The sequence below is a fragment of the Streptomyces sp. 378 genome, from assembly GCF_030124145.1.
GTDB lineage: Bacteria > Actinomycetota > Actinomycetes > Streptomycetales > Streptomycetaceae > Streptomyces.
The window spans coordinates 56,310-107,436 of record NZ_JASKMS010000029.1 but is presented as its reverse complement, the minus strand read 5'-3'; the positions used below and the strand labels follow the sequence as shown (position 1 = coordinate 107,436).

Below are 51,127 nucleotides of genomic sequence, written 5' to 3'. Positions count from 1 at the left end.
AGCACCGAGGTGTTCGCCAAGCCCCTCGCGGACGGCTCGGTCGCGGTGGGCCTGTTCAACCGGAGTGGGAGCACCACGACCATCACCTCGACGGCCGCGCAAGTCGGCCTGAAGGGTGGGCCGTTCACCCTCACCGACCTGTGGACCGGCGGCACGTCGAGCACCTCCGGCCAGATTTCCGCGAGCGTACCCGCGCACGGTGTCGCCGTGTTCAAAGTGACCGGCGGGAGCCCGCTGGCCTCGACGACCGCACGTCTGCGCGGTACCGGGTCCGGCCGCTGCCTGGACGTGGACCGTTCCTCCACCGCGGACGGGACGGCGACGCTGATCTGGGACTGCCACACCGCCGCCAACCAGCTGTGGACCACCTGGGCCGGAGGCGAGATCCGCGTCTACGGCGACAAGTGCCTGGACGCCTCCGGCCAGGGCACCACCAACGGCACGCCGGCCATCATCTGGCCCTGCAACGGCCAGAACAACCAGAAGTGGACCACGCAAGCCGACGGGTCGATCCGCAACGTCCACGCCGGTCTGTGCCTCGACGTCAACGGGGCTGCCACCACCAACGGGACCCCGGTCATCCTGTGGACCTGCAACGGCCAGAACAACCAGAAGTGGACCACGCTCCCGTAACGCCACCCCTACCAGGCGCTCCCGTGGCAGGTCACGTCCACCCGCTCCTGACCCGTATGGCGATCAGCCCCGCTGATTCAGCAATCACTCGCAAGAGAGAGGGAACTCCGTGAGAAAGTCCTGGCTTCGTCCCCTGATCACGCTTGTCGCCGCCGCGCTCGGGGTGACAGCGGCAGGAGTGGCCCCTGCCTTCGCCGCCTCCGACACTCCTTTGCGGGTCATGCCGTTGGGCGACTCGATCACCTGGGGCGTGGGAAGCAGTACGGGCAACGGCTACCGGGCGCCGTTGTGGGACAAGCTTGCGGCCGAGGGCCATCCGCTGGACTTCGTGGGCACGTTGCGGGGCGGCTCGATGTCCGACCCCGACAACCAAGGCCACTCGGGATACCGCATCGACCAGATCGCCGCACTCGCCGACGCCTCGCTCACCCGCTACCGGCCCAATGTCGTGACGCTGCATATCGGCACCAACGACCTCGACAGGTCCTACCAGGTCTCCACCGCCACCGCCCGGCTGAAGTCCCTGGTCGGCCAGATCACCGCCGCCGCCCCCGACGCAACCGTTCTCGTGGCCTCCCTGGTCGTGTCCACCAGCGCCACGGAGGAGCAGTACCGTGCCGCGTACAACCAGGCCATCCCGCAGATCGTGAGCGAGGCACAGGCCGCGGGCAAGCGTGTCGCATACGTCGACATGAGCAGCCTGACCACGGCCGACCTGGCCGACGCCCTGCACCCCAACGATTCGGGCTACCAGAAGATGGCCGACGCCTTCCACCGCGGTGTCCAGGCCGCGGACCGCGCAGGGTGGCTGAGGAACCCGGCCCCCGCCCCCGCCCGCGTGCAGTCCGGTATCGCCGGCAAGTGCCTGGACGTCAACGGCGCCGGCACCGCCAACGGGACCGCCGTCCAGACCTGGAGCTGCGGCGATCGTGCCAACCAGTTCTGGTCCGCCTACACCGACGGCACCCTGCGCTCCATGGGCAAGTGCCTCGACGCCGCCGGCCGGGGCACCGCCAACGGCACCAAGGTGCAGATCTGGTCCTGCCACGGCGGCGCCAACCAGGTCTGGGAGCCCCACAACGGCGGCTACCGCAACGCCGCCTCCGGACGCTGCCTCGACGTTCCGCGCGCCTCCGCGGCCGACGGCACGCAGCTCCACCTGTGGGACTGCAACGGCGGCTCCAACCAGAAGTGGACCTCTCTGATCGCCGGATGACCGCCGGGGGCGGCACCGGACGCATCCGTGCCGCCCGGCGTCAGGGCAGCCATCCGCGGCGGCGGCCCTCGTCCCGGACGGCGTCAAGAAGACAGCCCCCGGGACCCGGGGCCGCTGCGCGGTTCCGGCACCGGCCCGGCGCAGGTGCGCACACCGCACCTGCCGCGACGTGCGCCCTGCTCGAACACACCCTCAGCTCCTCCCTCGCGGCCCGACCTTCAGCGCCTACCGCGCCACGAGGTGACTTGAAAAGGATCCCGGCTCGAGGCAACCCTGTGCGTGGCCTGTGGCAACAAGGAAGTGGATCCGGCCAGTTCCGGTGGCCGGATCAGGCTTTCCACTGTTGAACAGCATGCAAGGAGAACGCCTCCCTATGAACAACCCCACGAACGGCGGGCGCCGCGGTCGGCACCGCCGCCGCTGGACCGCCACCGGTCTGCTGCTCGGCGTGCCCGCCGTCCTCGTGCCGTACTTCCTGTTCGTGCAGGAGGACTCGCAGGCGGCGCAGGTTGACAGCGACGCCTACTACCAGCTGGTTTCCGTGCGCAGCGGCAAGGTGCTGGACGTCAGGAGCTTCTCCACCGCCGACGGCACCCGTATCCAGCAGTACACCGACCAGAACACGGCCAACCAGCAGTGGAGGCTGAAGCCTGCCGGGGACGGCTACTACGAGCTGGTGAACCGCAACAGCGGCAAAGCCCTGGGCATAGCGGGCAACTCGGCCGCCCGGGCGGCCGCAGCCGAACAGCAGACCGACAGCTCCTCCACCTCACAGGAGTGGCGGATCGACGCGGTGAGCGGCTCGGACGCGGTCACCTTCACCTCCCGCAAGAGCGGCCTGGTCCTGGACGTCTCGGGAGGCACCACGGCCCAGGGCGCGGCGGTCATCCAGTATCCGGGCCACGGCGGCACCAACCAGCAGTGGAAGTTGGTGAAGGTGACCGAGGCTCAGACGGCCGCAGCCGGACCCTATGTGTGGAAGAACGCCCAAGTGGTGGGTGGCGGTTACGTCACCGGTCTGGTGTTCAACCCGAAGGAGAAGGGTCTGCTGTACGCGCGCACCGACATGGGCGGCGCCTACCGCTGGGACACCGCGGCTGAGCAGTGGATCCCACTGACCGACTGGCTCGGTGAGGAGGACTGGAACCTGCTGGGCATCGATGCGGTGGCCACCGACCCCGTCGACCCCAACCGGCTCTACCTCGCGGCGGGCACCTACACCAACAACTGGGCGGGCAACGGCGCGATCCTGCGCTCCACCGACCAGGGCCGCACCTTCAAGCGCGCCGATCTGCCGTTCAAGCTGGGCGCCAACGAGGACGGCCGCGGCGCGGGCGAACGCCTCGCGATCAACCCGGCGGACAACCGCACCTTGCTGCTGGGCTCCCGCAAGAACGGCCTGTGGCGCAGCACCGACCACGGCGTGACATGGCGCCAGGTCTCCTCCTTCCCCGTCAAGGACGGTGTGAGCAGCGGCGCGGGCATCTCCTTCGTGACGTACGGCCCGGCCGGCAGCAAGACGATCTACGTCGGCGTCAACGACAAGTACACCTCCCTGTACCGCTCCACCGACGGCGGCAGCACCTGGCAGGCCGTCTCCGGACAGCCCACCGGCCAGCTGCCGCAGCACGGCGTCCTCTCCGGCGACGGCTCGCTGTACCTGACGTACACCAACGCCCTCGGACCCAACGGCGTGACGGCGGGCACGGTGTGGAAGTACACGCCGGACCGCGGGGCGTGGAAGAACATATCCCCGTCCAGGGGCAGTTACGGGTTCTCCGGGCTTGCCGTCGACCCGCGCAAGCCGTCCACGGTGATGGTCACCACCCTCGGCCGCTGGTGGCCGGAGGACGAGATCTATCGCAGCACCGATGGCGGTACGACGTGGAAGGCGCTGGCCGACAAGTCGGTGCGCAACGCCTCCGACGCTCCTTACGTCGGTACCCACACCGGGCACTGGATGACCGCCCTGGCCATCGATCCCTTCAACTCCGGGCACGTGCTCTACGGCACCGGCAACGGCATCCTGCGCAGCAAGGACGCGGACGCCTCCGACAGCGGCGGCACCAGCCACTGGAGCACGGGCGCCCGAGGGCTGGAGGAGACCGCGTTGCTGGACGCGATCGCCCCGCCCGGCGGCGCCCAAGTCGTCACCGCCATGGGCGACCAGGGCGGCTTCCGCCACGACTCCCTGACGAAGGTGCCCGCCGGGCGACTGAAGAACCCGATGATGACCAACAGCACCGGCATCGACTTCGCCCAGTCCAAGCCCGCGATGATGGTGCGCGTCGGCACTGGCGGCGACAAGGACGGCGCCTACTCCGCCGACGGCGGCAGCACCTGGACCGGCTTCAAGGCAGAGCCGGTGGCGAGTGCCCACAGCGGCCATGTCGCGCTCGCCGCGGACGGCTCCACCATCGTCTGGACCCAGGCCGGCCAGGCCCCGTACCGCTCGAGTGACAAGGGGGCGAGCTGGTCGAGGGTCAGCGGTCTGGGCACCGGCGCCGTGGCCGTCGCCGACCGCTCCTCGGCCAAGACCTTCTACTCCTTGTCCGGCGGCACCCTCTACGCCAGCACCGACGGCGGCGCGAGCTTCACAGCCCGCGCCACCAACCTGCCCGCCGACGGCCGCCTCACCGCCGTCCCCGGCATCGCCGGAGACCTGTGGATCGCCGGCGGCGCCAAGGGGCTGCTGCACTCCACCGACGGCGGCCGCACCTTCACCACGCTCCGCTCGGTGAAGTCCGCCTCCGCCCTCGGCTTCGGCAAGGCCAAGCCGGGCACCAGCTACCAGGCCCTGTACCTGATCGGCACCGTCAAGGACGTCACCGGAGTCTTCCGCTCCACCGACAGGGGCGCCACCTGGCTCCGCGTAAACGACGACGCCCACCAGTGGGGCGCCATCGGCGGCGTCGGCGTCATCACCGGCGACCCCGACACCTACGGCCGCGTCTACGTCGGCACCAACGGACGCGGCCTCCAGTACGGCGACCCGTCCTGACCCCACCCCCGAACGGGGCCGCAGCCACAACACTGCGGCCCCGCCAAGGCTGAGGGAACTCGCCCGAGACAAGCCGGCCGCGAGTTGGGCGAGGGTGTCGTGTCTGCGCAGGTACACCAGGCCGACGAGGGCACGTTGGTGCGGCGGGAGCTTGCAGCGGCGGTCACCCTCGCGGGTGACGATGAGCACGGTGACAGTAAAGAAACTGGTCGTCTTCGCCGGGGGCGGCTGATGGCCACGATCTGCAGCACGTGGTGAGTCCGCGGCCTCGGCTGCGGTGCGCAAGGTGTGTTCGTGGTCGGCGAAGGTGTGGCCGGGCCCGGCTGGGTTGTCGGGGCGGGCGGCGGCGATCACGCACCTGTCTGCGTCCCGCCGATCCGGGTTGGAGATGGCACCCAGTCCTGACAGGGATCGGGTCCTTCGCGACTTTCTCCACAACAGACCAAAAGCCTGGTTGGTCCGGAGGGAAGTATGGACACCTTGGGCTGAAGTCTTCTAGCCTTGTCGGCGGACCATCACGGTCGTCGATGTGACCCGACAGCGCGGTAGCCATCGACTTCTACTGTTTCCGAGCGGTTGCCCCCGCTCGGCGTAGTGGCCTGCTGAAGCACACCCAGCGGGCCGAAGCGGCGACATCCCGCTACGGCATCGGCGCGGCAGCGCGCGCCCCAAGCCTGGCAGCCACCTGTTCAGGAAGGGGACTGCATTGTCATGTTCATGAGATTCACGGCTACAGCCGCGCGTTGGCCGGCCATCGGTTCGGCTCTGCTCCTGGTCGCGGCCACTCTCGTCGCGGCCTTATCCAGTGCGACCCCGGCCTCGGCGCATCCGATCAACGCCGCCGACTTCCAGCAGGTTCAACTAGCCCGCGGGGTCGCGGAGGTCGGTGAACCGATGTCGCTGGCCGTACTCGCCGACCGGTCGGTGCTGCATACCGCTCGCAACGGGACCGTGCGCCGCACGGATGCCAGCGGCACCACCAGGGTGATCGGCAACATCCCCGTATACGTGCACGACGAGGACGGCCTGCAGGGCATTGGCATCGACCCGGGTTTCGCCACCAACCGGCACATCTACCTCTACTACGCCCCGCCGCTGTCCACACCAGGAGGCGACGCACCGACCACCGGCGGCAACTGGTCGGCATGGCAGGGTGTCAACCGGCTTTCCCGGTTCACGCTCAACGCCGACTTCACGCTGAACCAGTCCAGCAAAGTGGACATCCTCGACGTGGCGGCTGACCGAGGTATCTGCTGCCACGCCGGCGGAGACATCGACTTCGACGCGGCAGGCAACCTGTACCTGTCCACAGGCGACGACACCAACCCGTTCGAGTCCGCCGGATATTCCCCCCTCGACGAGCGGGCCAACCGCAACCCGGCGTTCGACGCGCAGCGCACCGCCGCCAACACCAACGACCTGCGCGGCAAGATCTTGCGCATCAAGGTGAACGAAAACGGGTCGTACTCGATCCCGGCAGGCAACATGTTCCCGCCCGGCACAGCCAGGACTCGGCCGGAGATCTACGCGATGGGCCTCCGCAACCCGTGCCGGATGAGCGTGGACAAGGCCACCGGCATCGTCTACGTCGGCGACTACGGCCCCGATGCCGGCGCCACCACGGCGCGCGGGCCGCAGGGCCAGGTCGAGTTCAACCGCGTCACGGGCCCGGGCTTCTATGGCTGGCCATACTGCACCGGCACGAACACGGGCTCCGAGACGTACGCCGAGTGGGACTTCGCCACCAACACGGCAGGCGCGAAGTACAACTGCTCGGGCGGGCCGACGAACAACTCGTTCCGCAATACCGGCTTGAGCACGCTGCCCCCCGCCAAGGCTGCCTGGATCCGTTACGGCGGCGACGCCGGCAGCCCGCCGGCGTTCGGCGGCGGCTCGGAGTCGCCGATGGCGGGCCCGGTGTACCGGTATGACCCCGACGTCAGCTCGCCCACGAAGTTCCCGCAGTCGTTCGACGGGCAGTTCTTCGCCACGGAGTTCGGCCGCGGCTGGATCAAGCCGATCCACCTCAACGCCGACGGTTCTCCGGGGACCATCGACAGCTTCCCCTGGAGCGGCAAGCAGGTGATCGACTCGGCGTTCGGCCCGGACGGCTCCTACTACGTGCTGGACTACGGCGCCGGGCTGTACCAGGGCGATCAATACTCTGCCCTTTACCGCTTCGACTACGTCGGCGGCGGCAACCGGGCGCCCACGGCGATGGCCGGCGCCAACCGGACCTCCGGCGCGGCGCCGTTGACCGTGACATTCTCCTCGGCCGGCTCATCCGACCCCGACGGTGGGGCACTGACCTATGCGTGGAACTTCGGTGACGGCACCAGCTCCACCGACGCCAACCCGACGAAGACGTACAACACGAACGGGAACTACACGGCCACACTGACCGTGCGCGACCCGCAGGGTGCCACCGGCACCGCCGACGTGCGGATCACCGTCGGCAACACCGCGCCGACCGTGACCATCAACAGCCCCGCCGCGGGGGAGATCTTCGCCTTCGGCGACACCGTGCCGTTCAGTATCACCGTGACGGATCCGGAGGACGGCACGGTCGACTGCACCAAGGTCAAGCTGACGTACATCGTCGGTCACGACAGCCACGGCCACCCGATCACCTCGAAAACCGGTTGCTCCGGCACGATCACCATCCCGGTCGACGGTGAGCACGACGACGCGGCGAACATCTTCGGGGTCTTCGACGCCGAGTACACCGACAACGCCGGGCTCACCACGCACAAGCAGCACATCCTGCAGCCGAAGCACCGGCAGGCCGAGCACTACAAGACATCGTCCGGCATCGCCACCCTGGACAAGTCGACCGCCGAGGGCGGCAAGTCCGTCGGTGACATCAACAACGGCGACTGGATCGCATTCGAGCCGTACAAGCTGAGCAACGCCACGTCGTTCAGCGCCCGGGTGTCGTCAGCCGGCGCGGGCGGCACGTTGCAGGTCCGGGCCGGCTCGCCGACCGGCACCGTCCTCGGCTCCGCCACCGTCCCGGTCACCGGCTCGTGGACGAACTTCACCACCGTGGGCGGCTCGATCTCCGGTGCACCGGCCGGCACCACCACGCTCTACCTGACCTTCGCCGGCGGCTCCGGATTCCTCTTCGACGTAGATGCGTTCACCTTCAACTCCGGCGGCGGCCCGACACCCGGCGCGGGTCCGATCGTGGGGCTCTCGGACAAGTGTCTGGATGTCCGTGGCGGCAGCTCGGCGGATGGGACGGCGGTGCAGATCTCGTCGTGTACGGGCTCGGCGGGGCAGAAGTGGACGGTGGCGCCGGGGTCGACGGTCAAGGCGTTGGGCAAGTGCCTGGATGTCAGCGGTAACAGCACGGCGGACGGGACGAAGGTCCAGTTGTGGTCGTGCAACGGTGGCGCCAACCAGAACTGGCAGGCGTATCCGGACGGGTCGCTGCGGAGCCCGCAGTCGGGCAAGTGCCTGGACGTGTCGGGCGCCAACTCCTCGGACGGCACCCTCGTGCACCTGTGGACCTGCCACGGCGGAACCAACCAGAAATGGACCCTGCCCTGATATCTGTCACCAAGAAGAGAGCGACGGACATGCGCAGAAAACCCCGAACCCTGCTTGGTGGGGCGGTCGCGACACTCGCCGCCCTGGCCCTCCTCGGGCAGCCCAGCCCCGTCAATGCCGCGGACACGTCCTACGACGTCCTCGTGTTCTCCAAGACGGCCGGTTTCCGGCACGACTCGATCCCGGCGGGGACCCAGGCCATCCGCGACCTCGGCGCAGCGAACAGTTTCACGGTGACGACCACGGAGGACGGCAACCACTTCACCACCAGCAACCTGAGCCGTTACGAGGCGGTGATCTTCCTCAACACCACCGGCGACGTTCTGAACGACGCCCAGCAGTCGGCGTTCCAGTCGTACATCGGCTCAGGCGGCGGCTTCGTCGGCGTCCACTCGGCCGCGGACACGGAGTACAACTGGCCGTTCTACGGCGATCTGGTCGGCGCCTACTTCGCCTCGCACCCCGCTGTCCAGCAGGCCAACGTCAAGGTGGAGGGGCGGGCGCACGCGGCGACCGCCCACCTGCCGCAGACCTGGACCCGCACCGATGAGTGGTACAACTTCCGGACCAACCCCCGTACCACCGCGCGCGTGCTCGCCACGCTGGACGAGTCGTCGTACTCGGGCGGCTCGATGGGCGCCGACCACCCGCACACCTGGTGCAAGGCCTACTCGGGGGGCCGGGCCTTCTACACCGGCGGCGGGCACAGCCAGGCGTCGTACGCGGAGCCGGCGTTCCGGGCGCACCTGCTCGGCGGCATCCGGTACGCGGCAGGCCGGACCAAGGCCGACTGCCGGCCCGAGAACGGCTATACGACCCTCTACAACGGCTCGACCACCGGCTGGTCGCAGGCCGGCCCAGGGGGTTTCACCAACTCGGACGCCACCCTCGCCTCGTACGGCGGCCTGGGCATGCTCTGGTACAGCGCCCGGCAGTTCACCAACTACTCGCTGAAGCTGGACTGGAAGATGTCCGGCGACGACAACTCCGGCGTGATCGTGGGCTTCCCACCGTCGAGCGACCCGGCGTCGGCACTGAACAACGGCTACGAGGTCCAGATCGACGCCACCGACGCGCCTGACCGCACGACTGGCTCGATCTACGCCATCAAGGCCCCGGACACGGCTGCCCGGGACGCGGCACTCAACCCACCGGGCGAGTGGAACACCTTCGAGCTGCTGGTGGAGGGCGAGCGGCTCCAGGTCCGGCTCAACGGCGTGAAGATCAATGACTTCACCAACGCCGACCCCGCCCGCTCGCTCGCCGGCCACGTCGGCATCCAGAATCACGGCACGGGGGACGACGTATCGTTCCGCAACGTCCGGATCAAGGAACTGGGCGGCCCGACACCCGGCGCGGGTCCGGTCGTGGGGCTTGCGGGTAAGTGTCTGGATGTCCGTAACGGCGGCTCGGCGGATGGGACGGCGGTGCAGATCTCGTCGTGTACGGGCTCGGCGGGGCAGAAGTGGACGGTGGCGCCGGGGTCGACGGTCAAGGCGTTGGGCAAGTGCCTGGATGTCAGCGGTAACAGCACGGCGGACGGGGCGAGAGTCCAGTTGTGGTCCTGCAACGGTGGCGCCAACCAGAACTGGCAGGCGTATCCGGACGGGTCGCTGCGGAACCCGCAGTCGGGCAAGTGCCTGGACGTGCCGGGCGCCAACTCCTCGGACGGCACCCTCGTGCACCTGTGGACCTGCCACGGTGGAACCAACCAGAAATGGATCCTGCCCTGAGCTGACGCGGCACGCCGGAAGGGCCACCTGCCACTGTGCGGTGGCCCTTCCGGGGTTTTCAGGCAAGTAGAAGGACGGCGCCGCCGCTCAACGACGGCGCCACTGCTGGTTGGTGCCGCCGTGGACGGTCGGTTGTTTGCCGGCGGTGTAGGTCCAGGTCTGGCCGGCCGCGCCGGTGCAGTCCCGGAGTTGGGTCTGGGTGCCGTTGGTGGTGCCGGAGCCGGGGACGGTCAGGCAGCGGCCGGACTGCGCGCCCACGAGGGGGGCGCCCTGCCCGGGCTCGATCGGTGCCGCCACCGCGGCGGCGCCGACGGCGACAAGCGCCAGGACGGTGCCCAGCGCGGACAGCCGTCGGTAGGGGGCCGAGGTATCCGAAACACCATGACGGTTCCTCACAGGTTCGTAGGGAGGGATGCCCGGCGCGCAACCGCGCCGGGCATCCCGTTCGGACGGGCTACACGGCGGTGAACCGCCACTGCTGGTTGGTGCCGCTGTGGCAGCTCCATTGCAGGAGTCGTGCGCCGTCGGCCGTCGAGCCGCCGTTGACGTCGACGCACAGTCCACTGGGGAGGCTTTTCACCGTGTACACGCCCACCGTGGTGGTCGGTGTGACGAGGAACTTCTGCGGGTTGCCGTTGTTGCAGGTGGACTGCTGCAGGAACGCGCCCTGGGCGGTGGACCCGCTGGTGACGGCGAGGCACTTGTCGCTGTGCGCCGCCTTCAGGTGGACGGCGCCGCCACCGGCGTCGACGGCCTGCCATTTCTGGTTGTTGCCGCCGGTGGCCGGCCACTGGACGATCTGGGCGCCGTCAGCGGTCGAGGCGTCGCTGACGTCCATGAGTTTGCCGCTGTGCTGCGCTGCGACCGTCCAGGTCCGACCGGCCACGCCACCGCTGCCGCTGCCCGGTTCGCCGACCCCGTCGCCGCCGAAGGTGAGCGAGTCGAGGTCGAACCAGTTGTTCGAGGTGCCCTTGAACACCAGGTAGAGCCGGTGCGAGCCGGCGAGATCGGCCGTGTTCACCGCCGGCGTGGACTGGTAGTTGTTCCAGCCGCCGGTGCTGGGCACCGGTGTCCTGGCCAGGAGTGTGCCGGTCGGGGAGTCGGCGCGCAGTTCGATCGATCCGCCGCCGCTCGGCGACGACAGGCGGTAGCTCACGCTCGTGATGCCCGACAGGCTCATCGGGTCGAACGCGATCCAGTCGTTGTCGGAGATGTCGCCGACCCGCTTGCCGCTCTCCGCGCCGGCCTGCTCGACGACCCGCACACCCGACTGGTCCGTGTAGAACTCGGCCTGCTTGTGCTTGGGCTGGAGGATCGCGTGAGCGTAGCCGGTGAGCGGGGCCGCACCGCCGGGGCCGCCGTCGTCGGTGTAGCGGGCGTTGAGGACGTAGTACAGGTTGGCGCCGTCAGGGTGCCCGCCGAGCAGCGTCGTGTCGATGGTGCCCGAGCATCCCGGGTAGTCCGTGGTCTCGTGCTGGTGGTCGTCGTGGCCGAGGGCGGGGTTGACGAATACCTTGGTGCAGTCGACGGGCGCGCCGCCGGGGTCCGAGACGGACACCTTGTACGGGACGCGGTCGCCGAAGTCCAGCATGCCGCCGTCGGGCGGAATCGTGATGGTGACCTTCGGTGCGGTGTTGCCCACGGTGATCGGCACGTTGGCGAAGGCTGTCTTGCCGGTGTTGTCGGTGACCTTGAGCTGGGCGGTGTAGTTGCCGTTGGCGGTGTAGGTGTGTGACGGGTTGGCCGCCGTGGACGTGGTGCCGTCGCCGAATGTCCAGTGGTAGCTGAGCGTGTTACCGGGATCCGGGTCCGTGGACCCAGCGCTGCTGAACTGCACGGTCAACGGCGCGTTCCCGCTGGTGGGCGTTCCGGTGGCTTTGGCGATCGGCGACCGTCCGCCCTTGTTGTAGTCGATGCGGTAAAGCCCCGAGTCGTTGTTGCCACCGAAGAAGTTGGTCCCCCACTCGAGCAGGTACAGCGAGCCGTCCGGCCCGAACTCCATGTCCATCGGCTTGAGGAACTTGCCGGCGGGCATGAAGGGGTTGGTCCGGGTGACCGCGGTCGCGGAGTCGAAGTGGACCTCCTTGATGGAGTGGCGCGACCACTCGTAGAAGAAGTGGACCCCGTCGTAGTAGGGCGGGAACTTCGTCCCGGACGGGTTTGCGGCGTCGTAGCGGTAGACCGGTCCGCCCATCGGCGCCGAGGCGCCGGAGCCGAGTTCGGGAAAGTCCGGCGAGACGCCGTAGCCGTACCACATGTTCGGCGCGACGATCGGCTTGAGGCTGGTCAGGCCGGTGTTGTTCGGCGAGTTGTTGACCGGCGCGTTGCAGTTGAACTTGGCGCCGACGACGCGGGTGTCCGGGTTGTAGGGCGCGTAGGCCTGGTTGTCGCCGTGGCAGAACGGCCAGCCGTAGTTGCCCGGGGCCTTGATGACGTTGAGCTCGACGAGCCCTTCGGGGCCGCGGTTCGTCGTGGGGGCGCCCCGGTCCGGGCCGTAGTCGGCGAGGTAGACCCACCCGTTCTTCGGGTCGATCGAGAAGCGGAACGGGTTGCGGAAGCCCATCGCGTAGACCTCCGGCCGGGTCTTGGCTGTGCCTTGCGGGTAGAGGTTGCCGGCCGGGATGGTGTAGCCGCCGTCGGCCGACGGCCGGATGCGCAGGAGCTTGCCACGCAGGTCGTTGGTGTTGCCGGAGGTGCGGGCGGCGTCGAGGTTGGCCTTGCCCGGCCGCCAGTCCAGCGGGGCGTAGCCCTGCCAGTTGGAGTCGAGGTTCGGTGGGACGTCGTCCCCGGTGCCGATGTAGAGGTTCCCGTCGGGGCCGAACTCGATGTACCCGCCCGTGTGCCCGGGCTCGGCGAACGTGCGGTCCCGGGTCGCGGGGATGTCGATGATCGTCACCTGGCTCGACATGTTCAGGGTGTCGCCGGTGAGCGTGAACCGGGAGACCCGGTTGATGTCGTTCGGGACTCCGGCCGGGGAGTGATACAGGTACACGTAGCCGTTGTCGGCGAAGTCGGGGTCGAGCGCCAGTCCGGTGAGGCCGTCCTCGCCGCCGGTGTAGACGCTGAGCGTGCCGGCTGTCACGGTCCTGTTTGTGGTCGGTTTGAAGATCTTCAGCTGCCCGGCCCGCTGGACGTAGAGCACCCGCCCGTCCGGGGCGACCGCGAGGGCCATCGGGTCTGCGGTGTTGTCGTCGAGGGTGCGCTTCTCGAAGTTGCTCCACACGGTGCCGCCGCAGTCGCCGGGCTCCTTGCCGGCCGCCCACTTGACGCCACCGAGGACGTGGTTGCGGAAATGGGTCTCGCTGTAGGCCGCGCTGGTGTGCCCCATGGCGGTGGCCCACACCCGGCCGCCGCCGGTGTCGCGGCACCAGGAGATGGGGTGGTCCGGCCCCATGGCGCGGGAGCCAGGGTTGTACGTGCGCTCGTCCGCGGTGACCAGGACATGGACGTCGCCGCGGGGGTTGCGGTCGAAGTTGTACCACTCCTCGCTGCGGTTCCAACGGTCCGGCAGGCCGGCCGTCGACGGGTGCTTCTTGTCCGCGACGACGGCGGTGCCGGGCAGCACGCCGGGGGAGTGCTCCGGCATGTGCGCGCCGCCGTTGATGGTCTGGTCCCACCACGGGTACTCGTTCTCGATGCCCATGTCTGTGGCGTTGTGGATCGCGACGATGCCCTTGCCGCTGGCGAGGTAGCTCTCCATCGCCTGACGTTGGGCCGCCGTGGTCCACACCATTCCCGAGGTCTGGAACATGATGACCACGTCGAAGGTGGCGAGGTTTGCCGGGGTGAAAACGCTTGAGTCCTCGCTATGGACCAACTCGAAGTTGTTGGCCGCAGCCTGCTCCCGGAACATCGTGAGGCCGGCAGGGATCGAATCGTGCCGGTAGCCGGCCGTCTTCGTGAAGACCAGGGCTCGGAAGGCCGGCGCCGCTGACGCCGGTTGGGCTACGACGAGCGACAGGAGCACGCTCGCGATCGCCCCGAAAATTAATATGATGCGACGCATGCCGTCTCCTATTTCGGCGGAGCAACGATGGCATGACCACGGGCACGCGTCGGCCGCACCTCCGATGCGCCGGAGTGCCTGAGCGCGTCGTAGGCACGCGTGTGCCGTCAGCTCGTCATCCCGTCCGCCGTGACGGGCAGTCAAGTCCCTACGGAAGAGAGAGGGGGCGTCACACCAGATGCGACCGTCTCCCGTGGTCTGCCGGCCAGCATGCAGCGGCGTATCGCAACAGTCAATATGGCTCGGGTGGGGCCGATTCCATAACACTTTTTGCGCATCAATCGTCGTGGTTCGGCGCGCGACTGTCGTCGGGCCGATTCCATAACACATTTTGCGCAGCAGTCGTCGTGGATTGTCGGGCGACTGTGGACGAGTCGATTCGATAACAGATTTTGGCGTATCAATCGCTGTCGACTGTGATCTCCGGTGGTATTGCCAGACACTCATCAAGGCATTTAACCTCGGGGCCGCGATGTCGCCATCGCGGCCGGCGAAAGTTCGCGGCTATTCGACGATAGCTCGCGGGCGGGAGCCGTCATTCCATGCCGGCCGTACCTGAACGATTCGGCTATCGGTGACTCAGTCCTGCTGACGACGTGAATGTAGAGGGTCCCACGATGTCTGGCCTGCTGCCGTCGCCGCTGCTCGCTCTGCGAGGCATCGGCAAGTCGTTCCTCGGCGTGCGGGTGCTCGATGGCGTCGACCTCCAGGTCCGGCCGGGCGAGGTGCACGCGGTCGTCGGCGAGAACGGCGCCGGCAAGTCCACGCTCATGAAGGTGGTGTCCGGCGTCCACCAGCCCGACGAGGGAACGGTTGAGTTCGCCGGCGCCCCGCGGACGTTCCGCAGCCCGCGTGAGGCCCGACAGGCCGGTGTCGGCATCGTCTACCAGGAGCTGACCCTGCTGCCCGAGCGCACCGTCGCGGAGAACGTCTGTCTGGGCCGCGAGCCCCTGCGCCGCGGGCTCGTCGACCGTAGGGCGATGCTCAGCCACACCGCGGGGCTCCTCGCCTCGATCGGGGAGGGCTCGTTACCGCCCGACACGCGCGTGGGACGACTCGGCGTGGCGCAACAACAGGTGGTCGAGATCGTCAAGGCGCTCTCCCTCGACGCGCGGCTGCTCATCATGGACGAGCCCACCGCGGCTCTCGCCGACCACGAAGTCGACCAGCTCTACGCGCTCGTACGGCGGCTGCAGGAGCAGGGGATAGGCGTGCTGTACGTGTCGCACCGCCTCAAGGAGGTCTTCGACCTGTCCAGCCGGATCACCGTGCTCAAGGACGGCCGGGCGGTGGCCACCTTGGACACCGCGGACACCAGCGCCGATCAGCTGGTGCGCCACATGGTCGGCCGCGAGCTGTCGAGCTACTACCCCGACCCGGCGAAGCCGCAGGAGCTGGGCCCGGTGCGGCTGACGGTCCGGGGCGGAGGCAACCGGAAGCTGCGCGGCATCGACCTGCGGCTGCGCGCCGGCGAGGTGCTCGGTGTCGGCGGCCTGCAGGGCTCCGGCCGGTCGGCGTTGGCCCGCGCAGTGTTCGGCGCCGCACCGTTCAGTACCGGCGAGGTGACCGTCGACGGAGCGCCGGTCCGGCTGCGCTCGCCCCGCGCCGCGATGCGGGCCGGTATCGCCTACGTCTCCGAGGACCGCAAGGGCGAGGGGATCGTCGCCGGGCAGTCGGTGCTCGACAACGCGCTGCTGGCCGGCCGCGCCGTCCGCCCGGGCCGGCTCGGCCGCGGTGCCCGGACCGCGCGGGTCCGGGAGCTGCTCGCGGCCGTTGAGCTTCACGCCGCGGGGGAGGACCAGGAGATCCGTTTCCTGTCCGGGGGCAACCAGCAGAAGGTCGTGTTGGCCAGGTGGCTCGCGCTCGCCCCGAGGATCCTGCTCTTCGACGAGCCGACCCGGGGCATCGACGTGGGCGCCAAGTCGGCGATCCACGATCTCGTCCGCCGGCTGGCCCGCGACGGCGCCGCCGTGCTGATGGTCTCGTCCGAGCTGCCCGAGCTGCTCGGCATGAGCGACCGGATCATCGTCATGCGCGACGGCCGGATCGCCGGCGAGCTACCCGCCGGCGCGACAGAGGAGGAGGTCGTCGCCCTGGCGGTCGGCACCGTGCCGGAGGCGGCCGGATGAGCGGCGCGCTGTCCCTGTCGGCCCGGCGGACCCCGCCCGGCGTGTTCGTCGCCCTGGTCCTCACTCTGACGATCGGTTGGCTCATCGTCACGGTCGATGGCGGTCGGCTGTTCAGCCTGCCGACGACGGTGAGCCTGCTGCACGTCGCCGCCGGTCTGGGCCTCGTCGCGGTCGGCCAGACGCTGGTCGTCGTCGGGGGCTCGCTGGACCTGTCCGTGGCGTACGTGGTCAGCCTGAGCACCCTCGTCGCCGCCGAGACCATGGCCGGTGACGACGGTGCGCTGCTGCCGGCGATCGGCCTGACGCTCGCCGTCAGCGCCACGATCGGCCTCGTCAACGGCCTGCTCGTCACCACAGCGCGGATCAACCCCTTCATCGCGACCGTCGGCGTCGGACTGCTGCTGAAGGGATACCTCGACAACGGATACGACGGCCCGGCCGGCAAGACCGCACCCGCCCTGGTGCAGGGCCTGGGGTACCAGCGCATCGGCCCGGTGCCGCTGTCGTTCCTGCTGCTGCTCGTCGTCGCCGCCGCGGCCTGGTTCGTGCTGGCGCGCACCCGCTTCGGCCACCACCTGATCGCCGTGGGCGGTGACCCGGAGGTCGCCCGGCTCTCCGGCGTGCGGGGCAGCCGGGTCCTCGTCACCGCCCATGTGCTGTGCGCCCTCTGCGCCGGCCTCGCCGGGGTCTACCTCGCCAGCCGGCTCGGCGCCGGCGCACCAAGGGTGGGCACCGAGGGACTGTACGACCTGGAGTCGATCGCCGCGGTGGTGCTCGGCGGCACCGCCCTGGCCGGCGGGCGCGGCGGCGTTGCCGGCACGGTCGGCGGCGTGCTGCTGCTCGCGAGCATCGACGCCATCTTCAACCAGCTCGAGGTCGACGTGTTCTTCAAGCAGGTGATCCGTGGCGTGATCATCATCGCGGCGGTCGCCGTCTACGCCCGCCGGGCGATGCGAAAGGCGACATAGCATGCGGATCGCGCGCCCACTGCGGCTCCTTGAGTTCCGCTCCGGCAGTCTCGCCCCGATCATCGTGATCCTGGCGGTGTTGCTGGTTCTGCTGACCGCCCGGCAACCGGACTTCCTCTCGCCGCCGTCGCTGATGTCGTTCCTCGGCCGCTCCGCGCCGGTCGTCCTGCTCGCCGCCGGCCAGTACTTCGTGATCGTCTCCGGCGAGTTGGACCTGTCCGTCGGCTCTCTGGTCACCGCGCAGGTGGTCATCGCCGCCCGGCTGATCGACGGCGATCCGTCGGCCGGCTGGCCTGTCGTCGTGCTCCTGCTCGCGTTCGGCATCGCCGTCGGCCTCGTCAACGGCCTCGTCACCACGCGGTTGCGGGTGCCGTCGTTCATCACGACCCTCGGGATGTTCCTGATCCTCGTCGGTGCCGTGTACCTGTGGTCCGACGGTGCCCCGAAGGGCGGCCTCTCCGAGGAGTTCCGCCGGCTCGGCCGGTCGGCGTTCGAGGACGTGCCCGCGCTGGGCCGGATACCGTACGCCCTGGTCGTCCTGCTGGCAGCGGCCGCTCTGGCGCTGGTGCTGACGCGTTCGGACTTCGGCCGCACCCTGGTCGCCGTCGGCGGCAACCCGCGGACCGCCGAGCTGAGCGGCGTGCGCGTGTGGCGCGCCAAGACCATGGCGTTCGTCCTCAGCGGACTCGCCGCCACGCTCGCGGCGGTCCTGATCGGCGGGTACAGCGGAGTGTCGTTCCAGGCCGGTGCCGGCCTCGAGTTCGGCGCGATCACGGCGGCGGTCCTCGGCGGTGTCGCTCTGGGCGGGGGCCGCGGTTCGGTCGTCGGCGCGATGCTGGGCGCGCTGACCCTCGAGACGCTCTTCACGCTCATGAACTTCTACGGCGTCTCCGGCGCCCTCAAACCGACCGTCCAGGGCGCGATCATTCTGTTCGCCGTGGCGGCGGCGTCCTTCCGTTTCCCGTCCAGATAAAGGGGATTCAGTGCGGCATTCCATGACGGTGCTGGCCGTGAGCACCTTACTGGTGCTGGCCGGCTGCGCCACCGACGAGCCCACCACCGGCGCATCGGGTTCGCCCTCCGCGGGCACCGGGTCGGGCACCGGGGAGCAGTCGAAGTTCTTCGTGCGGGCCGACTACGACAAGCAGCTCGCGCTCCTGGACGCCGCGCCCACCGGGCCGGCCGCCAAGCCCTGGGAGCAGGCGCTCAACCCGGCGATGGTGGAGACCAAGAAGTTCACGAAGCCCGGACCGTACAAGATCTGCTTCTCCAACGCGGGGCTGAACAACCCCTGGCGCCAGGTCGGTTTCAAGACCATGCAGGCCGAGGTCGACACACACCGCGGCCGGATCTCCGAGTTCGTCCACGTCGATGCCGAAGGCAAGGACCAGAAACAGATCGCCGACATCAACGACCTGCTCGGCAAGGGCTGCCACGCGCTCATCGTCTCGCCGAACACCACCGCGACGCTCACCCCGGCCGTGGAGGCCGCCTGCAAGAAGGGCCTGCCGGTCATCGTCTTCGACCGCGGCGTCGACACGACCTGCCCGGTGACGTTCATCAACCCGATCGGCGGCTACGGATTCGGCCACGTCGCGGCGGAGTTCGTCACCCAGGAGATGAAGCGCGGTGGCAAGGTGCTCGCGCTGCGCATCCTGCCCGGCGTCGACGTGCTGGAGACCCGTTGGTCCGCGGCGAAGGTCGCCTTCGACAAGGCGGGCGTCGACGTCGTCGGCGTCGAGTTCACCGACGGCGACCCGGCCAGGACGAAGAAGATCGTCAACGACTACATCCAGCGGTACGGCACGATCGACGGCGTCTGGATGGACGCCGGGGCGGTCGCGGGCGCGGCGGTCGAGGCGTTCGAGGACGCCGGCAAGCCGGTGCCGCCGATCAACGGCGAGGACCAGCTCGACTTCCTGAAGCTGTGGAAGGACAAGAAGCTCACGGCGATCGCCCCGACCTACCCGACCTACCAGTGGCGCACCCCGATCATCGCCGCACTGAAGATCCTCGACGGCGAGCAGGTGCCGAACCCGTGGAAGCTGCCACAGCCGACCATCACCCAGGACAACCTGGACGAGTACGTCGACCCCGCCATGCCGCCGCTGCACTACGCGATGTGCGGCTGCACCGACCTGCCCGGTTACCCGCGGCGCTGGAAGTAGTCCGGTGTACACCATCGGTGTCAACCCGTGGGTCTGGGCCTCGCCGGTCGACGACGAGGCCATGGCCGAGCTGGTGCCGCGGATCGCCGCGTTCGGTTTCGACGCGGTCGAGCTGCCGATCGAGCAACCCGGCGACTGGGACCCGGCCCGCACCCGGGACCTGCTGGCGGCGTACGGCCTGCGCGCGGTCGGCGTCTGTGCGGTCACCTCGCCCGGACGTGACCTCGTGAACGCCCCGCCGGAGGTCGTCGCCTCCACCGTGTCGTACCTGAAAACGTGTGTGGACAGCGCGGTGGCCGTCGGCGCGCCCTGCGTCGGCGGCCCGGTCTACGCCGCGGTGGGGCGGACCTGGCGCATGTCACCGTCTGAGCGCGCGGCCTGCTACGCGGACGTCCGCCGCGCCCTGCGGCCAGTGGCCGACCACGCGGGGGAGCGGGGCGTGAGCATCGGCGTGGAGGCCCTCAACCGCTATGAGACGAGCGTCGTCAACACGGTCGAGCAGGCGGTGGAGCTGATCGACGGTCTGCCCGCGAACGTCGGTCTCATGATCGACACCTATCACATGAACATCGAGGAGGCCGACCCCTACGAGGCGCTCGTCTCGGCTGGTCCGCACATCAAGCACGTCCAGGTCAGCGGCACCGACCGCGGCACCCCGGGCGCCGACCACTTCGACTGGCCACGCTTCCTCTCCGGCCTGGCCACGACCGGCTACGGCGGCGCGGTGTGCATCGAGTCGTTCACCGCGCAGAACGAGGCCATCGCCACCGCGGCCTCGATCTGGCGGCCGCTTGCCCCGTCGCAGGACACCCTCGCCCGTGACGGGCTGTCCTACCTCCGAACCGTACTCCGCGGACTGGAAAGCACTCCTTGACCGGGTGACAGGCCCGGTCGCGCCGTCATCCCCTTCCGCCTGGGAACCGCCATAAGGAGAAAACGTGTTAACAACTCTCACGATACGAAGGCGGCTTCTGGCCGCAGCCGCCACCGTCGGTTTAGCCGCGACCGCCGTGACGGCGTTCCCCGCGCCCGCATCCGCAGCCCCCCGCACTGTGTACGTCTCGCCGTCCGGCACCGGCACTGACTGTTCCAGCGCGCAGCCGTGCTCACTGACAGCCGCGCAGGCGGCGGTGCGATCGCTCAACGACGACATGTCGGACGACATCGTGGTGCAGTTGGCCGACGGTGTGTACCGGCTGGCCCAACCCTTCCGGCTGACGGCGGAGGACTCCGGCTCAGGCGGTCACACGGTCGTGTGGCAGGCCGCCCCGTCGGCGCGCCCGGTGATCACCGGTGCCCGGGCGGTCACCGGCTGGTCGGTGGCCGACGCAGCCAGGAACATCTGGCGGGCCGACGTGCCCGCCGGTCTCGACGCCCGGCAGCTCTATGTCGACGGCGCCGTCGCCACCCGGGCCCGCACGCAGGTGAACAGGGCCGATTTCACGGCCTCCAGCGCCGGAATGAGGTTCTCGGGCGGTGCGCTGAGCTATCTGAACAACCTGGCGAACCAGAGCCGGATCGAGGTGGAGAGCGTCAACTCCTTCACCGACCGGTACTCGCCGGTGCAGAGCATCAGTGCGAACTTCATCACGATGCAGCAGCCGGCGTGGAACAACAACAACTTCGGCTACGACACCCTCATGCGGCCACACCGGGCCGGTCCGTTCTACCTGTCCAACGCGTACGAGTTCCTGGACTCGCCCGGCGAGTGGTACCTCAACCCCACGGCCGGAGACTTGTACTACATCCCCCGGGCCGGGCAGAACATGAGCACCGTCAGCGTGGAACTGCCGACGCTGCAATCGCTGGTGAACGTCGGGGGCACGTACAGCGAGCCGGCGCACCACATCACGTTCAGCGGGATCACCTTCACCGGCACGAGCTGGCTGGGCCCCAGCAGCAACCAGGGTTACGTGGACCAGCAGACCGGCGCGTACCTCGCCGGCAACCGGAGCTGGCCGGGCTTCGACTCCTGCCACAACGGCTGCACGCAGTTCGAGGCCGCCCGGCCACACTGGCTGCAAATGCCGGCCGCCGTGCAGATCTCCGCCGCCAACACCATCACCTTCAGCGACTCCAAGTTCGTCAACCTGGGCCAGACGGCCATCGGTATCGGCAACGACGCCAACGCGCACGCCAGCGGCGTCGGCCTGGGCGCCGGCAACATCACGGTGACCCGGTCGGAGATCGCCCGGAGCTCAGCCGGGGGCATCCTCGTGGGCGGCGTGCGCGCCGACGCCCACCACCCCAGCGACCAGCGCATGGTCAACAGGGACATCACGATCAGCAACAACCGCATCCACGACCTCGGGGCGGACTACCGGGGCAACGTCTCCGTCCTGACCACGTACGTCACCAACAGCACCGTCGCCCAGAACGAGGTCTACAACATGCCGTACTCCGGCATGTCGATCGGGTACGGCTGGGGCGCCAATGACGCGGGCGGCAGCAACCACTATGCCAACCGCGGCCTGTACAACTACCAGCCGCGCTACACGACGCCGACCACCGCGTCCAACAACCGGATCATCGGCAACTACATCCACGACGTCATGCAGCAGATGAACGACGGTGGCTGCATCTACACGCTCGGATGGAACCCGAGCGCGCAGATCAGCCGGAACCACTGCCTGCGGACCAACGGACACTTCGGGCTGTACTTCGACGAGGGCTCGAAGTACTACACGGCCACCAGCAACGTCTTCTCGAACACCGGTACGTGGGCGACGGCCAACTACTGGGGTGGCGAGAACATGGGGAACTGGACCGTCGCCAACAACTGGTCGACCAACGGCAGCACGAACGTGACCAACGGGGACCGCGGCAACGTGGTCTCCGGCAATGTCACGGTCACCAATGGCAACTGGCCTTCCGGTGCCCGGGACGTGATGGCGTCCGCCGGGCCGCGGGACGCCACCCCACCGCCGCCCAAGCAGCAGATCGTGGGCGCGCAGTCCGGCCGCTGCCTGACCGTCCCCGGCGCCGGCACCACCAACGGCACCCAGACCCAACTCTGGGACTGCACCGGCGCGGCCGGCCAGACCTGGACCTACACCGCCGGCAAACAACTGACCGTCCACGGCGACAAGTGCCTCGATGCCAGCGGAGGCGGCACCACCAACGGCACCGCCGTCATCATCTGGGACTGCAACGGCCAGAACAACCAGCAATGGAACGTCAACCCCGACGGCACCATCACCGGTGTCCAGTCCGGACTGTGCCTCGACGCCAACGCCGCCGGCACCGCCAACGGCACCAGGATCACCCTCTGGTCTTGCCACGGCGGCACCAACCAGCAGTGGGCACTGCGATAGCGGAATCGACGCCTATCCGACCCTTTGGGACAGGAGCGGATGTCGGCCGTGGGGCCCGAGTGGGTGCGGGGCCCCACGGTGCCTCGGTGGATCTGTGGATACCTGCTGGATGCGGCACGCCGCCGCCAGCCCCAGCCGGCCCCTCCTCCTCGTCGCGCGAGCCCCTGGACGCAATGCCGGTGGCTCTGGCTCTTTCCGGTCGTTCAGCGGGGTGTGCCAAGGCCCGGACGCGTCGAAAGTGACCGGACGGCCGCCCCGGTTGCCCTTCCTTCAGACGGAGTCCGCGTCGGCGGCGGACGCGTCGCGGTCGGCCTGCTCAGGCTCGTTTCCGCCGTCCCGCCCGTTCTGTTCCGCCTCGTCACCCCTTCTTGCCGGGTCTGGTCCTGCTCGGCTGTGGCTTCCTCGAGAGCTTCCATGACAACCTTGCCGACGATCATCCCGGCGGCGTCGTGGTGAGCACGGACGGTCGTGGAGTCCACGCTGATCAGGGACAGGTCTGTCTTGCCCTGGCGGGCGGCTTCGGCGATCAGGCCTCCAGCAGGGCGGTGAAGACACCGGCGTTCCGCCAGACCCGGAAGCGTCCGTAGACGGTCGGCCAGGGCCCGAATGCTTCCGGCATCTCCCGCCACTGCGCGCCTGTCCTGAACCGTCAGATCACCCCCCCTCGAACTGATCCCGCAGCCGCTCGGGGCGCGGGCCGTACTCACCTATCGGCAGGAACGGCTCTATCAACCTCCATTGCTCATCGGTGAGTTGCCTGCGCGTCACGAAAGTCTTCCTACCGGATCCGCATCCCAGACGGATCCGGAACGACACGATTGATCACGACATCACACAGACCCTAGGAACACAGGAAGCCCCGTCGGGGCAGGGTGACCAAATGGGTCCCCTGGCCCGACGGAGCTCGGTCGGCCGGACGACGGGATACCGGCGCCCGGCAGGTGCCGGTGCCGTGTGCGGTGCTCCCCGGCTCAGCCGAAGTTCACGTCGCTGCACCACATGTAGGCCTGGTCGAGGTGTGAGGCCTGCCAGATCACGAACAGGATGTGGTGTCCGGTGTAGCCGGAGGTTTGGACGGGGAACGTGATGTCCTTCGCCGGGGCGAAGCGGCCGGTCTGCGTGATGAAGTCGAGGTTGCTCCAGCCCAGGGTCTGGGTCTTGGGGTTGAAGCCCTGCTTGCTCACGTAGACCTTGAAGTAGTCGGCACCGTGGGACGCCTGGTCGTACAGGTGGACCGAGAAGTTGTTGCCGACGGTGGTGGTCTTCCACTGCCCGGGCTTGTTCAGGCTGGCGTTCCTCGAGAGGTTGTTGCTGCAGAGCGTCCCGTCGGGGGTCCGCGCCTGGAACTGGCCACCGAGGCCGTCGCGGAGCGCGCTCATCCAGTTCCACATGGTGTCGGGGTTGGCCTGGAAGGCCTGCCAACACATGGGGTCTTCGGTCTGCATGGCCGGGTTCGTGTGGTTGCTGCCCCACGTCTTCCAGCACTGGTACGCGCGGGAGGCGGGGCCGACGACGGTGCCGTGGGCCTGGGCGGGGGCCGACCAGGTGAGTGCGCCGACAACCACGGCGAACAGCATGACGAGCGCCTGGAGAGGCCGGCGGAGGGATGACCGCGAACGCCCGGCTAACGGACTCTGTTTGCGCATGTGGGGGGACTCCTTCCAGTTGCAAGGCTGTCATGGGAGCGCTCCCAACGGTAGGACTTCTGAGTGAGATGTCAATGAAACAAGCGGAGTTGATTACAGGGGTGGGCGGCGAGCAGGGAATCTGTCGTGAGCCGGGAGTCAGAGCCGTTCCCGGGACCGGAAAGCGAGGGTGCGGCCTGGACTGGTGTGCGGGGCGATGCCAGGGAGGGGCGTTCGCAGCATGGCAACGGGACCTGGTTCTGGCGTGAGGGCTGTCCAGTTTGAGGTTCCCCGGCGTGCGGGAGGTGCTGATCAGCTGGTCAGGGCGGAGTGACGGGGTTTCAGGTTCGTTCGTTCGGCCGTTGCTGAAGGCAACCGATTGATCACGACGTCACAGGGCCCTAACGCCGCAGCCGGGTCGGCTCGCCCGGCCCGCTGCGGCGCACCACCCACGCCTCGGTGATGTGGGTGAACATCGCCTCGGCCGCACCCTTGGGGTCGTGCGCGGCGATCCGCTCGTAGATGCGCCGATGGCCGTGGTTGGACGCGACGCAGAAGGCGCGGCCGGTTCGGCCCATGTACCGGGCGGAGTTGATGACCTGGCGCTCCAGCGAACGGACCACGGCACGGCCGATGCGGTTCCCCGACGCCTGCATGACGGCGTCGTGGAACGCCCGGTCCTCTTCGTTGTACGAAGCGGGGTCGTCGACGAGCTCATCCATCCGCTCCACCAGACCGCGCAGCTGGTCGATCACCTCGGCGTTCGCCAGGCGGGCGGCGACGTTGGCCATATCGGACTCCAGCACGCGGCGGGTCGCTACGAGGTGATCGAGGATGGCCAGGCTCTCGTCCTCGGCGATGGTCGCGCCGAGGACCAGCTCGTCAAGCATGTTCCACATCGCCGGCGGGGTGACCATCGTGCCGGCGCCCTGGCGGACCTGCACCAGCCCCTTCTCCTGAAGAATCTTCACCGCCTCACGGACCACGGTGCGGCTGACCGAGAAGGTCTCGCAGAGCACGGGCTCGGGAGGCAGCGGCGAACCGGACGGATGAACTCCACGGACGATCCGCTCCACCAGCTCAGCCGTGACCGCGGCGGCAAGGTTCGCCGGGCGCCGGCTCCAGGCGGGGGCCTCGGAGGCCTCTGCGGATGACTGCGGTACTGCGGTCATGACACCCCCCCGGGACCCGTGCCATACCACGGATGCTCGCCAACTATACGGCATCCGGTTGACGTCATACGTCATACGAGTTACATACGTCATACGAGTTGCGTTCTTCCTCAACCTCAATTGCCGGACAGCCGGCCACCTCAGGAGCGTGGGGCAGCAATGAAGCAGCGAACACTGTGGTCGGTGACCCTGGTCGCCGGGCTCGTTCTCTTAGCGGGCTGCGGAAGCGCCTCCGACCCGGATTCGGCGTCCGGTGGTTCGAAGGGCAAGCTCGTCGTCTGGGACTGGAAGTCTGGCGACGCCACAGCGTCCTCATACATCAAGAAGGCCAAGGCCGACTTCGCCGAGCGGCACCCCGGCGTGACGGTCGAGTTCGTCGCGCAGCCGTTCGAGCAGTACTACACCCTGCTCGGGGCCGCCATCCAAGCCGGCAAGGGGCCGGACGTCATGCTCTTCAACGGTGGCGGGCAGATCCGTGACCGGGCGGACTCCCTTCTGCCGTTGGACGAGTACGTCCGTGATGACAAGAAGAGGCTGGCCGGGTGGGAGGCCTTCACCAAGGACAGCAAGACCTACGCCGCGCCGGTGACATTGCAGGGTCACCCGATCTACTACAACAAGTCGCTCTACCGGAAGGCAGGGCTGGACCCGGAGCAGCCGGCCACCAGCTGGGACGAGTTCGTCGCCAACTGCCGGACCATCGCCAAGGCAACCGGTGCCAGGTGCTTCGCGCAGGGCAACAAGGAAGGCATCGGTATCCAGTTCTTCCTGTCCGGGCTCGGCTCGGGCGTCCTGCCGCCCACGGAGTACGACGACTGGATCGCCGGCCAACGAGACTGGTCTTCGCCGGCGGTCAAGCGGGTCTTCTCGCTCTGGAAGGAGGCCGACGACAAAGGCCTGAACAACGACGGGGCGAACTCGACGGCGATGTTCAACGACGCGTTCGCGGTGTTCCAGTCCAACAAGGCCGCCCACGTCATCGGGTTGATGTCGGACGTCGGGCACTGGAAGGACTTCGCCGAATTCCTCGACGCCGGCGATGTCGGCGTCATGAAGTCGCCGGTCGTCACGGCCGGCGCCACGCCGAGCCTTCCCTACGACGGCGGCATCGGCTACGCCGTGGCGAAGTGGACGAAGGACCCCCAGGTCGCCGCCGACCTGGTGCGCTCCCTGACCTCGACCCACGCACTGAAGTCGTTCTACGCCGACGCCGGCGCCATCGCGGCCGACCGCACCGTGGACGTCTCGAGCGGTGGACCGGCCGTCGCCACCATCGTGTCCGCGGTCGACGGTGGCAAGCCCGCCCTCCACGTGGCCCTGTCGTCCAAGACCGTAGACCTGATGGGGCGGCTGTCTCAGCAACTGCTGAGCGGATCGGTCACGGTCGACGCGGCGGTCAAGCAGCTGGCGGCGTCCGACCAGACGGGCTGAGGCCATGTCACCCGTTGGTTCGTCGGTCCGCGCCGCTCAAGGGGCGCGAGCAGGTGAGGCGGTAGGTGGCCGCGGCCCGGCGTCGAAATCTCCGCGGGTCCGGAACGGCCGTCGCGCCGAACGCCTCGCCCCCTACGTCCTGGTCGCTCCCGCTGTCCTGATCATCGTGGTGCTCCGGCTGTGGCCGCTGGGGTTGGGAGTCAGCTTCTCCTTCACCGGTGACGGCGAACGCAACGGCGTCACGGTGGGGCTCGACAACTACGCGGAGCTCATCGACGACCCGCTGTTCCGCACCGCGCTGCGCAACGTCGGACTGCTGGTGCTGCTGCTGCCGGTCGCGGTCGCGATCCCGGGACTGCTCGCCACCTTCATCTACCTGCGGGTGCCAGGACACCCGTTCTTCCGGAGCGTCTACTTCTTCCCGGCTGTGCTCTCACCGGTGATCGTCGGCGCGATCTTCAACCTGCTCCTGGCCTTCGACGGTCCGCTGAACGCCGTGCTCGGCGGCTCAGGGGTCGGGCCGGTGGACTGGCTCGGCGATCCCGACGTAGCCATCTTCGCCGTCGTCGGCGTGCACATCTGGGCGACGTCAGGGATGGCGCTGGTGGTGTTCCTGGCCGGGTTCGCGACCCTGGACTCCGCACTTCTGGACGCCGCCCGGGTCGACGGCGCCTCGCTCGCGCGAATGATCTGGCACGTCATCATCCCGGGTCTGTCCCGCACCATCCAGTTCGTCGTCGTCACCACGATGATCGGGATGCTGACCTCGATGTTCGGGCTGCTCTACGTCATGACCAGTGGTGGCCCGGAAGGGTCGACCTACCTGCCGGAGTACTACATCTGGGTCCAACAGGGGCAGATGAGCCTCCCGGCGCTCGCGTCGGCCGCGTCCACAGTCCTCTTCCTCATCATGCTGGTCGTGGGTCTGCTGCAGGTCGGCCTGCTGCGCCGGGCGGGGAGGGAGGACTGATGTCCCGCCTGGGCCCGGGCAGATGGCTGGTCGCCGTGCCGATGGCGCTCCTCGCCCTGGCGACGATCTACCCCCTGCTGTTCACCGCCAACGTCGCGATGAAGACCCGCCGGGAGTACATCCTCGACCGGTTCTCCCTGGCGAGCACTCTCCGGTGGGACAACCTCGGCACCGCGTGGAACAGCGTCGGCATGGGACGGTACTTCCTCAACTCCGTGATCGTGGTGGCCTGCGCCGTAGCGCTGTTACTGCTCATCGGGTCCATGGCCGGGTTCGCGCTGGCTCAAGTGCGGTTCCGCGGCTCGTCCGCGCTGGCCCTGGTCTGCCTCGCGGCACTGTTCATCCCGTTCCAGGTGATCATGGTGCCGCTGGCCAGGATCATGGCCGACGGCGGTCTCATCGACACCTATCCGGGGCTGATCCTCGCCTACGTCGCGCAGTTCCTGCCGTTCACCGTCTTCCTGATGACGAGCTACTACCGAGCGGTGCCCACCGAGCTCGTCGACGCCGCACGGATCGACGGAAACACCCTGTACGGCGTCTACCGGCGCATCATGCTGCCGATGGGTGCTCCGGCCCTGCTGTCGGTGGGCATCCTCGACGCGCTGTTCTGCTGGAACGACGTGCTCATCTCGCTGCTGATGATGCCGTCGGCAGACCATCGCACCCTGATGGTGGGCATCACCTCACTGCGCGGCCAGTACTCCGCCGACATCCCCACCTTCGCAGCCGGTGTCCTGATCGCCGGGCTACCCGTGTTGGTGACCTACCTCTTCCTGCAGCGCCAGATCGCCGACGGCGTGACGGCCGGCGCGACGAAGGGCTGACGCATGCGCATCACCGGGTACAGAACCCTGACGACGGTGCAGCAATGGGGTCGACCTGTCGGTGACGCCAACGGCGTCTACCTCGACGGCGTCGTGCCCGTGCCGGTCGTCATCGTCGAGACCGATGAGGGGATCACCGGAGTCGGCCTGGGACCGCACGTGGAAGCCGAGACGATTTTCGCCGCCCTCGACGGCCAGGACCCGCGCGCGGTGACCGCCCTCTACGACCGCATGCTGCGGCACACCTTCAAAGCCGGGCATGCCGGCGTGGTGTTCGGCACGATCGGCGCGTTCGACACGGCGTTGTGGGACATCAAGGCACAGGCCGTGGGTGAGCCGCTGTGGCGGTTGCTCGGCGGCAACGACCGCGTGGTCCACGCCTACGCCTCCGGCCTGGACATCGGCCTCACCGACGACGAGCTCGTCGCCGCCTACCGGGTCTATGCCGAACGCGGGCTGAGGGCCGCGAAGCTCAAGGGCGGCCTGGACATCGAGCGTGACCGGCACCGGCTGTCGCTCGTACGCGAGGTACTGACCGAGGCCGCGCACGGGACCCGGCCAGGGATCATGCTGGATGCGAACGAGTCCTGGAGCCGCAAGCAGGCGGTACGCCACGTCGGTGAACTGGAACGCACGCTCGACCTGACCTGGATCGAGGAGCCGGTCCGGCGCTGGGACGCCGACGGCCTGGCCGCTGTCAGCCGTGGCGTACGGACGGCGGTCGCCAGTGGGGAGAACCTCACCGGCCTCGAGCAGTTCCGCCCGCTGATCGCGGCGGGAGGCGTCGACATCGTCCAGACGGCCGCGGTCTGGGGAGTCACCCACTTCCTGCGTGTCGCCGCGCTGGCGCACGCCTACGACCTGCCGGTCAGCCCGATCGGCAACACGCCTGTCGCGCTGCTGCACGCCGCGACGTCGGTGCCCAACCACCTCGTCAGCGAACTGCAGGGCCTGCGGCCGCCGAACGGCGTCGCGATGGACCTGCACGTCGAGGACGGCGCCTTTGTGCTCGGCGACACGCCGGGCCTGGGCATCCGGATCGACGAAACGGTGATGACCGCGGCCCGTCAGCGAACGGCACACGCACCCGACGGACCGCACATACGGCCGGAGCGGGCCGGCCGGCGGCTGCTCGCGGTCACCCCTGGACCATGCAGATCCACCGCGGAAGGGATGTCCGACACCATGGGTATGGAGGATCGATGAAGGCGGTTGTCTACCGCGGGGCCCGCACCCTCGAGATCGAGAGCCGGGTCGCCGAGGTGCCGGCCCTGGCGAAGGAGTGGGGCGGGCGCGGCGTCAACGTCAACGCCATCGCACCGGGCTGCATCGCCACCGACAACACCGAGGCGTTACGCGCGGACCCTCAGCGCGACCAGGCGATCCCTGGCCGGATCCCGGCCGGTCGCTGGAGACGCGCCGACGATCTCGCCGAGGCCACGGTGTTCCTCGCCTCCACGGCGTCGGACCATGTCGACGGCAATGTTCTTCCCGCTGATGGCGAATGGCCGGGGCGATGATGGGCCGCCCAGCGTTACCAGCCGGCCGCACCCGAGTCGATCGTACGTGCGAGCCCGAGGGTGGCGACGTGCGCGGCACCTGGGGCGGCCCTGCCCGAGACAACGTGTCCGGGCTCGTGATGCGTGCCGGCCGACCCGACGAGACGAGCCTGGTCGTCGCCGCACAGGCCGGCGATCCACGAGCGCTCGACGACCTGGCCGCGACGTACCTGCCGCTGGTGTACGCGATCGTGCGCAGGGCACTGGGTGAGCTCGCGGACGTCGACGACGTGGTGCAGGAGACGATGCTGCGGGCGCTTCCCGAGCTGCGCACGTTGCGCGCCCCGGAGTGCTTCCGGCCCTGGCTGGCCACGATCGCGACACGACAGATCAGCACCCATCTGCACCGGCGGGAGGCGGACGCCGAACGGACGGCCCCCCTCGACGAGATGACCGACCCGCCGGACGCCGACGCCGAGAACCTGGCCCTGATCCACGTCGAGCTGTCCGGTCATCGCCGAAAGACCGTATGCGCCAGTCGATGGCTCGACCCGGACGCCCGGGCGCTGCTGTCGCTGTGGTGGCTGGAGACCGCGGGCCGGCTGACGAGGGCGGAGCTCGCGGCGGCGCTGGGAACGAGCGTGGCTCACGCGGGTGTGCGCGTCCAGCGGATGCGCAACCAGCTGGAGCTGAGCCGGTCACTCGTCGCCGCGCTGGAAGCCGGCCCCCGGTGCCCACAGCTGACCGCCGCGCTGGGGGGCTGGGACGGCGTACCGAGCACGCTGTGGCGTAAGCGCATCACCCGGCACACCCGATCCTGTGCGGACTGCTGCCGGGCCGCCGACGAACTGGTACCCCTTGAGCGGCTGATCGTCGCCTTGGCGCTGCTCCCCGTCCCGCTGGCGCGGTCGGCCACGGTGCTCGACAAACCTGCGCTCGCCGGGGCGACCGAGAATGCCGTCGTGATGGGAACCGAGCCGGCCGAGGTCGGCTCCGCGCCGGTTGCCGGCGTCAAGGCTGGGTTGATCGGCCAACTCGCCTGAAGGCCGCTCGAGCACCCAAGTCCTCGCGTTCGGCGACGGCGCCGTGCTTTTCGGCACTACGGCGACTGCGACTGTTCAAGCCGGCCGTCGATAACGAAAACTGCCGCGATTTACACGCGTCCGTCACTCCAATTCGCCGCCTGAAAAGGTTATGAGGGGTGGTCGTCAATAGTCCCGCTTCTCCGATTAGTTGCACGACGGCTCAGGCCCACATATATCGACGGTTCCCTCTTGAATGGACCATGGCGATCTGTCAATGTTCTAGTTGTCGACGCGTAACGTTCCCATTCATGACCTGTGAAAGCGGAAGCCAAAATGGAGCGAGGCTTTCCAGGCGCCACGGCAGCGGCATGACGCTGACATGCTCGCTGCGCGAGCGATCTGGGAGGGGGCCGGCGCGGAGAGGGCAAGCTCCGCGCCGGCTCGGCCGGCTGCCGGCAGGCGGCCAACGTCAACGGATCCTGCACAGCGCAGACGTGACCACACCGCCAACCGGGAAGGCACGACCATGCCCCACACCCGTCGCCGGCGCTACCTCGCTCGGGCGCTCGCCTGCATCCTGACCGTTCTCAGCGCGCTCGCGGTCGTCGAGCACCAGAGCGCCTCGCCGGCCGCCGCCGACACCGCCCGGTTCCGCGGCGTCAACTGGGCCCGGCTCGGTGACAACTTCCACGGTGGACCGCTGGTCCTGCACGGGTTGAGCGGCTCCGACAGCTACCAGACGGTCGTGGCGAAAGCCAACGCCATCTACACCGGCTTCGAGGACAACCTCGGCGCCAACACCGTTCGGCTCCCGATCAACACCTACACAGTCGGGACGAGCTGGTGGAGCGCGTACACGGGCGCGATAGACGCAGCCACCGCGAAGGGATTCAAGGTCGTCCTCTCCTACTGGGACGACGGGGTGGCCGCCCGCGGTGGTCGCATCGTCAACCCGAGCGCCTTCGACACCATGTGGAACACCGTGCTCGCCCGGTACGGCACCAACAGCCTCGTCCACTTCGAGCCGATGAACGAACCGGGGGGGCACAGCGCCGGCGAGTGGGCGAACGTGGTGAGCAACTGGATCAGCAGCCACCCGTCGATTCCGCGGAACCGCATCTTCGTCAGCGGCGCCGGCCTGAACACCGACATCAGATCCATGTGCGCCGACCGCCGCCTTGACGGGACGTTCCTGTCGCTGCACCACTACACGTTCTTCAGCGGCGCGAAGAGCTACGACGAGTGGGTGGCGTACCTGCGGAACGCGATCGGCTCCTGCGCCGACCGCACTGTCGTCGACGAGTTCGGCGCGCCGATGGATACCGGGCTCAACTACCACGACGCCGACAGCACCGACAACTTCGTGCGCTACTTCCGGGCCACCACTACGGTGCTCCGGGAACTGCGGATCGGCTCCATCTACTGGCCCGGGCTGGGCGGGAAGATACGCGCCGGCCAGGGCGACGACTGGTATGCCATGCAGAAACTGCACGGCACCGGTACCAACCTCACGCTCAGCACCCCCAGCGCCAGCGGCCGCGAGCGCCTCAGATACGGCTGGGGCTTGGATGGCGACGCCCCGGCCCCGACCAGCCTGCTGCGCAACGTCAGCACCGGGCGCTGTCTGGACATTCCCGGCGGGACCACGGCGAACATCCAGGTCCAGGTATACACCTGCGCCAACACGGCTGGCCGGCAGTGGACCTTGACGGCCGGCGGACAGATCACCGCACTTGGGGGCCAGAAGTGCCTGGATGCGTACAGCAGCGGGACGACGAACGGCACCGTGGTCGGCACGTGGGCGTGTAACGGCGGCGACAACCAGCGTTGGACGGTGGGCGCTGACGGCACCATCCGCAGCGTTCACTCCGGCCTCTGCCTCGACGTGAACACCGCCACCTTCAAGGTGCAGCTGTGGGCGTGCTGGGGCGGCGACAACCAGAGATGGCAGATCCAGAACAGTGACGCGCGACGCGACGCCCGACTCGGCGTACACGGTGGACGGTGACCGCCGGCCGCGGCCGAGCCGATGGCGACAGCGACGCCACAGCAGACGGTCTGCCGGCAGCTCAAGGGTCGTTTTGTTCTACGAGGCGAAGAGGTTCGCCACGGGCGCAAGAACGCGCTCCGCATGGGTCACGTCATCGGGTACGCGCACTCGTTCACCCACGAGACGCGCTACTTCCTGACCGCGGTGGCCGACGGCATCGACCCCGTGCCGTCCTTTGCTGACGCCCTCCGGCCGTCGCCCTTTCACCGGCGGTTTGTCATCACCGAAGCCAGTGACCTGCTCCAGTCCGTGAAGGGAGAGCGACATGTCCGAGGTGACACGCAGACGGTTTCTCGCCGCCGGGGCGGCGGCTGGAGCAGGGATCGTGCCGGGTGGGTGGACGGCCATGGCCAAGGGCGGCTCGGCCGCGCCGCCGGAGGTCCTGGCCGCCAACGACCTCGCCCTGTGGTACGACAAGCCGGCCGGCGCGGACTGGCTGCGGGCACTGCCGATCGGCAACGGACGCCTCGGCGCGATGGTGTTCGGCAACGTCGACACCGAACGGTTGCAGCTCAACGAGGACACCGTCTGGGCCGGCGGTCCGTACGACTCCGCCAACACCCGCGGCGCGGCCAACATCGCGGAGATCCGGCGGCGGGTCTTTGCGGACCAGTGGGGGCCGGCGCAGGACCTGATCAATCAGACGATGCTGGGCAGCCCGGCCGGACAGCTGGCCTACCAGCCGGTCGGAAACCTTCTGCTCTCCTTTGGCAGCGCTACCGGTGCGTCGCAGTACAACCGGACGCTCGACCTCACCACCGCCACGGCCATCACGACCTACGTGCTGAACGGCGTGCGGTACCAGCGTGAGGTGTTCGCCAGCGCACCTGACCAGGTGATCGTGGTCCGGCTGACGGCCGACCGGGCCAACTCCATCACCTTCAACGCCACATTCGACAGTCCACAACGGACCACGGTGTCCAGCCCGGACGGGCCCGCGATCGCCCTCGACGGCATCTCCGCCACCATGGAGGGCATCGCCGGGCGGGTCCGGTTCCTCGCCCTGGCCAACGCCACCGTGACGGGCGGCACGGTCAGCAGCTCGGGCGGCACGCTGCGGGTCTCCGGCGCCACCAGCGTGACGGTGCTGGTGTCGATCGGCTCCAGCTACGTCAACTTCCGGAAAGTCGACGGCGACTACCAGGGGATCGCGCGGAGCCGCCTCAACGCTGCCCGCAACGTCGGCATCGACCAACTACGCAGCCGGCATCTCGCCGACTACCAGGCGCTGTTCGCCCGGGTGTCGGTCGATCTGGGACGTACGACGGCGGCCGACCAGCCGACCGACGTACGGATCGCACAGCACGCGCAAGTGAACGACCCGCAGTTCTCCGCCCTGTTGTTCCAGTTCGGCCGGTATCTGCTCATCTCGTCCTCGCGGCCGGGCACCCAGCCGGCGAACCTGCAGGGCATCTGGAACGACCAGATGGCTCCGTCCTGGGACTCGAAGTTCACCATCAACGCCAACCTGCCGATGAACTACTGGCCCGCCGACACGACGAACCTGTCCGAATGCTTCCTCCCGGTCTTCGACATGATCAACGACCTGACCGTGACCGGCGCCCGGGTGGCCCAGGCGCAGTACGGCGCCGGCGGCTGGGTGACGCATCACAACACCGACGCGTGGCGGGGCGCCTCGGTCGTCGACGAAGCGCGGTGGGGGATGTGGCAGACCGGCGGCGCATGGCTGGCCACCCTGATCTGGGACCACTACCTGTTCACCGGTGACATCGACTTCCTCCGCTCGAACTATCCGGCCCTGAAGGGCGCCGTCCAGTTCTTCCTCGACACCCTGGTCGCCCACCCGACGCTCGGATACCTGGTCACCAACCCGTCGAACTCCCCGGAGCTCACTCACCATGCGAACGCCACCGTCTGCGCGGGGCCCACCATGGACAACCAGATCCTGCGCGACCTTTTCAACAGTGTCGCCCGCGCCGGCGAAGTCCTCGGCGTGGACGCCACCTTCCGCGCTCAGGCAGCGGCGGCCCGGGACCGGCTGGCGCCGACGCGGGTCGGCTCCAGGGGCAATATCCAGGAGTGGCTGGCCGACTGGGTGGAGACCGAGCGGGCTCACCGGCACGTCTCCCACCTGTACGGTCTGCATCCGAGCAACCAGATCACCAAGCGCGGGACACCCCAGTTGCACGAGGCCGCGCGGCGTACGCTGGAGCTGCGCGGTGACGACGGGACGGGATGGTCGCTCGCGTGGAAGATCAACTTCTGGGCACGGATGGAGGACGGCGCCCGGGCCCACAAACTGATCCGGGACCTGGTGCGGACGGACCGGCTCGCGCCCAACATGTTCGACTTGCACCCACCGTTCCAGATCGACGGCAACTTCGGCGCCACCTCGGGCATCGCGGAGATGCTGTTGCAGAGCCACAACGGCGAACTGCACGTGCTGCCGGCGCTGCCGGCCGCCTGGCCCACCGGGCGCGTGAGCGGACTGCGCGGACGCGGCGGATACACCGTCGGCGCCGAGTGGAGCAGCGACCGGATCGAGTTCGTCGTCACACCCGACCGAACCGGTGCCGTCCGGGTGCGCAGTCGGATCTTCGCCGGCGACTTCACGCTGCAGGACGATTCCAGCGGCGAGCCGGTCCAGCCGAAGCGGCTCGAGGCCGATCTCATCGAGTTCGCCGGCCGGGCCGGCAACACCTACCGCGCGTCCGCACGCAGGTCGGGGCCGGTGGAGGCCGGCGTGGCCTATCGGCTGGTGGCCCAGCACAGCGGCAAGGCCGCCGACATCAACGGTGCGTCCACGGCCGCCGGTGCGCGGCTGATCCAGTGGCAGATCACCGCCGGTCTCAACCAGCACTTCGAGTTCCTGCCCTCCGACGGCGGGCACTACAAGATCCGGGTCGGGCACAGTGGTCTGGTCCTGCACGTCGCCAGTAGCAGCAGCGGCGCCGACATCACCCAGCAGCCGGATACCAACGCCGCCGGCCAGCAGTGGCGGGCAGTCGACCACGGCGGTGGCGTGATCAGTCTGGTCAACCGGCAGAGCGGCCTCGCCCTGGACGTGTGGGAGGCCTCCACCGCCGACGGAGCCCGCATCTCCCAGTGGGCAGCCACTGGTAACACCAACCAGCGATTCCAACTCCACCGCATCTAGGGCCAGGGCGAACTGCGGCCCGACCAACCAGGGAGAGCCATGTCACCGAGCAGCGAGGGAGTCGCATGATGTCGATCCGCAGATTGTTCTTCGGGCGAGCCGTGGTAGCGGCACTGCTCGTTCTCGCCATGGTCGGCGTGGCAGGAGTCAGCGCTGCGGCCGGCACGTCGCCCACCGCCGGGGCCACACTTGCGGGGACTGCCGGATGCGGGCGTGCCCCCACACTGACGAACGGTACGCACACGATTCAAAGCAGCGGTAAGAATCGCTCCTTCATCCTGAGCATCCCCGAAAACTACGACAGCACCCGCCAACATCGACTGGTCTTCGGTTTCCACTGGTTGGGTGGCACCGCCGGGCAAGTCGCCGGCGGCGGAAGCGATGGCGATGTCTATGCCCACTACGGACTCCGGCGACTGGCGAACAACAGCGCGATCTTCGTTGCTCCGCAGGGCATCAACAACGGCTGGGGCAACTCAGGCGGCGAGGACGTGACCTTCGTCGACGACATGATCAGGCGTATCGACAACGACCTCTGTGTCGACACCACGCAGCGCTTCGCCCTCGGGTTCAGCTACGGCGGAGCTATGAGCTACGCACTCGCATGTGCCAGGCCGAACGTTTTCCGTGCGGTCACCGCGATAGCCGCGCCTGGCGGGATCAGCGGGTGCAGCGGGGGCACCCAGCCCTTCGCGTACATGGGAATCCACGGCATCAATGACAACATCGGCGCCGGTCGCGGGATGCGGGACAGGTTCGTCAGGAACAACGGCTGTACTCCCCAGAACCCGCCGGAGCCTGCGCAGGGCAGCCGCACCCACATCACCACCGCCTACTCAGGCTGCCGAGAGGGGTATCCGGTCGTCTGGGCCGCGTTCGACGGAGGTCACCAGCAAGGCCCCGTGGACGGGTGTGCCGGCTGTGAGAGCGGCGCCAGGAGCTGGGTCAAGGAAGAGATCTGGAGCTTCTTCACGGGTGCTGACCCGACCCCGAATCCGACCACATACCGGCTGCGGAGCCAGTCCGCCGGCCGATGCCTGGACGTCAGCGGTGCCAATTCGTCCAACGGCGCCCAGATGATCATCTGGGACTGCCACACCGGTACCAACCAGCAGTTCACTCAGACCGGACAGACCCTGCGGGTGATGGGTAGATGCCTGGACGTGCCGAGCAACGCCGCCTCCGGCGCCCGAGCACGGATCTGGGACTGCGCCGGCGGCGCGAACCAGCAATGGAATGTGAACACCGACGGAACCGTCAGCAACGTCCAGACCGGACTCTGCCTGGACGTCAACGGCGGCAGCACCGCCAACGGCGCTGCGGTGATCGTGTGGAGCTGCCACACCGGCGTCAACCAACGCTGGGCCCGAGCGTAAGCAGAGGTGTGAAGGAGGCCGCAGTAGTCGCGGCCGCCTTCCTCTCCAGTCGGCCCAGCCTTTCGGAAGTCTGTCTCGGCCTGACCGCACCCTGGGCCCAGCGGGCTCGTTGCCGTCGGCGCCATGGCCGTCATCGGGTCTGACCGTGCCATGCCAATAGCTGGGCGAGTCAGAACGTCAAACATCAGGCGAAACGAGTCGGCGGCCCGGCCGGTGTGCAGCACGACGGCCACTGCCACGAGGACGCCGCTGAGCCCGAGCCTGCCCACGGTGAGGTGCCGCGCCGCAGCCGTGCCCCGGCGCTGACTACTCCAGCGGTGGCGGCGCGGCCGACGCCCCAGCCGAGCGGCACCAAGCGCGTTACGTGGGCAGAGTTCGTCGAGGCCGGGTTGTTCAGGCAGTACCGTGCCATTCCCGTCCCTCGCGGATGGCGATGGCGGCATCGGCGCGCTGTGCGCGGGCGTGCCGGTGCAGCTCCTCGGTAGAGGGCGATGGTGCGGCGGCTGGGTTCGACCCGGCCGGCACCGGGCCGTCGGCCGGGTCGGCCGGCAGCCGGCCGACCCGGCGGGGTTGACCGCGTTACCCTGCGCCAGCGCTGCACCGACCGGACGCTGACCCGTAGGTCGTGCGCGATGACCGCGTTCTCGTCGCCCTGGGCGAACCGCTCGGCCGCCTCCACCCTCGACTTCTCGCGGAAGGCCCGCCGCTCGTCGGTCAGCCCGCCCCCTTGCGCATACCTCATGCAGTCTGCATACCGCAGGGATCATGAGCCGTCGGCCCTTGCCGATACCACGCGCTGAAACTCAGTAGATGTGTGCCGAGAAGGGCGCCTGAAGAGTGTCCTCTCAGGTCAGGCGCCCTTTCTACGCCTAGAAGAAGCCCAGCTTCTGCGGCGAGTACGACACCAGAAGATTCTTCGTCTGCTGGTAGTGGTCGAGCATCATCTTGTGGGTCTCGCGGCCTATCCCGGACTTCTTGTAGCCGCCGAACGCCGCGTGGGCCGGGTAGGCGTGGTAGCAGTTCGTCCAGACCCGGCCCGCCTTGATGGCGCGGCCCAGGCGGTAGGCCGTGTTGCCGTCGCGGGTCCAGACGCCCGCGCCGAGGCCGTACAGGGTGTCGTTGGCCATCTTCAGGGCCTCGTCGACCGAGTCGTACGTCGCGACCGAGACGACCGGGCCGAAGATCTCCTCCTGGAAGATCCGCATGTCGTTGCTGCCGCGGAAGATGGTCGGCTCGATGTAGTAGCCGCCCTCCAGGCCCGGCACCGCACGGGGGTTGCCGCCCGTGACGACCTCGGCGCCCTCCTTCCTGCCGATGTCCAGGTAGGAGAGGATCTTCTCGTACTGGTCGTTGCTCGCCTGCGCGCCGATCATGGTGGCCGGGTCCAGCGGGTCGCCCCCGACGATGGCCTCGGTGCGTTCGACGCAGCGGGCCATGAACTCGTCGTAGATCGACGAGGGGATCAGGGCGCGGGACGGGCAGGTGCAGACCTCGCCCTGGTTGAGGGCGAACATCACGAAGCCCTCGACGGCCTTGTCCAGGAAGTCGTCGTCGGCGGCCATGACGTCGGGCAGGAAGATGTTGGGGCTCTTGCCGCCCAGTTCCAGGGTGACGGGGATGATGTTCTCGCTCGCGTACTGCATGATCAGGCGGCCGGTGGTCGTCTCGCCCGTGAACGCGACCTTCGCCACCCGCGGGCTGGACGCCAGCGGCTTGCCCGCCTCCACGCCGAAGCCGTTGACGACGTTGACCACGCCCGGCGGGAGCAGGTCGGCGATCAGCTCCATGACGTAGAGCAGGCTGACCGGAGTCTGCTCGGCCGGTTTGATGACGACGCAGTTGCCCGCGGCCAGCGCGGGGGCGAGCTTCCACGTGGCCATGAGGACAGGGAAGTTCCACGGGATGATCTGGCCGACCACGCCCAGCGGCTCGTGGAAGTGGTAGGCGACCGTGTCGGCGTCGATCTCCGCGATGCTGCCCTCCTGCGCGCGGACGACGCCGGCGAAGTACCGGAAGTGGTCCACGGCCAGCGGGATGTCGGCGGCCAGGGTCTCGCGGACCGGCTTGCCGTTCTCCCACGTCTCGGCGACGGCGATCTTCTCGAGGTTCCGCTCGATGCGGTCCGCGATCCTGTTGAGGATGTTCGCACGTTCCGTCGTGGAGGTGCGGCCCCACCGGTCGGCAGCCCGGTGCGCGGCGTCCAGGGCGAGGTCGACGTCGGCCGCGGTGGAGCGGGCCACCTCGCAGAAGACCTCGCCGGTCACGGGGGTCGGGTTCTCGAAGTAGCGGCCCTCGACGGGCGCTGTCCATTCGCCGTCGATGAAGTTGTCGTAGCGGCGGGCGAAGGTGACGATGCTGCCGTCGGTTCCGGGCTGCGCGTACACCATGGCGGCTCTCCTCGGTGAAGGGCGTGCGGGGCGGGCGACGGACCCTGCCGTCGCGTCGGCCCCACTGTGCTCCCGGGAGGTTGGCGCGAGGTTGGCGCGCGAGGACGGTCCGTCAGTCCCAGTCCCGCAGGGCCGTCGTCAGCCGGCCCGCCACGATCGCGCGGCGCGTGTCGTCCGGGTCGAGCAGACCCAGCGCGTGCTCGTGGATCTCCGTGTCGTAGGGGGCCCGTTCGCCGTACCGCAGGGCGTGCTCGGGGCGGGTGCTCGCCAGCACGGCCTCCCGTACCGCGACGTCGAGGCGGGTGCGCCACTCCTCGACGCCGGGCGCCTCGGAGCGGGGCAGGAGCGGGCCGCCGTAGCGGCGCAGGGCGGTGTCCGTGTCGCCCTGTTCCAGCGCGCGCAGGACGTCGGCGGCATCGCAGGACACGGGGGTGGTGAGGGCGTAGTGGCGGGCGGAGATCGCGCCACCCAGCGCCCGGCGCAGGTGGGAGATCTCCGCCTTGAAGGTGGACGAGGTGACCGGCCGGTCGCCGTACAGGGCGGCGCGCAGCCGCTCCGGGGTGAAGCCCTCGGGTTCGAGTGCGAGGAGGGTGAGGATCTCCAACTGGCGGGGGCGCAGCGGGAGGGGACGTCCCTCGCGCACGGCGTGTTCCGAGCCCAGGCACGTGAGCCGGAGCGGACCCGGACGGGACGCCTCCGTCGTCAGGCGGGCCTCGATCGTGGACACCAGCGTGCGGACGGTGGACATGGCCAGGGGATGCGAGCGGTCCCATGTGGTGGACAGGTCCAGTACGCCGAGGACACGACCGTCCCGGCCGTGCACGGGGGCGCAGTAGCAGACCCAGCCGTGCAGGGCCGACACCAGGTGCTCCGCGGAGAAGACGGAACTCGGGCGGCCGGTGCGCAGGGCGAGGGACAGCGCGTTCGTCCCCATGGCCTGCTCGTCCCAGCGGCCGCCCGGCGCGAAGTTGACCCGCTCGGCCAGGCGGCGCATGGTCGGACCGCCGCAGGTCCACAGGATGGTGCCGGACTCGTCGGTGACCGCGGTGACGAACCCGGCGTCCTCGCCGATGCTGTGCAATTCCCCGGCGAGTGCGGACACGGGCTCGTACAGCGGTGAGGCCGTCCAACGCTGGTGCACCCGGCCGTCGTCGGTGACCGGGGCGCTGTCCCGGCCCGGGTCCACACTGCCCAGCGAACGCGCCCAGGACTCGGTCACCTCGTGGCGCAGCGCCGCGGTGCCGCCCGGCCGCGCGCCCGGGACGGTCAGCCGCGGCACCCAGCGCGACCACTCGTGCTCCAGCACGGCCCTGCGCTGCCGGAGGTCGGGGCGCTGCGACATGGGCTCTCCCTGCCGTCGTACCGGTTTCTCGGCGTCAGGTCAGTGTTTACCGGATGCGCCTGCCCCGGTCGAGGATTCCGTCCGGCCCGGGAACGACGTTCCGCAGGGCGGGGCCAGGGCGACGGATGGCCTGGAAGTGACAGGTCGGCCTGGAATCGTCCCCCGCTCTGAAACGGGCGATCGCCTGACTGGATGTTTGTCCGGTAGCCGCACGCCGCCGTACGGGTGACGGGTTCACTCGACCCGACGGACGCGGCCCGGCCCGCGTACCACCGGTGTGCGACGCCGCGTTTGCCCGGCATGGACAGCACGGAGACGGTGCGGCGCCTTCCCGGGAACGACGCCGCACCCCGCTCGTACGCCGAACTCACCAGCGGATACGCGGGACATCCGCCGATCTACGCGGCACTGCTCGCCGAGTGGGAGGCCCGGGGGCACACCGTCCCGGAGCACCGCGACGGCCAGTGGGTCTCCTTCGCGGCGCCGACTGAGAGCGAGACCTGGACGGCCGTCACCTCGTGGACCGCCGGCCGGCACATGGGCCCTGTCGTCCCCGCCGCCCCGCACCCGGCCGCCGCTCCCCAGCCGGCTGCGGGCCGGCACCCGGGCGCGGCCGGCCCCTCCGGTACCCGCCCTGCCCCCGGCCGCCACTCGGAGGCGGCGGCATCCTCGTCCGGCGCCCGCCTCACCAGCCGTCCCTCACCACCGGCTCCGCGCTGACCGGCGCCAGTACCGCGAGGGTGCCGCTGGCCTCCCGCAGGGCCGCTTCGAGGGTGCCGGGCGTGTGCAGGGCGCCGGTTCCGTCCGGCGGGACGAGCCACTCCAGGCGCCCGGCGGGCCGGTACGGCGGCGGAACGGCGACCCAGGAACCCCGCCCGACGTGCCGTACCCCGAAGCCGATCCACTCGCTGACGGGATCCGGCGGCAGGAAGAACCCCACTCTTCGCGCGGCGCAGTCCACCAGGGTGGGCCCCGGAACCTTGAGCGGGTCGCGCCACAGGATGTCCAGTGCGAGAAGGCCGAGCCGGTCGGGAACGCTGAGCACGTCCCAGTACCGCCCGGCCTCCACGAGTACCGTCCCCGCGCCGTAGTCCCACTCCCGCTTGCACTCCTGGGGGTCCGTGGCGGCCGCGGCGAGCCACTCGACGGCTTGCTTCCACATGACGCTCTGCATGGCCACCCCAGGCACAGTCGGCGGCGCCGCGGTCCGGCGCGCGCGGGACACGAGCCGGTGACCCCACGGGTTCCGCGTGCCGCCCGGCCGTAGTCATGGTCGTAGATATTTCTACGCGTTGGAAGGGGTGGCGTGGTCTGGCGTTTGGGGCGGAATCCTCCCGGTCGAATCAGGGCATTCGAAGGTGTCGTCCCTTAAGGCCGCGGTCAATTTCGCGCAGGTCCGGCCACGGTACGGGCTCGGTCGTCCGAGAGTGGAGAAGCGGCGACGGCCCCCGCCGGATGATCCGGTGGAGGCCGTCCGAAAAGGAGGTCTGGAGAGGAGGAGGTCGAGGAGGAGGTTCGAAAGGGAGGGTGATCAGGTCAGGCCTGACGCTCGGCGTTCTTCTTCTTGATCCGGGCCCCTTCCTTGCGGACCTCCGCCTGGGTGGCACGCTCCCGCTCCAGCCACTCGGGGCCCTCCTGCTTCAGCGCCTCGATCTGCTCGGTGGTGAGGGGCTCGGTGACACCCGCGCGGGCGAGTCCCGCGATGGAGACACCGAGCTTCGCGGCGACCACCGGCCGGGGGTGCGGGCCGTTGAGCCGCAGGTCCTGCAGCCACTGCGGAGGGTTCGCCTGGAGCTCGTTCAGCTCGGCGCGCGAGACGACACCCTCCCGGAATGCGGCGGGTGTGGCCTCGAGGTACACACCCAGCTTCTTCGCCGCGGTCGCGGGCTTCATCGTCTGGGTGCTCTGGTGCGACGTCATGCCGTCCAGCGTATCGAGCGTGTGCACGACGGCTGACCACGCCCGGTAACCTGGCGAGGTGACAGGCTCGGATGCAACCCCCTCGTTCCGGCTCGCCTACGTCCCCGGGGTGATGCCCGACAAATGGGTGCGCGTCTGGAACGAGCGGCAGCCCGATGTCCCGCTGATCCTCACGCAGGTGCCCGCCGGAGCGGCCGCCGAGCGGCTGCTGGACGGGGACGCCGACGCGGGACTCGTCCGCACACCCGTGGACCGGACGGCCTTCGGCGCGATCCCCCTCTACACCGAGCAGACGGTCGTCCTGGTGCCCAAGGACCATCTGGTCACGGCCGTCGACGAGGTGGCGCCGGACGACCTGGCCGACGACATCGTGCTGCACCCCCTCGACGACGTCCTCGACTGGGAGAGCCTGCCCGGACGGCCCGCCCTGGAGCGGCCCGCCACCACGGCCGACGCGGTCGAGCTGGTCGCGGCGGGCATCGGTGTCCTCGTCGTCCCGCTGTCGCTCGCCCGCCTGCACCACCGCAAGGACCTCACCCACCGGCCCCTCAGGGACGCCCCCGAGTCGAGTGTGGCCCTCGCCTGGCCCGAGGACGCCAAGACGGACCAGGTCGAGGATTTCATCGGCATCGTCCGCGGCCGCACGGTCAACAGCACCCGGGGCCGTCAGCAGCCTTCGGCGCGGGGCGAGTCCACCGGTGCGGACCGGGGTGGCGCCCGGCGCAAGCCGGTGCCCGGCAAGTCGGCGGGCGGCGCGAAGCGCACCGGGAGGAGCGGGAGCGGCGCGCCCAAGGGCACGAGGCGCGGCAAGCCGCGCCGCCGTTCATAGGACCGGCGCCGACCGTCGCTGATGGTGCCGACGCGGGCCGTCGTTCGTCGGGCCGGGGCCAGTCGTCGTTCGCAGGATCGGCGCCGAGCGTCGTTGGTGGTGCCGACGCGGGCCAGTCGCCGTTCGCGGGTGCGGGACCGACCGTCGCTCGCAGGACCGGGCCGACCGTCGCTGGTGGTGCGGGGCGGGCCGCCGTTCGTCCGGCCCGGGCCAGTCGTCGTTCGGGGGCCTGGGCCGACCGTCGTTCGCGGGTGCGGGGCCGGTGGACGGATCGCTGCCCCGCACCCGCACACCCGTACCCGCTCAGCCGGCCGACGGAGACGGCGCCGGAGCTCCATAGGACGGATTGGGGGCGACCGTCTGGAAGTCCTTCAGCTCTTCGGGGACCGGCAGCACGCGGACCGGCGCGCCCGGCTGCGGCGGCGGCGGTGTCGTCTGCTCCTGGGGCAGCTTGGGCGGGGAGGTGATCTGGAAGCTGACCTGCTCCTGGTTGATCAGCCCGGTCTGCTCCAGGACCGTGATGTGGTCGAGAACGGTGTCGTTGGTCGTGTCGGCGAGCTCCCGCACGAGGCTGTTCCGGGTGGTCGCCCGGATCTTGGCGATCGTCGGGAAGATGCCCCCGTGCGCGACCCGCATGATGGTCACGGCCGTGGACTCGAACTCCTTGCCGGTGCTGCCTTCGGCCGTCGCCACGAACTGCTGCTGCTGCGGCGACGCCTCGTTCGGCAGGGTGATGCCCAGGTCCGTGGAGACCTTGCGGCAGCCCGCGTCGAGCCGGCCGTGACCCACGAGCAGGTGCTTGGCGACTTCCTGCATCTCCGGCGACGAGCTCCGCTGCTTGATCAGTTGCCCCAGCGGATACTCCCACAGGCCGGCCGCGCGCACGCGCACCACGAAGTCGCGGTCGGCCTCGGTCAGCGGACCCCACTGGGTATTGGCGATGATGCGGTCCTGGCCGGAAGCCGCATTCTCCACGCCCAGCATGCTCGGGTAGGCGAGCGCGGTGAGCGTAAGGATCAACGCACCGCCCACGAACGCGGTTCCTGCCGTGCTGCGCGAGATGCGCATCGTGCCTCCTGGGATATGAACGGCCCAACACCAAGAGGTACGGATGGCGACGGCGAAACAATCACCCCTGCCGCAAAAAACTTCTGTCGTGTGCGACGTCCGCCCCGGATGTCGCACACGACCGGCCGGGCCGGTGCTCAGGGCTTGTACGAAGCCGCCCTCGCTGTCGCCACCACCTTGTCCCCGTCCGCCCTGCCCAGCAGTCCGGCCGTCACCCACGCGCCCACCGTGGACCGTACCCGCGCCACCAGCGCCCCCTTGTCCCGGAAGGGCGCCCCGGCCCAGATCTCGTCCAGGAGCGTGGTCCCGTCGGCCTTCGCCGGGTTGGCGACGCCCGAGTCCCGGCCGCCGAACACGAGCTTCGGCTCGACGCGCCGGAAGTAGGCGTGCGTCGGATCCTCCGTCCCCTCGGAGAACGGCACCCACTCGGTCCCGTCCAGGGTGAAGTGCAGCGGTGTGCCCGGCACCGGGGTGAGGGACGGAGACAGATCACCGGACAGACCGGCGTCGCGGTACAACCCCACCTTCAGATACTCCGTGGACGGGTCGCGGGCGACGAGGTTGACCGGCCCGTGGAACAGGGTCTGCAGGGACGGGTCGTCCAGCGCCTTCTCCACCCGCGTCCGGAACGGCATGGCGATGCGGACGGTGTCACCGGCCCGCCAGGCCCGGGACACGTCGACATAGCTCCCCGGCTGCGGACTCCCGGACAGCGCACGCCCGTTGACGGTCACCCGGAACCCGGCGGTCGCCCAGGCAGGCACCCGCAGTCGCAGCGTGAAGGAGGCGCTTGCGCCCCCGAGGGTCAGCGTGCTGCCCTGCTCCTGGGGGAAACGGGTCGTCTGCGTGACCGTGACGCCCTTCTCCGCCCAGGTCAGCGTGGACGGGCTGTACAGGTTGACGTACAGCGCGCTGCCGTCGGCCTCGGTGAAGTACACGGAGTCCTGGTACTTCGTGGCGCTCTCCATGCCCGTGCCCTCGCAGCAGGTCGTGCCCTGCTTGGGCGTGTAGTCCCGGACGTGACCGGGCGTCAGGCCGATGAAGTACGTGACGAGCGGCTTCTCCGCGTCGGGCTTGTCCTGCTTCGAGCCGAGCACCTGGTTGTACAGGGCCCGCTCGTAGTAGTCCATGTACTTGGGGTCCTGCTCGTGGAAGAACAGGGTGCGGCTCAGCTTGAGCATGTTGTACGCGCAGCAGGTCTCGGCGGTGGCCCCGCCGATCGTGCCCGCGATCACGTCCCGGGCCTTCCAGAACTCGCCCGTGCTGGTGCCGCCGATGCCGTACATGCGGTGCGGGACGACCATGTCCCAGAAGTTCTTCGCCGAGGTGAGGTAGCGCTCCTCGCCCGTCTCGTCGTACAGCCGCACAGAGCCGGTGAAGATCGGGATGTGCTGGTTGGCGTGCAGCCCGTCCAGGATGTCGGTGTTCGCCGCGCACGCGTCGATCAGCCGGTCCAGGTCGAACAGCCGGGCCAGTGCCAGGTGTTCCGGCTTGCCGGTGAGGGCGTGCAGATCGCAGATCGCCTCGACGATGCCGCCGAACTCGCCGCTGGAGAAGATCCCCCACATCCGCTGGAGCGTGGCCTCCGGCAGCTTCGACAGCCGCGCGTGCATCCAGTCGCACATGCCGGACGCGAGGTCGAGCGCCCGGTCGTCGTCCGTGGCGGTGTACGCGTCGAGCAGACCCTGGAGGATCTTGTGCGCGGTGTAGTACGGCGCCCACACCTTGGTGTAGTCGGGGGTGGTCCTCGACTCCAGGTCGATGAACTGCGTCTCGGGATAGGCGGCGAGGAAACCGGGGTGGCTGGGCCCGCCCCAGGTGCGGCGCAAGGTGGCGGTCAGACCCCGGCCGGAGGCGTCCGCGAAGGTCCCGCCGGACGTCTCCTCGAAGGCGTACGACGCCAGGTCGCCCCGGCCCGCCGAGGTGTCGGCGGCCCGCCGGCTCTGCAACTCGCCGATCTCGGCGGCGGTCAGCGCCCGCGCATAGACGTCGAACTCCTCGAAGGCACCGGCGAAGACGGGGTCGGCCGAGTAGTTCGAGCGCCCCAGCCAGTTGTTCCTCAGCGTGCCGAGAGCCGCCGGAGTGAGGCTCATCGCGGTGTTGCGCGCCACAGCGGTGCCGTTGACGTAGAGGGTGCCGGTGCCGTCCGCGATCGTGACCGCCAGGTGGCTCCACTGGTTCAGGGGCAGCGCGGCCGTGCCGTTGAGGCCCTGCTCGGCACCGGCCCCCGACGTGGTGATGGCGAAGCGCGGCACCCCGGCCTGGTTGCGGGCGGCCAGGTACAGATAGCGGTTGGTGTCGTTGCCGAAGTCGAGGATCCGGGCCCAGTCGGCGTCGTGCGTGGGCCGGACCCGGACGGAGAGCGTGATCGCCGAGGCCCCGCCGAGCACGGCGGCGGGCAGGTCCACGTACTGGTAGGAGCCCCGGACCTGATCCGCGGCGGTCCCGAACTTCCCGGCGACGCTCAGCACCGCCGGATCCCGCCGAAGGGCGGCGCGCACCTCGGTCAGCGCCCCGACCATGGTGCCGATCCGGTCGGCGAACACCTGCTCCTTCGTCCCGCGGTACGCCTGCGCCAGCATGGTCAGGAAGTGGCCGGTGTAGTGACCGCGAAGGTTGCCGTTGGCCTCGCCGTCCAGACCCTCCCAGCCACCGGGCGCGACCGCTCCGCCGGTGGCCAGACCGGCGTTGGCGCGGAACACCTGGAGCAGCCGGTTCACGTCGTAGCCGCGGGCGTGATCCAGCATCAGCTTCCGCTTGTCGGCGAAGACGCCCTGCCCGAGGCTGACGTCCTCCAGCCCGAAGGGCCGTACGGTCCAGGCGGCCGGGGTGCCGGCGGCAGAGGCGGGAGCCGCCGCGGCCCGTCCCGTCGCCGCCTGGGGGAGCGCGCATCCGGCCGTGATGACCGTTGCCGCCTGGAGAAGGGATCGTCTGGAGAGGGGCCGTGCCATGGGTGCTCCTCCACGGGTCCACGATGCTCTGACTAGTGATGTCGAAATTTCGAACGCTGTGCGGATGATCGACCAGACCCTAGGGATGGGACGGGGGAGCGTCAACGGGTCGGGCGAGGTGACTTCAGGAGAGTGGGGCCCGGCTCACGAGCCAGTCGTACGCGGCCCGCGCCGGGACGTACGGGATCGCGATGCGCCGCATGCCCGCCGCGTGCGCGGCGGCGACGCCCGGAGCCACGTCCTCCGGTACGACGCGGTCGGAGGGGGACGCTCCCAGCCGGCGGGCCGCCTCCAGGAAGATGCCGGGAGTGGGCTTGGCGTGCGCGACCTCGTCGGCGGAGACGACGGTGGACAGATGCGCGTCCAGCCCGGTTCCGGCCGGCACCGCCGCGATGGCGAAGATCATCCGCGGGCCGACCGCCCGATCGACTCCACCAACGGCAGCATCCGGTGGGAGACGCGTTCGCGCAGGGCGACCTCGGTCCGGGTGCGCACCACCCCGGGCATGCTGATCAGCTTCTGGACGAGGTCCTCCAGGTGCGCGTTGTCCCGCGCCACCACCCGGGCCAGCAGATCCCCGCCACCGGTGATCGAGAAGGCCTCCACGATCTCCGGTACCGCCGCCAGCGCGTCACCCACCTCGTCGAGATGGCCCTGGGTGACCTCGATGTGCACGAACGCGAGCACCGGATGCCCGAGTGCGGCGGGGGAGAGGGTCGCTGCCGTGCCGGTGATCACGCCGTCGCGCTCCAGCCGGTCGAGCCGGGCCTGCAGGGTGCCCCGCGCCACGCCGAGGATCCGGGCGTACTCGCGCACGCTGGTGCCCGGCTGCTTCAGCAGCAACCGCAGGATGCGGGTGTCGAGCTCGTCCACGGGCATGGCGCGTCCTCCTCGTCCGTTGGCTCTGCCGCGGCCGTACCTCAGCCGCGCCGGCAGTACCAATGGACCAGTCTAGAAGCAGTCGGTTGAGCCAGTGGCCTCCGAGATACTCATATGGGGGAGTCGATGGCGCTGCGGACCCCGCGGCGCCTTTTTCATGCGTACTCATGCCCGGCGTCGAGAAGGGGGCGGTAAGCGGTGCTGAAGAGGGTGTTCATGGCTCCGGATCCGGGGCGGACGCGGTTGCGGTTCGGCGCGCGTGCCGTGCTCGGCGTCGCGCTCGCGGTCACCGTGTGCGGCCTCGCCGGGCATTCCCTCGCGGGTGCCGTCACCGGCGGTCTCGCCGCTCTGCTCGCCCTGTTCACCGTCACCGACGCAACGGTCCGCGGCCAGGCGGTCACGACCGCCCTGCTGCCCGCCGTCGGCCTTCCGGTGCTCACCGCCGCGGCCGAGTTGCACGACCATCCGGTGGCCCTGCCCATTCCGCGAGCTGCCAGGTCCCGGTGATCAGCGCCCCCCCGATTGACCGTTCGACACCACCGCACCACCGCCGTGGACAGCCTCGATCTGGACCTGGGCACGGCGTCCACGCCCTGCTCGGCCCCAACGGAGCAGGAAGAGTTCCCTGTTACGCGTACTGTCCACGGCGGCAGCAGTGGTGGAGGGGGAACTGAAGCTGCTGGGACGCGATCCCCGGCGTCCCGCCGAACGCCTGGAGATCCGCCGCCGCCTCGGCTACCTACCGCAGACGTTCTTCCGGGGCTTCACGGTACGGGAGTGCGTCAGCTACGCCGCCTGGCTCAAGGACATGCCGAACCGTGGCGCTCTCGACGTGGTGGAACGTGTCGTCGACCAAGTCGGCCTGACCCCACGGATGGACGCCGAGTACCGCACCCTCTCCGGCGGAATGCGACGCCGGGTCGGGATCGCCCAAGCCCTGGTGAACAACCCTCAGCTGCTTCCGCTCGGCGAGCCCACCACCGGCCTCGATCCGGCCGAGCGGGACCGCTTCCACGCCTTGCTCCGGCAGTTGAGCGCCACCACGACCGTGGTCCTGGCCACCCACCTCATGGAGGACGTGCACGCCTGCTGCGACAGCGCGCTCGTCCTCTGTACATCCCGCATGGTCTTCCTCGGATCCTCGCGGGATCTGGAAGAGGCGGGCGGCTACGCCTAAGTCGTCGCCGGCAGCGACCGTGCAGGCAATGCCCATTGACGCAGCCAGCCGTCCACCGAACACCAGGCCGGCTGGGCAGCTGACCCAGCGTTGCTGCCCCGCCGATCCGACCTGAACCAGTGCGCAGGTGACGCTGCTCGGCGGAGGAAGGTCAGGCTGCGCGAGGCAGCCGTGGGGCGGCGGGCTTACCTGCGCGCCGAGGTGGATGCCGACCGATCCCGTCGGCCTCCAAGCCGCTGCGAGCCAGGCCGGGGCAACCTCGGTTTCGTGGCTGTTGTGGTGGCCGATGCGGGCGTCGCCGTTGGGGCCATGCGCCAGCCGCCCGGCGGACGCCGCCCATCCGTTGGGTGCTGGAGGGACGGCGCCGGGGCCGGACCCTGCCACCGGCTACCAGGAGGCCAGTGAACCGTCCGTGTTGCGCCAGACCGGGTTGCGCCAGCGGTGGCCTCGTTCGGCGGCGGCACGGACGGCGTCCTCGTCGATGGTGATGCCGAGGCCGGGGGCCGTGGGGCGGTCGATGTAGCCGTCGCGGAACGTGAAGGGCGTGGTGTCGGCGAGGTAGTCCAGCAGTCCGCTGCTGTCGCCGTAGCCGATGCCCAGCGCCTGTTCCTGGATGAGGAAGTTGGGGATCGCGAAGTCGAGTTGCAGGCTGGCCGCGAGGGCGATCGGGCCGAGCGGGCAGTGCGGTGCCACCAGGACGTCGTACGCCTCGGCCATCGCGGCGATCCGGCGGGTCTCGGAGATTCCGCCGGCGTGGCTGA

At 69.4% G+C, this 51,127-nt stretch carries 35 protein-coding genes and 5 pseudogenes (1 of these 40 running past the window's edge); 24 read left to right on the top strand and 16 right to left on the bottom strand.

The genetic code is table 11. From position 1 onward, the window contains the following. From QNO09_RS31060 to QNO09_RS31050, 3 genes are all read left to right on the top strand, one after another. On the top strand, window positions 1–633 hold a 633-nt coding region (locus tag QNO09_RS31060; RefSeq protein ID WP_283973580.1), incomplete at its 5' end, for an RICIN domain-containing protein. 109 nt (window positions 634–742) lie between these two features. Beyond that, window positions 743–1,849: a ricin-type beta-trefoil lectin domain protein gene (locus tag QNO09_RS31055; RefSeq protein ID WP_283973579.1), complete on the top strand. Its 1,107-nt coding sequence runs from the start codon at window positions 743–745 to the stop codon at window positions 1,847–1,849. Between the two features lie 373 nt (window positions 1,850–2,222). Then, window positions 2,223–4,850: an RICIN domain-containing protein gene (locus tag QNO09_RS31050; protein ID WP_283973578.1), complete on the top strand. Its 2,628-nt coding sequence runs from the start codon at window positions 2,223–2,225 to the stop codon at window positions 4,848–4,850. 72 nt (window positions 4,851–4,922) lie between these two features. Here QNO09_RS31050 and QNO09_RS31045 read toward each other — a convergent pair. Next, a pseudogene (locus QNO09_RS31045) lies at window positions 4,923–5,039 on the bottom strand (transposase family protein); the annotation flags it as partial. A gap of 528 nt (window positions 5,040–5,567) precedes the next feature. Between QNO09_RS31045 and QNO09_RS31040 the strand changes: the two are divergent. Beyond that, window positions 5,568–8,402 (top strand): carbohydrate-binding protein, encoded by a 2,835-nt coding sequence (locus QNO09_RS31040; RefSeq protein ID WP_283973577.1) that lies wholly within the window; start codon window positions 5,568–5,570, stop codon window positions 8,400–8,402. Window positions 8,403–8,431: 29 nt separating this feature from the next. Beyond that, complete coding sequence (locus QNO09_RS31035; protein WP_283973576.1) at window positions 8,432–10,135, top strand: ThuA domain-containing protein; 1,704 nt, start codon at window positions 8,432–8,434, stop codon at window positions 10,133–10,135. An 87-nt stretch (window positions 10,136–10,222) separates the two neighbouring features. Here QNO09_RS31035 and QNO09_RS31030 read toward each other — a convergent pair whose 3' ends face one another. Together QNO09_RS31030 and QNO09_RS31025 are read right to left on the bottom strand one after the other, a co-directional pair. After that, window positions 10,223–10,531, bottom strand: a complete 309-nt coding sequence (locus QNO09_RS31030; protein ID WP_283973575.1) for an RICIN domain-containing protein — start codon at window positions 10,529–10,531, stop codon at window positions 10,223–10,225. A 58-nt stretch (window positions 10,532–10,589) separates the two neighbouring features. Beyond that, window positions 10,590–14,141, bottom strand: coding sequence for a ThuA domain-containing protein (locus tag QNO09_RS31025; RefSeq protein ID WP_283973574.1), 3,552 nt, complete (start codon window positions 14,139–14,141; stop codon window positions 10,590–10,592). Window positions 14,142–14,758: 617 nt separating this feature from the next. Between QNO09_RS31025 and QNO09_RS31020 the strand changes: the two genes are divergently transcribed. From QNO09_RS31020 to QNO09_RS30995, 6 genes are all read left to right on the top strand, one after another. Continuing rightward, the gene (locus tag QNO09_RS31020) at window positions 14,759–16,270 is read left to right on the top strand and encodes a sugar ABC transporter ATP-binding protein (RefSeq protein WP_283973573.1); all 1,512 of its coding nucleotides are present in this window, start codon (window positions 14,759–14,761) and stop codon (window positions 16,268–16,270) included. Next, on the top strand, window positions 16,267–17,238 hold the full coding sequence (locus QNO09_RS31015) for an ABC transporter permease (RefSeq protein ID WP_283973572.1): 972 nt from the start codon (window positions 16,267–16,269) through the stop codon (window positions 17,236–17,238). Before QNO09_RS31020 ends, QNO09_RS31015 begins: the two co-directional genes overlap by 4 nt. 1 nt (window position 17,239) lies before the next feature. After that, a complete protein-coding gene (locus QNO09_RS31010; RefSeq protein WP_283973571.1) occupies window positions 17,240–18,211 on the top strand; it encodes an ABC transporter permease in 972 nt (323 codons plus the stop codon). Between the two features lie 22 nt (window positions 18,212–18,233). Continuing rightward, the gene (locus QNO09_RS31005) at window positions 18,234–19,406 is read left to right on the top strand and encodes a substrate-binding domain-containing protein (RefSeq protein WP_283973584.1); all 1,173 of its coding nucleotides are present in this window, start codon (window positions 18,234–18,236) and stop codon (window positions 19,404–19,406) included. 4 nt (window positions 19,407–19,410) lie between these two features. Then, window positions 19,411–20,280, top strand: a complete 870-nt coding sequence (locus QNO09_RS31000) for a sugar phosphate isomerase/epimerase family protein (RefSeq protein ID WP_283973570.1) — start codon at window positions 19,411–19,413, stop codon at window positions 20,278–20,280. Between the two features lie 277 nt (window positions 20,281–20,557). Beyond that, entirely contained in the window at window positions 20,558–22,720 is a 2,163-nt protein-coding gene (locus QNO09_RS30995; protein ID WP_283973569.1) for an RICIN domain-containing protein, read from the top strand. Between the two features lie 241 nt (window positions 22,721–22,961). On the opposite strand, the pseudogene QNO09_RS30990 reads toward QNO09_RS30995, so the two are convergent. The 3 genes and pseudogenes from QNO09_RS30990 to QNO09_RS30980 all read right to left on the bottom strand — a co-directional run. Further along, a pseudogene (locus QNO09_RS30990) lies at window positions 22,962–23,488 on the bottom strand (transposase); the annotation flags it as partial. 203 nt (window positions 23,489–23,691) lie between these two features. Continuing rightward, window positions 23,692–24,366 carry a lytic polysaccharide monooxygenase auxiliary activity family 9 protein gene (locus tag QNO09_RS30985; protein WP_502962366.1) on the bottom strand — a complete coding sequence of 225 codons (675 nt, stop codon included), beginning with the start codon at window positions 24,364–24,366 and terminating at the stop codon, window positions 23,692–23,694. Window positions 24,367–24,746: 380 nt separating this feature from the next. Beyond that, the gene (locus QNO09_RS30980) at window positions 24,747–25,517 is read right to left on the bottom strand and encodes a FadR/GntR family transcriptional regulator (RefSeq protein WP_283973567.1); all 771 of its coding nucleotides are present in this window, start codon (window positions 25,515–25,517) and stop codon (window positions 24,747–24,749) included. A gap of 159 nt (window positions 25,518–25,676) precedes the next feature. Here QNO09_RS30980 and QNO09_RS30975 point away from each other — a divergent pair, with 159 nt between their 5' ends. From QNO09_RS30975 to QNO09_RS30935, 9 genes are all read left to right on the top strand, one after another. Continuing rightward, entirely contained in the window at window positions 25,677–26,948 is a 1,272-nt protein-coding gene (locus tag QNO09_RS30975; protein WP_283973566.1) for an ABC transporter substrate-binding protein, read from the top strand. 4 nt (window positions 26,949–26,952) lie between these two features. Continuing rightward, a complete protein-coding gene (locus tag QNO09_RS30970) occupies window positions 26,953–27,918 on the top strand; it encodes a carbohydrate ABC transporter permease (RefSeq protein WP_283973565.1) in 966 nt (321 codons plus the stop codon). Beyond that, window positions 27,918–28,745, top strand: a complete 828-nt coding sequence (locus QNO09_RS30965) for a carbohydrate ABC transporter permease (protein ID WP_283973564.1) — start codon at window positions 27,918–27,920, stop codon at window positions 28,743–28,745. Before QNO09_RS30970 ends, QNO09_RS30965 begins: the two co-directional genes overlap by 1 nt. A 3-nt stretch (window positions 28,746–28,748) precedes the next feature. Further along, window positions 28,749–29,951, top strand: a complete 1,203-nt coding sequence (locus QNO09_RS30960) for a mandelate racemase/muconate lactonizing enzyme family protein (protein WP_283973563.1) — start codon at window positions 28,749–28,751, stop codon at window positions 29,949–29,951. Then, window positions 29,948–30,265, top strand: a complete 318-nt coding sequence (locus tag QNO09_RS30955; RefSeq protein ID WP_283973562.1) for an SDR family oxidoreductase — start codon at window positions 29,948–29,950, stop codon at window positions 30,263–30,265. The genes QNO09_RS30960 and QNO09_RS30955 overlap by 4 nt, the downstream gene beginning before the upstream one ends. A gap of 119 nt (window positions 30,266–30,384) precedes the next feature. Next, window positions 30,385–31,287, top strand: coding sequence for an RNA polymerase sigma factor (locus QNO09_RS30950; RefSeq protein WP_283973561.1), 903 nt, complete (start codon window positions 30,385–30,387; stop codon window positions 31,285–31,287). A gap of 508 nt (window positions 31,288–31,795) precedes the next feature. Beyond that, the gene (locus QNO09_RS30945) at window positions 31,796–33,277 is read left to right on the top strand and encodes an RICIN domain-containing protein (protein WP_283973560.1); all 1,482 of its coding nucleotides are present in this window, start codon (window positions 31,796–31,798) and stop codon (window positions 33,275–33,277) included. Between the two features lie 307 nt (window positions 33,278–33,584). Beyond that, window positions 33,585–36,437 (top strand): glycosyl hydrolase family 95 catalytic domain-containing protein, encoded by a 2,853-nt coding sequence (locus QNO09_RS30940; protein WP_283973559.1) that lies wholly within the window; start codon window positions 33,585–33,587, stop codon window positions 36,435–36,437. 65 nt (window positions 36,438–36,502) lie between these two features. After that, window positions 36,503–37,813: a ricin-type beta-trefoil lectin domain protein gene (locus QNO09_RS30935; protein WP_283973558.1), complete on the top strand. Its 1,311-nt coding sequence runs from the start codon at window positions 36,503–36,505 to the stop codon at window positions 37,811–37,813. Window positions 37,814–38,387: 574 nt separating this feature from the next. Here the strand turns inward: QNO09_RS30935 and QNO09_RS39755 are convergent. From QNO09_RS39755 to QNO09_RS30925, 3 genes and pseudogenes are all read right to left on the bottom strand, one after another. After that, window positions 38,388–38,555, bottom strand: a pseudogene (locus tag QNO09_RS39755) (helix-turn-helix domain-containing protein); the annotation flags it as partial. A 127-nt stretch (window positions 38,556–38,682) separates the two neighbouring features. Then, window positions 38,683–40,200, bottom strand: a complete 1,518-nt coding sequence (gene adh / locus QNO09_RS30930) for an aldehyde dehydrogenase (protein WP_283973557.1) — start codon at window positions 40,198–40,200, stop codon at window positions 38,683–38,685. 112 nt (window positions 40,201–40,312) lie between these two features. After that, window positions 40,313–41,542, bottom strand: coding sequence for an AfsR/SARP family transcriptional regulator (locus QNO09_RS30925; protein WP_283973556.1), 1,230 nt, complete (start codon window positions 41,540–41,542; stop codon window positions 40,313–40,315). A gap of 300 nt (window positions 41,543–41,842) precedes the next feature. Here QNO09_RS30925 and QNO09_RS30920 point away from each other — a divergent pair, with 300 nt between their 5' ends. Further along, complete coding sequence (locus QNO09_RS30920) at window positions 41,843–42,262, top strand: hypothetical protein (protein WP_283973555.1); 420 nt, start codon at window positions 41,843–41,845, stop codon at window positions 42,260–42,262. Here the strand turns inward: QNO09_RS30920 and QNO09_RS30915 are convergent. Both QNO09_RS30915 and QNO09_RS30910 read right to left on the bottom strand, forming a co-directional pair. Beyond that, a complete protein-coding gene (locus QNO09_RS30915; RefSeq protein WP_283973583.1) occupies window positions 42,228–42,716 on the bottom strand; it encodes a hypothetical protein in 489 nt (162 codons plus the stop codon). The two genes, QNO09_RS30920 and QNO09_RS30915, sit on opposite strands and share 35 nt — an antisense overlap. A 362-nt stretch (window positions 42,717–43,078) precedes the next feature. Beyond that, the gene (locus tag QNO09_RS30910) at window positions 43,079–43,462 is read right to left on the bottom strand and encodes a DUF5997 family protein (RefSeq protein WP_283973554.1); all 384 of its coding nucleotides are present in this window, start codon (window positions 43,460–43,462) and stop codon (window positions 43,079–43,081) included. Window positions 43,463–43,520: 58 nt separating this feature from the next. Between QNO09_RS30910 and QNO09_RS30905 the strand changes: the two genes are divergently transcribed. Beyond that, a complete protein-coding gene (locus QNO09_RS30905) occupies window positions 43,521–44,291 on the top strand; it encodes a LysR family transcriptional regulator substrate-binding protein (RefSeq protein ID WP_283973553.1) in 771 nt (256 codons plus the stop codon). A gap of 303 nt (window positions 44,292–44,594) precedes the next feature. Here the strand turns inward: QNO09_RS30905 and QNO09_RS30900 are convergent, their stop codons facing one another. The 4 genes and pseudogenes from QNO09_RS30900 to QNO09_RS30885 all read right to left on the bottom strand — a co-directional run bounded on the left by QNO09_RS30900 (window position 44,595) and on the right by QNO09_RS30885 (window position 49,189). Further along, window positions 44,595–45,359 carry a DUF4142 domain-containing protein gene (locus tag QNO09_RS30900; RefSeq protein ID WP_283973552.1) on the bottom strand — a complete coding sequence of 255 codons (765 nt, stop codon included), beginning with the start codon at window positions 45,357–45,359 and terminating at the stop codon, window positions 44,595–44,597. A 137-nt stretch (window positions 45,360–45,496) separates the two neighbouring features. Further along, a complete protein-coding gene (locus QNO09_RS30895; RefSeq protein ID WP_283973551.1) occupies window positions 45,497–48,310 on the bottom strand; it encodes a beta-L-arabinofuranosidase domain-containing protein in 2,814 nt (937 codons plus the stop codon). A 124-nt stretch (window positions 48,311–48,434) separates the two neighbouring features. After that, window positions 48,435–48,707 (bottom strand): annotated as a pseudogene (locus tag QNO09_RS30890) (HAD-IA family hydrolase); the annotation flags it as partial. A 5-nt stretch (window positions 48,708–48,712) separates the two neighbouring features. Further along, complete coding sequence (locus tag QNO09_RS30885) at window positions 48,713–49,189, bottom strand: Lrp/AsnC family transcriptional regulator (protein ID WP_283973550.1); 477 nt, start codon at window positions 49,187–49,189, stop codon at window positions 48,713–48,715. A gap of 198 nt (window positions 49,190–49,387) precedes the next feature. On the opposite strand from QNO09_RS30885, the pseudogene QNO09_RS30880 reads away from it, so the two are divergent. Both QNO09_RS30880 and QNO09_RS30875 read left to right on the top strand, forming a co-directional pair. Beyond that, window positions 49,388–49,663: pseudogene (locus QNO09_RS30880) on the top strand (FUSC family protein); the annotation flags it as partial. A 184-nt stretch (window positions 49,664–49,847) separates the two neighbouring features. Next, a complete protein-coding gene (locus QNO09_RS30875; RefSeq protein ID WP_283973549.1) occupies window positions 49,848–50,366 on the top strand; it encodes an ATP-binding cassette domain-containing protein in 519 nt (172 codons plus the stop codon). Window positions 50,367–50,753: 387 nt separating this feature from the next. Here QNO09_RS30875 and dgoD read toward each other — a convergent pair whose 3' ends face one another. After that, window positions 50,754–51,127: the 3' end of a galactonate dehydratase gene (dgoD, locus tag QNO09_RS30870; protein WP_283973548.1), read on the bottom strand. Its footprint extends 772 nt past the window's final position; only the last 374 of its 1,146 coding nucleotides appear in the window; its start codon lies beyond the right edge, outside the window; its stop codon occupies window positions 50,754–50,756.

Excerpts from the sequence above, each read along its gene's own strand:
- QNO09_RS30960 (WP_283973563.1), top strand. The coding sequence starts at position 28,749 with ATGCGCATCACCGGGTACAGAACCCTGACGACGGTGCAGCAATGGGGT.
- QNO09_RS30925 (WP_283973556.1), bottom strand. The coding sequence starts at position 41,542 with ATGTCGCAGCGCCCCGACCTCCGGCAGCGCAGGGCCGTGCTGGAGCAC.
- QNO09_RS31040 (WP_283973577.1), top strand. The coding sequence starts at position 5,568 with ATGAGATTCACGGCTACAGCCGCGCGTTGGCCGGCCATCGGTTCGGCT.
- QNO09_RS30955 (WP_283973562.1), top strand. The coding sequence starts at position 29,948 with ATGAAGGCGGTTGTCTACCGCGGGGCCCGCACCCTCGAGATCGAGAGC.
- QNO09_RS30910 (WP_283973554.1), bottom strand. The coding sequence starts at position 43,462 with ATGACGTCGCACCAGAGCACCCAGACGATGAAGCCCGCGACCGCGGCG.
- QNO09_RS30920 (WP_283973555.1), top strand. The coding sequence starts at position 41,843 with ATGGACAGCACGGAGACGGTGCGGCGCCTTCCCGGGAACGACGCCGCA.
- QNO09_RS30915 (WP_283973583.1), bottom strand. The coding sequence starts at position 42,716 with ATGCAGAGCGTCATGTGGAAGCAAGCCGTCGAGTGGCTCGCCGCGGCC.
- QNO09_RS31035 (WP_283973576.1), top strand. The coding sequence starts at position 8,432 with ATGCGCAGAAAACCCCGAACCCTGCTTGGTGGGGCGGTCGCGACACTC.
- QNO09_RS30965 (WP_283973564.1), top strand. The coding sequence starts at position 27,918 with ATGTCCCGCCTGGGCCCGGGCAGATGGCTGGTCGCCGTGCCGATGGCG.
- QNO09_RS31020 (WP_283973573.1), top strand. The coding sequence starts at position 14,759 with ATGTCTGGCCTGCTGCCGTCGCCGCTGCTCGCTCTGCGAGGCATCGGC.
- QNO09_RS30900 (WP_283973552.1), bottom strand. The coding sequence starts at position 45,359 with ATGCGCATCTCGCGCAGCACGGCAGGAACCGCGTTCGTGGGCGGTGCG.
- QNO09_RS30980 (WP_283973567.1), bottom strand. The coding sequence starts at position 25,517 with ATGACCGCAGTACCGCAGTCATCCGCAGAGGCCTCCGAGGCCCCCGCC.
- QNO09_RS30970 (WP_283973565.1), top strand. The coding sequence starts at position 26,953 with ATGTCACCCGTTGGTTCGTCGGTCCGCGCCGCTCAAGGGGCGCGAGCA.
- QNO09_RS30885 (WP_283973550.1), bottom strand. The coding sequence starts at position 49,189 with ATGCCCGTGGACGAGCTCGACACCCGCATCCTGCGGTTGCTGCTGAAG.
- QNO09_RS31015 (WP_283973572.1), top strand. The coding sequence starts at position 16,267 with ATGAGCGGCGCGCTGTCCCTGTCGGCCCGGCGGACCCCGCCCGGCGTG.
- QNO09_RS30935 (WP_283973558.1), top strand. The coding sequence starts at position 36,503 with ATGATGTCGATCCGCAGATTGTTCTTCGGGCGAGCCGTGGTAGCGGCA.
- QNO09_RS30950 (WP_283973561.1), top strand. The coding sequence starts at position 30,385 with ATGCGTGCCGGCCGACCCGACGAGACGAGCCTGGTCGTCGCCGCACAG.
- QNO09_RS30945 (WP_283973560.1), top strand. The coding sequence starts at position 31,796 with ATGCCCCACACCCGTCGCCGGCGCTACCTCGCTCGGGCGCTCGCCTGC.
- QNO09_RS30895 (WP_283973551.1), bottom strand. The coding sequence starts at position 48,310 with ATGGCACGGCCCCTCTCCAGACGATCCCTTCTCCAGGCGGCAACGGTC.
- QNO09_RS30940 (WP_283973559.1), top strand. The coding sequence starts at position 33,585 with ATGTCCGAGGTGACACGCAGACGGTTTCTCGCCGCCGGGGCGGCGGCT.
- QNO09_RS30995 (WP_283973569.1), top strand. The coding sequence starts at position 20,558 with ATGTCGGACGACATCGTGGTGCAGTTGGCCGACGGTGTGTACCGGCTG.
- QNO09_RS31010 (WP_283973571.1), top strand. The coding sequence starts at position 17,240 with ATGCGGATCGCGCGCCCACTGCGGCTCCTTGAGTTCCGCTCCGGCAGT.
- QNO09_RS31005 (WP_283973584.1), top strand. The coding sequence starts at position 18,234 with ATGACGGTGCTGGCCGTGAGCACCTTACTGGTGCTGGCCGGCTGCGCC.
- QNO09_RS30985 (WP_502962366.1), bottom strand. The coding sequence starts at position 24,366 with ATGCGCAAACAGAGTCCGTTAGCCGGGCGTTCGCGGTCATCCCTCCGC.
- QNO09_RS30975 (WP_283973566.1), top strand. The coding sequence starts at position 25,677 with ATGAAGCAGCGAACACTGTGGTCGGTGACCCTGGTCGCCGGGCTCGTT.
- adh (WP_283973557.1), bottom strand. The coding sequence starts at position 40,200 with ATGGTGTACGCGCAGCCCGGAACCGACGGCAGCATCGTCACCTTCGCC.
- QNO09_RS31025 (WP_283973574.1), bottom strand. The coding sequence starts at position 14,141 with ATGCGTCGCATCATATTAATTTTCGGGGCGATCGCGAGCGTGCTCCTG.
- QNO09_RS31050 (WP_283973578.1), top strand. The coding sequence starts at position 2,223 with ATGAACAACCCCACGAACGGCGGGCGCCGCGGTCGGCACCGCCGCCGC.